At 67.9% G+C, this 57671-nt stretch carries 54 protein-coding genes and 1 tRNA gene (2 of these 55 running past the window's edge); 16 read left to right on the top strand and 39 right to left on the bottom strand.

Annotation, left to right across the window (positions count from 1 at the left end):
• The 22 genes from AC5592_RS09550 to argS form a co-directional block, all read right to left on the bottom strand.
• Positions 1-419: the 5' portion of a cob(I)yrinic acid a,c-diamide adenosyltransferase gene (locus AC5592_RS09550; RefSeq protein ID WP_063063962.1), read on the bottom strand. It extends 190 nt beyond the left edge of the window; only the first 419 of its 609 coding nucleotides appear in the window; its start codon is at positions 417-419; the stop codon falls past the left edge of the window.
• A 24-nt stretch (positions 420-443) separates the two neighbouring features.
• On the bottom strand, positions 444-866 hold the full coding sequence (locus tag AC5592_RS09545) for a DUF2550 domain-containing protein (protein ID WP_030518273.1): 423 nt from the start codon (positions 864-866) through the stop codon (positions 444-446).
• 476 nt (positions 867-1342) lie between these two features.
• The gene (locus AC5592_RS09540; protein ID WP_036498593.1) at positions 1343-1717 is read right to left on the bottom strand and encodes a F0F1 ATP synthase subunit epsilon; all 375 of its coding nucleotides are present in this window, start codon (positions 1715-1717) and stop codon (positions 1343-1345) included.
• A gap of 6 nt (positions 1718-1723) precedes the next feature.
• Positions 1724-3172, bottom strand: a complete 1449-nt coding sequence (atpD, locus tag AC5592_RS09535; RefSeq protein WP_030518275.1) for a F0F1 ATP synthase subunit beta — start codon at positions 3170-3172, stop codon at positions 1724-1726.
• Between the two features lie 26 nt (positions 3173-3198).
• A complete protein-coding gene (locus AC5592_RS09530; protein WP_036498574.1) occupies positions 3199-4170 on the bottom strand; it encodes a F0F1 ATP synthase subunit gamma in 972 nt (323 codons plus the stop codon).
• A gap of 54 nt (positions 4171-4224) precedes the next feature.
• Entirely contained in the window at positions 4225-5865 is a 1641-nt protein-coding gene (gene atpA / locus AC5592_RS09525) for a F0F1 ATP synthase subunit alpha (RefSeq protein WP_036498571.1), read from the bottom strand.
• A 62-nt stretch (positions 5866-5927) separates the two neighbouring features.
• A complete protein-coding gene (locus tag AC5592_RS09520) occupies positions 5928-6737 on the bottom strand; it encodes a F0F1 ATP synthase subunit delta (protein ID WP_036498583.1) in 810 nt (269 codons plus the stop codon).
• A gap of 89 nt (positions 6738-6826) precedes the next feature.
• Positions 6827-7381: a F0F1 ATP synthase subunit B gene (locus AC5592_RS09515; RefSeq protein WP_063063961.1), complete on the bottom strand. Its 555-nt coding sequence runs from the start codon at positions 7379-7381 to the stop codon at positions 6827-6829.
• Between the two features lie 5 nt (positions 7382-7386).
• Positions 7387-7635 carry an ATP synthase F0 subunit C gene (locus AC5592_RS09510; protein ID WP_025347580.1) on the bottom strand — a complete coding sequence of 83 codons (249 nt, stop codon included), beginning with the start codon at positions 7633-7635 and terminating at the stop codon, positions 7387-7389.
• A gap of 70 nt (positions 7636-7705) precedes the next feature.
• Positions 7706-8527 (bottom strand): F0F1 ATP synthase subunit A, encoded by an 822-nt coding sequence (gene atpB / locus AC5592_RS09505; protein ID WP_223273948.1) that lies wholly within the window; start codon positions 8525-8527, stop codon positions 7706-7708.
• Between the two features lie 272 nt (positions 8528-8799).
• The gene (locus tag AC5592_RS09500) at positions 8800-9252 is read right to left on the bottom strand and encodes a Cg1360 family ATP-synthase-associated protein (protein ID WP_030518281.1); all 453 of its coding nucleotides are present in this window, start codon (positions 9250-9252) and stop codon (positions 8800-8802) included.
• Between the two features lie 22 nt (positions 9253-9274).
• A complete protein-coding gene (locus AC5592_RS09495; RefSeq protein WP_030518282.1) occupies positions 9275-10426 on the bottom strand; it encodes an MraY family glycosyltransferase in 1152 nt (383 codons plus the stop codon).
• Between the two features lie 11 nt (positions 10427-10437).
• Positions 10438-11103 (bottom strand): L-threonylcarbamoyladenylate synthase, encoded by a 666-nt coding sequence (locus AC5592_RS09490; RefSeq protein ID WP_036498542.1) that lies wholly within the window; start codon positions 11101-11103, stop codon positions 10438-10440.
• A 72-nt stretch (positions 11104-11175) separates the two neighbouring features.
• Positions 11176-12081: a peptide chain release factor N(5)-glutamine methyltransferase gene (prmC, locus tag AC5592_RS09485; RefSeq protein ID WP_232329275.1), complete on the bottom strand. Its 906-nt coding sequence runs from the start codon at positions 12079-12081 to the stop codon at positions 11176-11178.
• Positions 12078-13160, bottom strand: a complete 1083-nt coding sequence (gene prfA, locus AC5592_RS09480) for a peptide chain release factor 1 (RefSeq protein WP_036498560.1) — start codon at positions 13158-13160, stop codon at positions 12078-12080. Before prfA ends, prmC begins: the two co-directional genes overlap by 4 nt.
• A gap of 91 nt (positions 13161-13251) precedes the next feature.
• Positions 13252-13497 carry a 50S ribosomal protein L31 gene (rpmE, locus tag AC5592_RS09475; RefSeq protein ID WP_036498540.1) on the bottom strand — a complete coding sequence of 82 codons (246 nt, stop codon included), beginning with the start codon at positions 13495-13497 and terminating at the stop codon, positions 13252-13254.
• 853 nt (positions 13498-14350) lie between these two features.
• Positions 14351-16348 carry a transcription termination factor Rho gene (gene rho / locus AC5592_RS09470; protein WP_157121703.1) on the bottom strand — a complete coding sequence of 666 codons (1998 nt, stop codon included), beginning with the start codon at positions 16346-16348 and terminating at the stop codon, positions 14351-14353.
• 433 nt (positions 16349-16781) lie between these two features.
• Positions 16782-17741, bottom strand: a complete 960-nt coding sequence (gene thrB, locus AC5592_RS09465; RefSeq protein ID WP_036498558.1) for a homoserine kinase — start codon at positions 17739-17741, stop codon at positions 16782-16784.
• Positions 17742-17766: 25 nt separating this feature from the next.
• The gene (gene thrC / locus AC5592_RS09460; RefSeq protein WP_063063960.1) at positions 17767-18864 is read right to left on the bottom strand and encodes a threonine synthase; all 1098 of its coding nucleotides are present in this window, start codon (positions 18862-18864) and stop codon (positions 17767-17769) included.
• A complete protein-coding gene (locus tag AC5592_RS09455; protein ID WP_051024360.1) occupies positions 18861-20261 on the bottom strand; it encodes a homoserine dehydrogenase in 1401 nt (466 codons plus the stop codon). Before AC5592_RS09455 ends, thrC begins: the two co-directional genes overlap by 4 nt.
• On the bottom strand, positions 20258-21688 hold the full coding sequence (lysA, locus tag AC5592_RS09450; protein WP_036498534.1) for a diaminopimelate decarboxylase: 1431 nt from the start codon (positions 21686-21688) through the stop codon (positions 20258-20260). Before lysA ends, AC5592_RS09455 begins: the two co-directional genes overlap by 4 nt.
• Positions 21689-21728: 40 nt before the next feature.
• Positions 21729-23387: an arginine--tRNA ligase gene (gene argS, locus AC5592_RS09445; RefSeq protein ID WP_036498532.1), complete on the bottom strand. Its 1659-nt coding sequence runs from the start codon at positions 23385-23387 to the stop codon at positions 21729-21731.
• A gap of 140 nt (positions 23388-23527) precedes the next feature.
• Between argS and AC5592_RS09440 the strand changes: the two genes are divergently transcribed.
• From AC5592_RS09440 to AC5592_RS09430, 3 genes are all read left to right on the top strand, one after another.
• Positions 23528-23836, top strand: coding sequence for a hypothetical protein (locus tag AC5592_RS09440; RefSeq protein WP_036498530.1), 309 nt, complete (start codon positions 23528-23530; stop codon positions 23834-23836).
• 122 nt (positions 23837-23958) lie between these two features.
• Positions 23959-24031 (top strand) — tRNA-Arg (locus AC5592_RS09435).
• Positions 24032-24153: 122 nt separating this feature from the next.
• Positions 24154-24558 (top strand): SgcJ/EcaC family oxidoreductase, encoded by a 405-nt coding sequence (locus AC5592_RS09430; RefSeq protein ID WP_063063959.1) that lies wholly within the window; start codon positions 24154-24156, stop codon positions 24556-24558.
• Positions 24559-24574: 16 nt separating this feature from the next.
• Here AC5592_RS09430 and AC5592_RS09425 read toward each other — a convergent pair whose 3' ends face one another.
• A complete protein-coding gene (locus AC5592_RS09425) occupies positions 24575-25513 on the bottom strand; it encodes an undecaprenyl-diphosphate phosphatase (protein ID WP_063063958.1) in 939 nt (312 codons plus the stop codon).
• 115 nt (positions 25514-25628) lie between these two features.
• Positions 25629-27056, bottom strand: coding sequence for an MFS transporter (locus AC5592_RS09420; protein WP_036498524.1), 1428 nt, complete (start codon positions 27054-27056; stop codon positions 25629-25631).
• Between the two features lie 126 nt (positions 27057-27182).
• Here AC5592_RS09420 and AC5592_RS09415 point away from each other — a divergent pair, with 126 nt between their 5' ends.
• Together AC5592_RS09415 and AC5592_RS09410 are read left to right on the top strand one after the other, a co-directional pair.
• The gene (locus tag AC5592_RS09415; protein ID WP_232329274.1) at positions 27183-27776 is read left to right on the top strand and encodes a TetR/AcrR family transcriptional regulator; all 594 of its coding nucleotides are present in this window, start codon (positions 27183-27185) and stop codon (positions 27774-27776) included.
• Between the two features lie 81 nt (positions 27777-27857).
• On the top strand, positions 27858-28346 hold the full coding sequence (locus AC5592_RS09410; protein ID WP_036498520.1) for an FBP domain-containing protein: 489 nt from the start codon (positions 27858-27860) through the stop codon (positions 28344-28346).
• A 165-nt stretch (positions 28347-28511) separates the two neighbouring features.
• On the opposite strand, the gene AC5592_RS09405 is transcribed toward AC5592_RS09410, so the two are convergent.
• Positions 28512-29087: a TetR/AcrR family transcriptional regulator gene (locus tag AC5592_RS09405; protein ID WP_174372263.1), complete on the bottom strand. Its 576-nt coding sequence runs from the start codon at positions 29085-29087 to the stop codon at positions 28512-28514.
• Positions 29088-29192: 105 nt separating this feature from the next.
• Between AC5592_RS09405 and AC5592_RS09400 the strand changes: the two genes are divergently transcribed.
• Complete coding sequence (locus AC5592_RS09400; RefSeq protein ID WP_063063957.1) at positions 29193-30362, top strand: FAD-dependent oxidoreductase; 1170 nt, start codon at positions 29193-29195, stop codon at positions 30360-30362.
• Between the two features lie 7 nt (positions 30363-30369).
• Here the strand turns inward: AC5592_RS09400 and AC5592_RS09395 are convergent, their stop codons facing one another.
• Positions 30370-30780 carry a hypothetical protein gene (locus AC5592_RS09395; protein WP_036498516.1) on the bottom strand — a complete coding sequence of 137 codons (411 nt, stop codon included), beginning with the start codon at positions 30778-30780 and terminating at the stop codon, positions 30370-30372.
• Positions 30781-30975: 195 nt separating this feature from the next.
• Between AC5592_RS09395 and AC5592_RS09390 the strand changes: the two genes are divergently transcribed.
• A complete protein-coding gene (locus tag AC5592_RS09390) occupies positions 30976-31650 on the top strand; it encodes an EthD domain-containing protein (RefSeq protein WP_036498514.1) in 675 nt (224 codons plus the stop codon).
• A gap of 4 nt (positions 31651-31654) precedes the next feature.
• On the opposite strand, the gene AC5592_RS09385 is transcribed toward AC5592_RS09390, so the two are convergent.
• Positions 31655-32686 (bottom strand): extracellular solute-binding protein, encoded by a 1032-nt coding sequence (locus AC5592_RS09385; RefSeq protein ID WP_157121701.1) that lies wholly within the window; start codon positions 32684-32686, stop codon positions 31655-31657.
• 143 nt (positions 32687-32829) lie between these two features.
• Between AC5592_RS09385 and AC5592_RS09380 the strand changes: the two genes are divergently transcribed.
• The 3 genes from AC5592_RS09380 (at position 32830) to AC5592_RS09370 (ending at position 35995) form a co-directional block, all read left to right on the top strand.
• Positions 32830-34239 (top strand): metallophosphoesterase, encoded by a 1410-nt coding sequence (locus AC5592_RS09380; RefSeq protein WP_063063956.1) that lies wholly within the window; start codon positions 32830-32832, stop codon positions 34237-34239.
• A 63-nt stretch (positions 34240-34302) separates the two neighbouring features.
• Positions 34303-34839: a MarR family winged helix-turn-helix transcriptional regulator gene (locus tag AC5592_RS09375; RefSeq protein ID WP_036498508.1), complete on the top strand. Its 537-nt coding sequence runs from the start codon at positions 34303-34305 to the stop codon at positions 34837-34839.
• A gap of 73 nt (positions 34840-34912) precedes the next feature.
• Positions 34913-35995, top strand: coding sequence for an Hsp70 family protein (locus tag AC5592_RS09370; RefSeq protein ID WP_232329273.1), 1083 nt, complete (start codon positions 34913-34915; stop codon positions 35993-35995).
• Between the two features lie 9 nt (positions 35996-36004).
• On the opposite strand, the gene AC5592_RS09365 is transcribed toward AC5592_RS09370, so the two are convergent.
• The 7 genes from AC5592_RS09365 to AC5592_RS09335 all read right to left on the bottom strand — a co-directional run bounded on the left by AC5592_RS09365 (position 36005) and on the right by AC5592_RS09335 (position 42665).
• Entirely contained in the window at positions 36005-36511 is a 507-nt protein-coding gene (locus AC5592_RS09365) for a DUF3558 family protein (protein ID WP_063063955.1), read from the bottom strand.
• A 5-nt stretch (positions 36512-36516) separates the two neighbouring features.
• Positions 36517-37017: a DUF3558 family protein gene (locus AC5592_RS09360; protein ID WP_198163794.1), complete on the bottom strand. Its 501-nt coding sequence runs from the start codon at positions 37015-37017 to the stop codon at positions 36517-36519.
• Positions 37018-37187: 170 nt separating this feature from the next.
• Positions 37188-37964 (bottom strand): enoyl-CoA hydratase, encoded by a 777-nt coding sequence (locus AC5592_RS09355; RefSeq protein ID WP_036498506.1) that lies wholly within the window; start codon positions 37962-37964, stop codon positions 37188-37190.
• 16 nt (positions 37965-37980) lie between these two features.
• A complete protein-coding gene (gene mmsB / locus AC5592_RS09350; RefSeq protein ID WP_036498504.1) occupies positions 37981-38895 on the bottom strand; it encodes a 3-hydroxyisobutyrate dehydrogenase in 915 nt (304 codons plus the stop codon).
• Positions 38895-39977: an enoyl-CoA hydratase/isomerase family protein gene (locus AC5592_RS09345; protein WP_063063953.1), complete on the bottom strand. Its 1083-nt coding sequence runs from the start codon at positions 39975-39977 to the stop codon at positions 38895-38897. The genes mmsB and AC5592_RS09345 overlap by 1 nt, the downstream gene beginning before the upstream one ends.
• 23 nt (positions 39978-40000) lie before the next feature.
• Positions 40001-41140: an acyl-CoA dehydrogenase family protein gene (locus tag AC5592_RS09340; protein WP_036498499.1), complete on the bottom strand. Its 1140-nt coding sequence runs from the start codon at positions 41138-41140 to the stop codon at positions 40001-40003.
• 4 nt (positions 41141-41144) lie between these two features.
• A complete protein-coding gene (locus tag AC5592_RS09335; RefSeq protein ID WP_063063978.1) occupies positions 41145-42665 on the bottom strand; it encodes a CoA-acylating methylmalonate-semialdehyde dehydrogenase in 1521 nt (506 codons plus the stop codon).
• Between the two features lie 218 nt (positions 42666-42883).
• Here AC5592_RS09335 and icmF point away from each other — a divergent pair, with 218 nt between their 5' ends.
• A complete protein-coding gene (icmF, locus tag AC5592_RS09330; protein ID WP_063063977.1) occupies positions 42884-46147 on the top strand; it encodes a fused isobutyryl-CoA mutase/GTPase IcmF in 3264 nt (1087 codons plus the stop codon).
• Between the two features lie 84 nt (positions 46148-46231).
• The gene (locus tag AC5592_RS09325) at positions 46232-47317 is read left to right on the top strand and encodes an amidohydrolase family protein (RefSeq protein ID WP_063063952.1); all 1086 of its coding nucleotides are present in this window, start codon (positions 46232-46234) and stop codon (positions 47315-47317) included.
• Positions 47318-47380: 63 nt separating this feature from the next.
• Here AC5592_RS09325 and AC5592_RS09320 read toward each other — a convergent pair whose 3' ends face one another.
• Positions 47381-47785, bottom strand: a complete 405-nt coding sequence (locus tag AC5592_RS09320; RefSeq protein ID WP_036498495.1) for a Dabb family protein — start codon at positions 47783-47785, stop codon at positions 47381-47383.
• Positions 47786-47888: 103 nt separating this feature from the next.
• Between AC5592_RS09320 and AC5592_RS09315 the strand changes: the two genes are divergently transcribed.
• Positions 47889-48518 (top strand): TetR/AcrR family transcriptional regulator, encoded by a 630-nt coding sequence (locus tag AC5592_RS09315; protein WP_036498493.1) that lies wholly within the window; start codon positions 47889-47891, stop codon positions 48516-48518.
• A gap of 95 nt (positions 48519-48613) precedes the next feature.
• A complete protein-coding gene (locus AC5592_RS09310; protein WP_063063951.1) occupies positions 48614-50128 on the top strand; it encodes a flavin-containing monooxygenase in 1515 nt (504 codons plus the stop codon).
• On the opposite strand, the gene AC5592_RS09305 is transcribed toward AC5592_RS09310, so the two are convergent.
• From AC5592_RS09305 to AC5592_RS09295, 3 genes are read right to left on the bottom strand one after another with little or no spacing between them, the layout of a single operon-like run.
• Positions 50101-50874 carry a helical backbone metal receptor gene (locus AC5592_RS09305; RefSeq protein WP_063063950.1) on the bottom strand — a complete coding sequence of 258 codons (774 nt, stop codon included), beginning with the start codon at positions 50872-50874 and terminating at the stop codon, positions 50101-50103. The two genes, AC5592_RS09310 and AC5592_RS09305, sit on opposite strands and share 28 nt — an antisense overlap.
• 16 nt (positions 50875-50890) lie before the next feature.
• Positions 50891-51679 (bottom strand): SWIM zinc finger family protein, encoded by a 789-nt coding sequence (locus AC5592_RS09300; RefSeq protein ID WP_036498490.1) that lies wholly within the window; start codon positions 51677-51679, stop codon positions 50891-50893.
• On the bottom strand, positions 51676-54534 hold the full coding sequence (locus AC5592_RS09295) for a DEAD/DEAH box helicase (protein ID WP_198163795.1): 2859 nt from the start codon (positions 54532-54534) through the stop codon (positions 51676-51678). Before AC5592_RS09295 ends, AC5592_RS09300 begins: the two co-directional genes overlap by 4 nt.
• A 285-nt stretch (positions 54535-54819) precedes the next feature.
• Here AC5592_RS09295 and AC5592_RS09290 point away from each other — a divergent pair, with 285 nt between their 5' ends.
• A complete protein-coding gene (locus AC5592_RS09290; RefSeq protein ID WP_232329277.1) occupies positions 54820-55473 on the top strand; it encodes an HNH endonuclease family protein in 654 nt (217 codons plus the stop codon).
• Between the two features lie 5 nt (positions 55474-55478).
• Here the strand turns inward: AC5592_RS09290 and AC5592_RS09285 are convergent, their stop codons facing one another.
• Positions 55479-56147 (bottom strand): TetR/AcrR family transcriptional regulator, encoded by a 669-nt coding sequence (locus AC5592_RS09285; RefSeq protein ID WP_036498544.1) that lies wholly within the window; start codon positions 56145-56147, stop codon positions 55479-55481.
• Between the two features lie 219 nt (positions 56148-56366).
• Between AC5592_RS09285 and AC5592_RS09280 the strand changes: the two genes are divergently transcribed.
• Positions 56367-57671 carry the 5' portion of an amino acid permease gene (locus tag AC5592_RS09280; RefSeq protein WP_063063947.1) on the top strand. Its footprint extends 219 nt past the window's final position, so only the first 1305 of its 1524 coding nucleotides appear in the window; its start codon is at positions 56367-56369; its stop codon lies beyond the right edge, outside the window.

Genomic DNA, 57671 nt, shown 5'->3' with positions numbered 1-57671 from the left:
TCCGCCCGGCGCGCCACGGTGCGGGCCATATGCAGCAGCGCGGCCAACGGCGTGCCGCCGGGCAGGATGAACGAATTCAGCGGAGCGAGCTCGGCATTGAACTCGTCGCACCAGCGTTCCAGGCGATCGATATAGGACTGGGTGATCCGCAGCGGCGGATATTTCGGGTCCGGCACAACCGGGGTGGACAGATCGGCGCCGGCATCGAACAGATCGTTCTGCACTTGGCGCAGCACCTCGGCGATGCGCGCTTGCGGCTGTCCGAGGGCGAGTGCCACGCCGAGAGCGGCGTTGGTCTCGTCGCAGTCGGCGTAGGCGGCCAGTCGCGGATCGGTCTTCGGCACCCGGGAAAAGTCGCTCAGGCCGGTGGTGCCGTCGTCTCCGGTCCGGGTATAGATCTTGGTCAGATGCACACTCATGGCTGGTGACCACCTATTTCTGGGTCAACGCCCCGGGCGTCGCCGGATGCGTTCGGAGGGCCGTGATTCGACCCAGGACAGGAATGCCGTCAGCGCAGGGCGATCCAGGGCGAGTTCATAGCTGCCGTCACCGTCGGAGACCGCGATCACGACGATGTCGTCGGTCATGATGTCGTACTCGTCGCCCACCGGAGAACGCCGATCGACCACTTCGATGCCCAGCCGCCGGATGGTCGAATCCGGTCCCACCTTCAGGCTGGTGAGTTTGTAGAAGACGAGCCGGGATTCGCCGTAGCGAATCAGGCCGTGCCGCCACCCTTGACCACCCTGCGCCGGAAGTACGCGCAGAATCGCCGCGGTTCCACCTCGGCGCAACATGATCAGGCGATACAGCGACACCAGCGCTACGCCGACCAGCAGCAGCACCAGAATGATCAGAAGCACCATCCCGGTCCGCAATCCAGGTCCGTCCCTTCGCTTCGCCCCTGCGCCGTCGCCAGCGCCGTGCCATCCCCGAACAAGGCCGCTCCCGCAGCGAGTCTACAAACCAGGGCGCCGCGGCACACAGCCGGTACATCCGTTCCACAAACGAGGATATCGGCCGATTCGCCGATCCGGAGGAAGGTGATCAGAGGCACACTCGCACAAGGACATTCGAAGCCCATCCGGGTTGGCTGTGCATGGGGTTCACAATGGGCCCGTATTCGCAGGTTGCACTCGGCCCATGGTGACGCGCCCTGGACGGTCACCATCGCCAGGGCGTGGCCGGTCCCGGTCTCCTGGCCATAGTCGTCCGGCATTTCCAGGCCCTCTCGAACCGGCCGCAAACAGACCGCGCGGTGAACAGAAACGCCGTGTGGCGGCCCGGATATCCGGACCGCCACACGGTTGCGCTATTCGGTTCTCGCCCTGAGGCGTTCGCCTCAGGCGTTTATCGCTTCCACCGCGCGAATTCGCGCGGTCGCCGCATTCTGTTCCTGCTCCGAGGCATTCGGATCGGCCAGTACCGCGCGGGCGGCGTCGAGATCGATATCGCCCGCGAATTCCGCCGATTCGGCGAGAATCCGGACCGCCTCACCCGTGCACGAGAAGAAACCGCCGTGCACGGCCGCGACGATGCGCTCGCCCTCGGTGCTGTCGATGGTCACGATTCCGCCCTCGACCAGCTGGCCGAGCACGGGCTCGTGGCCGTGCAGAATACCGATCTGACCTTCCGTGGTCTGGGCGCTGACGAAACTCGCCGTCCCCGACCACAGCCGCCGCTCGATGGCGACCAGATCAACTGACATATCCGCCATGGTGGACTACTTCCCGGCGATCTTCTTCGCGGCCGCCTCGACGTCGTCCAGGCCACCGCAGGAGTTGAACGCCTGCTCCGGCAGGTGGTCGAATTCGCCCTTGCAGACCCGCTCGAAGTCGTCGATGGTCTGCTCCAGCGGCACGACCGAACCCGGCTGACCGGTGAACTTCTCGGCCACGATGAAGTTCTGGCCGAGGAACTTCTCCAGACGACGCGCCCGGCCGACGAGGACCTTGTCCTCTTCGGAGAGCTCGTCCATACCCAGAATCGCGATGATGTCCTGGAGTTCCTTGTACTTCTGCAGGATTCGCTTGACCTCGTTGGCCACCGCGAAGTGCCGCTCGCCGACGATCGAGGCCTCGAGGATTCGCGAGGTCGAGGTCAGCGGGTCGACGGCGGGGTAGATACCCTTCTGCGAAATCGGGCGGGAGAGCTCGGTGGTCGCGTCCAGGTGGGCGAAGGTGGTCGCCGGCGCCGGGTCGGTGTAGTCGTCGGCGGGGACGTAGATCGCCTGCATCGAGGTGATCGAACGACCACGGGTCGAGGTGATGCGCTCCTGCAGCTGACCCATCTCGTCCGCCAGGGTCGGCTGGTAACCGACGGCCGAAGGCATACGACCCAGCAGGGTCGAGACCTCGGAACCGGCCTGGGTGAAACGGAAGATGTTGTCGATGAACAGCAGCACGTCCTGACCCTGCACATCGCGGAAGTACTCCGCCATGGTCAGCGCGGACAGCGCGACGCGCATACGGGTGCCCGGCGGCTCGTCCATCTGGCCGAAGACGAGGGCGGTGTCCTGGAGGACGCCCATCTCCTCCATTTCCAGGTGGAGGTCGGTGCCCTCACGGGTGCGCTCACCGACGCCGGCGAACACCGACGTACCGGAGAACTCACGCGCGATACGGGTGATCATCTCCTGGATCAGAACGGTCTTGCCGACACCGGCACCACCGAACAGACCGATCTTGCCGCCCTTCACGTACGGGGTCAGCAGGTCGATGACCTTGATGCCCGTTTCCAGGATCTCGGTCTTACCCTCGAGCTGGTCGAAGGCGGGCGGCTGGCGGTGGATGCCCCACTGCTCGCCGTCGCGGCCCAGGCCCGGGGTGTCGAGGCAGTCGCCGAGGGCGTTGAACACGTGGCCCTTGGTGACGTCGCCGACCGGAACCGAGATCGGCTTGCCGGTGTCGGACACCGGGACGCCGCGAACCAGGCCGTCGGTCGGCTGCATCGAAATGGTGCGAACGATGTTGTCGCCCAGATGCTGCGCGACCTCGAGGGTCAGCGTCTTGGCCACCGACGGCAGGGTGACGTCGGCGTGCAGGGCGTTGAACAGCTCTGGGATGGCGCCGCGCGGGAACTCGACGTCCACCACGGGGCCGTTGACCCGGACGACGCGGCCTGTGCCAGCGCCCGCCCGGCTTGCGTTTTCTTGCGTGACAGCTGCGGTCATTTGTTCTCTTCCATGGGGGCTAGGGCTTAGTCGCGATCCGAGGACGCAGCCAGCGCGTTCGCGCCGCCGACGATTTCACTGATTTCCTGCGTGATGTTCGCCTGCCGGATCGAGTTCGCCTGGCGGGTCAGGGTATTGACCAGCTCGGTGGCGTTGTCGGTGGCAGCCTTCATTGCGGTGCGGCGCGCGGCCGACTCCGAGGCCGCGGCCTCGAGCAACGACGAGTAGATGCGGGTGTTGATGTACTTCGGCAGCAGGGCGCCGAGCAGCTTGTCCGCATCCGGTTCGAACTCGTAGAGCGAGGTGATCTTCGCGTCCGGCGAGTCGGTGAGCATGTCCTCGCCGAGTTCGAAGTTCTCGTCGACGAAGCTCACCTGGATCGGAGCGAGCCGGCGAACCTCGGGCACCTGCGACAGCATCGAGACGAAGCGGGTGTAGACGATGTGAATCTCGTCCACGCCCTCGATGGTCCCGGTGCCGCCCGGCCCCTCCACCTCGGTGTCGGAGCCCGCCATGAACACATCCACCAGGTGGTGGCATGCGGCCGACGCGTCGGTGTAGTGCGGCTGCTGCGAGAACCCGGTCCACGAACCGGCCAGCGGGCGGTTGCGGAAGGTGTAGTACGTCAGGCCCTTGCTGCCCATCACGTACAGCACCGGCTCCTTGCCCTCGGAGCGCAGCGTCGTGATCAGTTCCTCGGTGCGCTTGAGCACGTTGGAGTTGTAGCCACCACACATACCGCTGTCACTGGTGATCACCAGGATGGCGGCGCGGCGCGGAGTGGCCCGCTCGGTGAGCAGGGGGTGGTTGAGATTCGAGGAGGCACCGGCCAATTCGCCGAGCACCTTCGTGATCTCTTCCGCGTACGGCTTCGCGGCGGCCACCCGGGCCTGGGCCTTGCTGATTCGCGAGGTCGCGATCAGTTCCTGGGCCTTGGTGATCTTCTTGATCGAGCTCACGCCACGAATACGGGAGCGCAATTCACGCAAGTTCGCCATCAGCGGTTCACACTCCCTTCGCGTATCGAATTCGTAGGCATCGTCGGACCCGGCTTACTTCTCGACGTGCTTACGGGTGACCGACAGCGACTCGACCTCTTCGTGGTCCAGTTCACCGGCGCCGGCCTCGTTGACCACGCGGCTGCCGTCGGAGGCCAGGAAGCCCTGCTTGAAGCGCTCGGTCTCGGCCTTGATCGCGTCGGCGGGCTCGCCTTCGAGCCGCTTCGCGCCACCTTCGAGGGCGTCGAAGGAACCCTGCACCTTGTTGTGCAGGTGTTCGAGCAGCTCGGCGTTGAAGCGCCGCACGTCGCCGACCGGCACCGAATCGTAGTAACCGGCGTCGACCAGGTAGATCGAGACGATCTGGTCCTCGACCGCGACCGGCGAGTACTGATCCTGCTTGAGCAGCTCCACCCAGCGCGCACCGCGCTCGAGCTGGGCCAGGGAGGCGGCGTCCAGATCGGAGGCGAAGGCGGAGAACGCCTCGAGCTCGCGGTAGGAGGCCAGCTCCAGACGCAGCGAACCGGCGACCGTCTTCATGGCCTTGGTCTGCGCGGCGCCACCGACACGGGAGACGGAGGTACCGACGTTGATGGCCGGACGCACACCCTTGTTGAACAGGTCGGACTCGAGGAAGACCTGGCCGTCGGTGATGGAGATGACGTTGGTCGGAATGAACGCCGAGATGTCGTTGGCCTTGGTTTCGATGATCGGCAGACCCGTCATCGAACCGGCGCCCATCGCGTCGGACAGCTTCGCGCAACGCTCCAGCAGACGGGAGTGCAGGTAGAAGACGTCACCGGGGTACGCCTCACGGCCCGGCGGGCGACGCAGCAGCAGCGAGATGGCGCGGTAGGCCTCGGCCTGCTTGGACAGGTCGTCGAACACGATCAGGACGTGCTTGCCCTGGTACATCCAGTGCTGGCCGAGCGCGGAACCGGTGTAGGGCGCGAGCCACTTGAAACCGGCGGAGTCGGACGCGGGGGCGGCGACGATGGTGGTGTACTCCATCGCACCGTGCGCCTCGAGCGCGGACTTCACGCCGGCGATGGTGGAGCCCTTCTGGCCGATCGCGACGTAGATGCAGCGCATCTGCTTGGTCGGATCGCCGGACTCCCAGTTGGCCTTCTGGTTCAGGATGGCGTCGATGCAGACCGCGGTCTTACCGGTCTTGCGGTCGCCGATGACCAGCTGACGCTGGCCCCGACCGATGGCGGTCAGCGCGTCGATGGCGGTGATGCCGGTGGCCATCGGCTCCTCGACCGGCTGGCGCTCCAGCACGGTCGCGGCCTGCAGCTCCAGCACGCGGCGCTCGTCGGCCTCGATCTCGCCCAGGCCGTCGATCGGCTGGCCGAGGGGGTTGATGACGCGGCCCAGGAACTTGTCGCCGACCGGCACCGAGAGCACGTCACCGGTGCGGCGGACCTGCTGGCCCTCTTCGATGCCGTCGAACTCACCGAGGATGACCGCACCGATCTCGTCGGGGTCGAGGTTCAACGCGACACCCAGCACACCGCCGGGGAACTCGAGGATCTCGTTGGTCATCGCCGACGGCAGGCCACTGACGTGCGCGATGCCGTCACTGGTGTCGGTGACCGTGCCGATTTCCTCGATCGAGGTTTCGGGGGTGTAGCTCTGGGTGTAGCTTTCGATCGCGCTACGGATCTCATCGGGGGAGATCGTCAGCTCCGCCATGGTTCTTCCTGCTCTCGCTGTGGTCTGGAATGTCGGGGTGGGTTGCCGGGCTCGAGGCTCGGCTAGGCCAGGGCCTGGCGCAGGCGCTGCAGTCGGCCGACGGCGCTGCCGTCGATCACGTCGTCACCGATACGCACGACGACACCGGCCAGCAATGCCGGATCGACCTGCACGTGAATGGTGACTGGCTTGTCGTAGATTCGCTGCAGCGATGCGGCGAGATGCTCCCGCTGCTGCTGCGTCAGGGCCGTCGCCGAACGAACGTGCGCGACGATCTGCTTGCGCAACGACGCCGCCAGATCGGACAACTGGTCGAAGGCGACGCCGACATCACCGCGCGACCGGCCGACCGCCTGCTCGGCCAGCTGCATGGTGACGTCTTCGACCTTCCCGGTGAGCAGCCGAGCCAGCAGCTCGCGCTTGGCGGCCGCCGGCTTACCGCGATCGGTGAGCGCCTGCTCCAGATCCGGGTTGTCTTCGACGGTGCGGCCCAGCCGGAACAACTCGTCCTCGACGGCGTCGATACGTCCGCGGTCGGCCGCGGCGCGCAACAGCGCCTCCTGCCCGAGCAGCACCAGGGTGTCGACCAGATCTCGGGTACGAGACCAGTCCTGGGCGACGGCAGTGGTCAGCACGGCCTGTGTGGCCGCGCTGATCTTGCCGCCGAAAACGCGTTCGGCCAGTTCGGCACGCACCGAACTCGACACCGACTTATCCGCGAGCGCCACACGCAGCGAACGCTGGTCGTCGAGCACGGCGACTACGGCGAACAGTTCGGAGCCCGTCGTGGCGGCGACGGAGTCACTCCCGGTGAGTGCGGCCGAAAGAGCTTCCCTCGCACGGGAACTCGCCTCGCGGCTCGCTGCGTACATGATTCCCACTTTCACTGTGTTGAATTCCGGGGCCCGGAGTGGTCGGGCGCCGGTGACTTGCGTCACCGACAAGACCTCTCAGGCGCAGGTTACCTTCCGACCCCGATGCCGGCCTTCTCATCCAGCTCGGTGAGGAACCGATCGATGGACGCCGCCTGCTTGGCTTCGTCCGCCACGGACTGCCCGATGATCTTCTCGGCCAGGTCGACCGCGGTGCGGCCGAGCTCGGACCGGAGCTCGGTCACGATCTGCTGACGCTGGGCGTCGAGCTGGGCATGACCGGCGGAGACGATGCGATCGGCTTCGGCCTGAGCCTCCGAGCGCAGCTGCGCGAGGATCTGCTGGCCCTGGGTACGCGCTTCCTCACGGATGCGCGCCGCCTCGAGCCGGGCCTCGGCCAGCTGCTGCTGGTACTGCTGCAGGGTTTCCTGCGCCTCGGCCTGCGCGGTCTCGGCCTTGGCCATGCCGCCTTCGATCTTCTCCGAGCGCTCGTCGAGCACCTTCGTCAATCGCGGGACCACGTACTTGTAGAACAGGACCCCGATGACGACAACGCACACCACCGACCAGACGATGTCGTATGGCTCCGGAATCAGAGGGTTCTTGTCCTCTGCATTCTCGGCGAGCAAGTACATGCTGTTCATCGGAATCAGAAGATGAAGCCGGCGACGAGACCGATCAGCGCGAGGGCCTCGGTGAACGCGATACCCAGGAACATGTTGGTCCGGATGGTGCCCTGCAGCTCGGGCTGACGGGCGATGCCCTCGATCGCCTTACCGACGACGATGCCGACGCCGACACCCGGGCCGATCGCGGCCAGACCGTAACCGATAGCGCCGTAGCCCTTGACCCGATCCGAGGTCTGGGCGAGTTCGGCGGCCACGTAGGAGAGGCTCATGAGATTTCTTTCCCTTTCTGTTGCCCACCCGCCCGGCGGCAGGTGGGGCAGTTCTTGTGCGGTCGTGCGGTCAGTGCGAGTCGGCGTGCTCGGCGAGGCTGATGTACACAGCCGTCAACAGCGCGAACACGTAGGCCTGCAGGAAGATCACCAGAAGTTCGAAAAGGGTGAATCCGAATCCCGCGAGCAAGGAGAACGGCGAGAAGATCTTCATCCACGAAGCGGCGTCGAAGAGGAAGAACTGGGTGGCGCTGAAGAACAGCACCAGCATGATGTGACCGGACAGCATGTTGGCCATGAGTCGGACGGTCAGCGTGAACGGACGCAGGATGAAGGTCGAGACGAACTCGATCGGAATCAGCAGCACGTGCAGCGCGACCGGAACATTCGGCACCACGACGGACGAGCGCATGTACCGCCAGAATCCGTACTTGCGGATACCGACGTAGTTGAACGTGATGTAGGCGATGGCCGCCAGCACGATCGGCATTCCGACACGCGCGTTCGAGGAAATGTTCAACAGCGGTATGACGCTGGAGAAGTTCAGGAACAGCACCGTGAAGAAGATCGTGGCGATCAGCGGGAAAAACCTGCGGCCGGTCTTCTTGCCCAGCACTTCATCGCAGATCTGCTCACGAACGAACAGCAGGCCGATCTCCGCGACGTTCTGCAGACCGCGGGGAACGAGGCGGGGACTGCGGAATGCGAGCAACATCACCGCAACCAATACCGCCACCATGATGAGGCGAACCATCATCAATCGGTCGATCTCGAAAGGTGTCCCCCCGAACAGCAGCGCATCAGGGAAGAAGTCTTGTAGCGAAGGCGCGTGGAACTCGCCCGCCAGAGTGGTGACGCTCAGCATTCTCTCCCGTGTTCGGCCACGAGACATGTTCCATCTCGCGGTTCGATCGGACATTGACGATCAGGTGGTCGACTCAGGTCGGCTCGAAGTTCGTCAGCAGCTGCGCGGGGAGACCCGCAGTGGCGTCTGTACGTCGGCGACATCGTCGACGGTGCAGGGCCGGAACTTCTCACCGAAGGACCGGCACGGCAGTAAGCATAACCTCTCGCACCGGCGACGATGCGGTCGGCCCCGTTGGTTCGGATGCTTACGGTAAAGAGTTTACCAAGCTATCTACGACAACGTGTAGGGGGTCTTGTTCACACGTTCGAACGATCTTGGTCGGCGGAGCCCGCCGGTGGGTCGATCACCGGAACACGTTGGCGCAGAAGTCCGTACGTCTCGGCTCCGAGAACAATCAGCAACGCCCCCACGACGGTCAGGAAAAGGGTGCCGGGGCTGTAGAAATCGAACTGGTGCAAGATCGCGACCACGATCATCACGACCAGAATTTTGCCGATCCAGCTCGCCAGCATCACCATGCCCTGAATGCCGGAATCCAATTTCGCGCTGAACAGCACGAGAGCGGCCGTGGTGAGAATGAAGAAACCACCGATCGCGGATCCGATGAGCGCGCCCCAGAAACCGGCCCAGCCCGCGACGATCGAGCCGGCGACGACCGAAACCACCACCAGCACGCACAATCCGGCGATGCCGTAACGCAGCGCTGCTCGTAGTGGCGCGTCGGGGTGCAATTCGGGTGCCGTGCTCACGTCGAGCCACTTTACCCGTTCCTTACTTGCGGCGACCGCGGAGCCCGACCACTTCACGCAACGATGGGACGGCCGTCACAACCAACGCGAAAACCAAACCGGCCGCGAACAGCAGAACCACCACCCGGCGATCCATCAAAGAGGTTCCCACGGCCGCGAATGCGAGCACGCCGACCCACAGATAGATCAACAACACCACGCGCCGATGTGAATGGCCGATCTGCAACAGACGGTGATGCAAATGCATTTTGTCGGGAGTGGAGAAACTCACACCCGCGCGCACGCGGCGCACGATTGCCAGCACCAGATCCAATACCGGAATGAACATCACCGCTCCCACCAGCAACAGCGGTGACAGCAGACCCACGATGTCGCGCGGCCCGTATCCGGTGAGCGGAATTCGGCCGGATGCGCCGGTGGAGACCGCGGCGAGCATCAGACCGATCAACATCGATCCGGAATCACCCATGAATATTCGCGCCGGGTGGAAATTATGTGGCAGAAATCCCAGACATCCACCCGCCAGCGCGGCGGCCAGCAGGGCCGGCGGATAGCCGTCGGTCGCACCGCCCTGCTGATAGAGCAAACCCACGGTGAACACGAAGACGGCGGCGGCCGCGATCAGCCCCAGCCCGGCCGCGAGCCCGTCGAGACCATCCACGAAGTTCATCGCGTTGATCATGGTGACAGTGATGGCCACCGTCACCACCCAGCCCTGCAACTGGTCGAGCACGACCGTGGTGTTGCTGAACGGGTTGTAGATGGCCACCCAGCTCAGGCCCATCACGGCCATCGCCCCGGCGGCCGAGATCTGGCCCACGAACTTCGTCAGCGCGTCCAGGCCCCAGCGGTCGTCGACGATGCCGACCAGGACGATCAGGGTGCCCGCGACCAGCACGGCCGGAATATCGCGCGGATAGTCGAAGCCGCGGCGCAGCGCCGGCAGCTGATGGGCGAACAGCACCGCGGCCAGCACACCCAGATAGATGCCGACGCCGCCCATGCGCGGAATCGGCTCGAGATGCACATCACGATCGCGGGGCACCGCGATGGCGCCGAAACCGATGGCCAGCACCCGAATTCCGCCGGTGGACAACATCGTCACCACCGCGGACACGAGCAGCACCAGAAGCAGCTCGCGCAGCGGGACGACCGCACCCTGACTGAAAACCATCTACCGGGCCGTCAGCGGGTGGTCTCGGGCGACAGTTCGTCCGGCGCCATACCCAGCACCTCGGCGACCTGGGCGACGGTCACCGCGCCGGCCCGCAGCACCCGCGGACGGTCGCCGGTCAGATCCACGATCGTGGAGGGCACACCGTGTTCGGCCGGGCCGCCGTCCAGATACACGCCCACCTGGTTGCCCAGCTGGTGGCGCGCCTCGGTGACCGTCGTGGCGGGCGGCTGCCCGGAGACGTTCGCGCTCGACACGGCCATCGGGCCGACCTCGCGCAGCAGTTCCAGCGCGATCGGGTGCAGCGGCATGCGCAGCATCACCGTGCCGCGGGCGTCGCCGAGATCCCAGGCCAGCGAGGGCGCCTGCTGCACGACCAGGCTCAGCCCGCCCGGCCAGAAGGCACGGATCAGGTCGCGTGCCTGCGGCTGCACGGAGAAGACGAGTCCGTCGATGGTGTTCCATGAACCGACCAGCACCGGCACGGGCATGTCGCGCCCGCGCCGCTTGGCCGCCAGCAGGCCGGCCACGGCCGTGGAATCGAACGCGTCCGCGGCGATTCCGTAGACCGTATCGGTGGGGATGACGGCCAGCCGTCCGGATTTCAAGGTGGTCCGCGCGGCGGTCAATCCGGCGGCACGAGAATCGGGATCGGAGCAGTCGTAGACGGTACTCACGGCGGTGAGTCTATTGAATGTGTCTCTCGGCACGTTGCCCGGCTTCGCGCAAATTCTCGGCAATCGCGAGGGTCAGCGCACGCGGCGGGCGGCGACGAAGCGCGGCCGGCCGGCCAGATCCGGGTGTTCGACGATGTCGCAGAACCGGCCGTCTGCGGCGAACAGCGCCGCGACCTGCGGGCCGTGCGAATCGTCGTGTTCGACGGCGGCCACGCCCTCGGAGCGCAGCAGCCGCGCGATGGTGGCGACCATGGGGGCGATCACCCCGAGTCCGTCGGGGCCGCCGAACAGGGCGAGATGCGGATCGTGTTCGGCCACTTCGGGATCCAGCCGTGCGTCCGACGGGATGTAGGGCGGGTTCGCGACGACGACGTCGACGCGGCCGTTGAGCTCGGCCAGTACCTGCGCGTCGGTGACATCGCCGGCATGCAGAACTATCGGCGTATCTCCTTGCGCGGCTTGGCGTTCGGCGTTGCGCTGCGCCCATTGCCTTGCGGTGGGGTCGATTTCGACGGCGTGGACCTCGGCGTCGGGACGGGCATTGGCGATCGCCAGGGCCAGGGCTCCCGATCCGGTGCACAGGTCGACCACGATCGGCGGGTGCTCGTGGCCGGCCGCCTCGAGCTGGGCCAGCGCCCACGCGAAGATCAGCTCGGTCTCCGGCCGCGGGACGAACACGCCCGGGCCCACCTCGAGGTCCACCTCACCCATCGACGCGGCGCCGGTCAGATGCTGGAGCGGTACCCGCTCGGCCCGGCGCGCCACCAGTTTGAGGAACCGTTCGAGTTGTTCCGGGGTGACCATCGGAACAAGGGCCAGCCGCGATCGCTCGACTTCGAGGACGAAGGCGGCCAGAAATTCCGCGTCGATCCGGGGGCTGTGCACCCCCGCCGCCGCGAGCGTGCGCGCGGCGTCGATGATCGCGGGACGTAGCGGCATTCGGTGCTGACCCGCCGCGCCGGGGGCCTCCAGCATCATTCCGCCGCGAGCCGGGCGGCGCGGTCGGCTTCGCCGAGAGCGTCCAGCAGCGCGTCCAGTTCTCCGTCCAGCACCGAGTCCAGATTGTGGGCCTTGAAGCCGATGCGGTGGTCGGTGATGCGGTTCTCGGGGAAGTTGTAGGTGCGGATGCGCTCCGAGCGGTCGACCGTGCGGATCTGCGACGCACGTCCGGCGGCGGCGTCGGCCTCGGCCTGTTCCTCGGCCAGGCTCTGCAACCGCGCCGAGAGCACCTGCATCGCGCGGATCTTGTTCTGCAGCTGCGAACGCTCGTTCTGGCAGGTCACGACGATGCCGGTCGGCAAATGGGTGATCCGGACCGCGGAGTCGGTGGTGTTGACGCCCTGGCCGCCCTTACCGGAGGAACGGTAGACGTCGATGCGCAGATCGGATTCGTCGATCTGGACCTGTTCGACCTCGTCGGGTTCGGGATAGATCAGCACGCCGGCCGCGGAGGTGTGGATGCGGCCCTGCGATTCGGTGACCGGCACGCGCTGCACGCGATGAACCCCACCCTCGAACTTCAGCCGGGACCAGACGCCGTCGCGGCTGGGCTCGCGGCTCTTGATCGAGAGCGTCGCCTCCTTGTATCCGCCCAGGTCGGACACGTTGGCGTCGAGGACCTCGACCTTCCAGCCGTGCCGTTCGGCGTAGCGGATGTACATGCGGGCCAGATCGGAGGCGAACAGGGCCGACTCCTCGCCGCCCTCCCCCGACTTCACCTCGAGTACGACATCGTCGCTGTCGTGCGGGTCGCGCGGGGCCAGTAGATCGGTCAGCGCCTTCGACAGCTCCTCGACCTGCTGTTCGAGCCCGGGGACCTCGGCCGCGAAGGACGCGTCGTCGGCGGCCAGCTCCCGGGCGGCGGCCAGATCGTCGCGCGCCGCGCTGAGTTTGGTGTAGGTCGACATGATCGGCGCCAATTCGGCGAACCGCTTACCGACGCGACGGGCCTCCCCCGGGTTGTTGTGCAACGCCGGATCCGACAGCTGTGTCTCCAGGCCGGCGTGTTCGGCGAGGATGTCGTCGATGGCGGAGGGGGCCGTGATCTTGTCGGCCATGGCGGTCATGCCTTCCGTGGGGAGCGTGCGAACACCTGTAAACGCACCAACGCCCGGCCTGCGCTGGGCAGGACGGGCGTTGGCGGGGTAGCTACTGGGCTTCCGAACTCTCGGACTGCTCGGCCTTCTTGGCGCGCTTGCCGTAGCGGGCCTCGAAGCGGGCGACGCGGCCGCCGGTGTCGAGGATCTTCTGCTTGCCCGTGTAGAACGGGTGGCACTGCGAGCAGACCTCGACGGTGATGTGGCCCGACTCCTTGGTGCTGTGAGTCTGGAAGGTGTTGCCGCAACCGCAGACAACGGTGGTCGGCACGTATGCCGGGTGAATTCCTGCCTTCATGGGTGTCCTCTCGATCTGGCCCCGGGTCGCCCGCGCGCACGGCGGTATCTGCCGTGCTGCCGTGATGGACGTGAACCGGAACCGACTAGGCGGGATGGTCTGCCGATCGCAGACGCACCGACGGTCCAGTATGCCAGAACCGCCGATACGCACTCACAACGCACCCCGTACCGCATTTGTTCCGGCATCGGCCACCCCGGACAGCGGCAGACCCCAAGGAAGTAGCGGCACGCGTCTTCGCGGTTCTCGAGCCACGCTGAAACGAGTAGTCGGCTACTCGGGAATATGAACACCTTTGTTCGTAGATTCGTTGCAGGAAGTAGACCCATGGCAATCGAACCGACGATCCGAGGGACAGCAGTGAATTTCCCCACCGCACGGGGGACGAGCAGGAGATCTCGAGCCCCGGACGCCGGACATACCCACCTCGGAGACCGCACCATCCGCCTGTTGCCGGGAAAGGGACATACCAAGGAAATCGGCGCCGCGACGACATTGGCCGCCCTGGCGGTCCTCGTCCTCGCCGGGTGGCTCACGGCCTCCGGTACCCCGCCCCGGGCCGCCGTCGTGACCCCCACCGGACCGGATCGGCCCTACGAATTCGCCGCGACCTCGGTCTCCACCGGATCCATCACCGGTGCCACCGCACTGATTCTGCTCGGGCTGATCGCCGGTGCCGCGGTCATCGGCCTGCTGTTCTACTCCCCTACTCCGCCCCGCCCCGGCAGACGGCGCGGGCATCGGCGTACACCTCTCCCGCAGACAGCAATGCGGCCCCGCCGAAGCGGGGCCGCATTATCGCGAGCCGAGCGGCACCTGCGGGTGCGCGCCGGGCGGACGTACTGCTCGTCGCCTATTCGTCCAAGGCGCCCGGTGCGGTCTTCGAGACCGTCATCAGGAATTCGACGTTGCTCTTCGACTTCTTCAAACGGTCGATGAGCAGGTCGATCGCCTGCTGCGAATCGAGGCCCGAGAGCACCCGGCGCAGCTTGTGGATGACCGCCATCTCGTCGGGCGACATCAGCAGCTCGTCGTGGCGGGTGCTGGACGGGTTGATGTCGACGGCCGGGAACACGCGCCGCTCGGCGATCTTGCGATCGAGCTTGAGCTCGGCGTTACCGGTGCCCTTGAACTCCTCGAAGATCACCGTGTCACCGGTGGAACCGGTCTCCACCATGGCGGTGGCGATGATGGTCAGCGAGCCGCCGTTCTCGATGTTGCGGGCCGCGCCGAGGAACCGCTTGGGCGGGTACAGCGCGGTGGAATCCACACCACCGGACAGGATGCGACCCGAGGCCGGCGAGGAGTTGTTGTACGCACGACCCAGCCGGGTGATCGAGTCGAGCAGCACGACGACGTCCTGCCCCATCTCGACCAGGCGCTTGGCCCGCTCGATGGCGAGTTCGGCGACCGAGGTGTGATCGCTCGGTGGACGGTCGAACGTCGAGGCGATCACCTCGCCGCGCACCGAACGCTGCATATCGGTGACCTCTTCGGGACGCTCGTCCACCAGCACCACCATCAGGTAGCACTCCGGGTTGTTGGTGGCGATCGCGTTCGCGATGTCCTGCAGGATCGTGGTCTTACCCGCCTTCGGCGGCGACACGATCAGCGCGCGCTGGCCCTTACCGATCGGCATGATCAGGTCGATCACGCGGGTCGTGAGCTTGTTCGGCGTGGTCTCGAGCCGCAGCCGCTGGTTCGGGTACAGCGGGGTGAGCTTGTTGAATTCCGGCCGGCGGCGGGCGGATTCGACATCCGAGCCGTTGACCGTGTCCAGCCGCACCAGCGGATCGAACTTCTGGCGCTGATTGCCCTGTTCGCCCTCGCGCGGAGCACGCACCGCACCGGTGATCGCGTCACCACGGCGCAGGCCGTTCTTGCGCACCAGGTTCATCGACACGTAGACGTCGTTCTGGCCGGCCAGGTAGCCCGAGGTGCGCACGAACGCGTAGTTGTCGAGCACATCGAGGATGCCGGCGACCGGCTGCAGGACATCGTCCTCGCGGATCTCGACCTCGCGGCCGCCCTCGCCGCCCTCACGGTCACGTCCGCCACGACGGCGCTCCCGGAATCGGCGGCCGCGGCGCCCGCGCCCACCTTCCTCGTCGTCCTCACCACGCTGGTCGCGGCCACGATCGCCACCGCGGGCGGCGCCGTTCTGGCCGGACTGGTTCTGGCCGCCGGACTGGTTGCGGTCGCGGCGACGATCGCCCGACTCCTGATCCGACTTGGCGTCGCCGCCTTCGGCCTTCGGTTCGGTCTTGGTCTCGGCGCGAGCCTCGCCACCGCGGTTCTCGCCGCGGTTGTCGCCGCCCTCACCACGCTGGTCGCGGCCACGACGCTGGCGGCCGCGGCCGCGCTGGCCACCGTCACGGCCGGACTCGTCCCCCGAATCGGCCGGGCGCGCAGCCGATTCCGCGGTTTCCGCCTTGGCGGACGCGTTCTCGGTGCCGACGCCGTCGAGAGTCTGCTGCTGACCACGCGCGGCACCGTTGCGGGTGCCCTTCGACGCATCGTTCCGGGCGCGTCCCTTACCGGCGGACTCGGTGGTGTTCTCGGAGGTCTGAGGGGACTCGGCCTTCGCCGCGGCACCGGATTCGGTCGCGACATTCGACGCGGACTTCGCGGCGGGCTCGGCGCCCGCGTCCGCTTCGGCGGATTTCGCATCGCCCCGGCCACCACGCGCGGACTTGCCGGAGGAGGCCTGGTTTTCCTTGATGGCGGCGATGAGATCGCCCTTACGCATTCCGGATGTGCCTCGGATACCGAGCTCTCCGGCAAGCGCACGCAACTGCGGCAACAACATTCCAGTCAGCCCCGATCGTGCGACGTCGGTGTGTTCGCTCATCTTCGAAATCTGTCCGGAGTCACTTTCGCGGCCGTCCGAGGGATTTGCAGTGTCCACCCCGGGTGTCGCGAGCAGGTCCGTATCTGTCACGGAGATCCTTTCCTTCCCTCGATTGCCGTGTGCATATTCGAGGGTTCGTCCCGAAGCCCGATCACTGTGCCGAGCTCGGATGCCGTATCGCCTGCCCCGCCGGACCGATGGAATCACCCACCTGGTCACGGCCACCGGTTCATTGAGTGGGAGTGATCATTCCAGTCGCTGTCCCCGACGTCGAGGTCGAAGTCCCGAGTGATTCGAGCCCCCGAGCCACCGAGCTTGAGCAAGGAGCCTGCTGGAGCGATTGCCCTGATGAAGCACCGGCGTCTGACGCGCACGATGTACGGACGTGCTCAGGATAGCTCTGTCCGACCACGTCAGCAAGGCAGCCACGCCATCAGTCCACGCTCACACCCGCGGAAATGTCGGGTTCGACCACGCGCAGACCGTCCTCCTCGGCGAGTTTGCGCAGGTCGTCCGGAAATTCTCCGGCGCTCAGCGCCAGGATGGTCGGACCGGCGCCCGACACCATCGCGGCGAGTCCGGCGGTGCGCAGCCGGGTGATCCAGGCGGTGGTCAGCGGCAGCGCGGCGGCGCGATAGCCCTGGTGCAGGCGGTCCTGGGTCGCGGGCAGGAGCAGGTCGGGACGCTCGGTCAGGGCGACCACCGACAGCGCGGCGCGGCTGACGTTGAACGCGGCGTCGCCGTGCGGGACCATCTCCGGCAGCAGGCCGCGGGTGTGCGCGGTCGAGGAGCGCTCCTGCGGGATCAGCACCGTCGCGCGCAGCCGCGGGTGCGGTTCCAGCCGCACCGCACGGTAGACGCGCTGGTGGTGCTCGACGGAACTGCTCGCGTCGAGTTCGCCGGCGCGGTCGGATTCGGTCCACGACACCACGATGCCGCCGAGCACGCTCGCGGCCGCGTTGTCCGGATGGCCCTCGAATTCCGAAGCCAGCTGCACCAATTCGGCATCCGAACCCGTCAGCGCCGGGTCGAACTTCGCGGCCAGCCCACGCGCGGCGGCGAGTCCGCCGACCGCCGCCGAGGCCGACGATCCCAACCCTCGCGAATGCGGAATGACGTTGCGGCACACCACATCCAGCCCGTCGGCCCACACGCCCGCGGCTTCCAGGCCGCGTTCGATCGCGCGCACCACCAGATGTGAAGGGCCCCAAGGGACGTCGTCGGCGCCCTCACCCTCCACTCGGATGGTAAGCCCGGAATCGGTGGTACGTACCACGATTTCGTCGTACAACCCCAAAGCGATACCGAGCGAATCGAATCCGGGTCCCAGATTGGCGCTGGAGGCGGGCACCTTCGCGGTAACGGTGATACCGGGCGGGAGGGTCCGCGTCATCAACTGACCTTCGCGCGCACTCAACTCAGGCCAACTCGAGCTCGCGGGCCACCGCTACCGGATCCACCGCGATCGCCTCCACCGCGGGCATACCCAGCAGAGCGGTGTCCGGGTCCTTCAGGCCGTTGCCGGTGACGGTGCACACGACGGTGAGACCGGAATCGAGCCAGCCCTCCTTGCGTGCGGCCAGCAGACCGGCCACGCTGGCGGCCGAGGCGGGCTCGACGAAGACGCCCTCGGTGCCCGCGACCAGGCGATACGCCGCCAGGATCTCGTCGTCGGTAGCGGCCCGGAAGGCGCCACCGGACTGCTCCTGGGCGGCCACCGCGCTGTTCCAGGACGCGGGCGCGCCGATCCGGATCGCGGTGGCGATGGTTTCGGGGTCCTTCACCGGCGCACCGTTGACCAGCGGCGCGGCCCCGGCGGCCTGCACACCGAGCATGCGCGGGCGGCTCGCGGTGAGGCCGTCGGCGTGGTATTCGCTGTAGCCCTTCCAGTACGCGGTGATGTTGCCCGCGTTGCCGACCGGCAGGGCGTGCACGTCGGGAGCCTTGCCCAGCGCGTCGCAGATCTCGAAGGCCGCGGTCTTCTGCCCCTCGATGCGGGCCGGGTTGACCGAGTTCACCAGGCCGACCTCGGGGAAGTCCGAGGTGACCTTGCGGGCCAGCTCGAGGCAGTCGTCGAAATTGCCCTCGACCTGAATGATCTTGGCGCCGAGCATGACCGCCTGCGCGAGCTTGCCCATCGCGATCTTGCCCTGCGGGATCAGCACGGCGCAGTGCATGCCGGCCCGGGTGGCGTAGGCCGCCGCCGAGGCGGAGGTGTTACCCGTGGAGGCGCACAGCACCGCCTTCTGGCCGCGGGCCTTGGCGTCGGTCATCGCCATGGTCATACCGCGGTCCTTGAACGACCCGGTCGGGTTGAGGCCCTCGACCTTGAGATACACCTCGCAGCCCGTGAGCTCGGACAGGTGATGCGCGGGCACCAGCGGCGTGCCACCCTCGTAGAGGGTGACCGGCTCCCAGTCCGCGCCGACCGCCAGGCGCTCCCGATAGGCGGCGATCAGCCCCGGCCACGGAGTGTGCACGGCCCCGGCCGACGGCGGCGCTCCTGTCTGACTCATTCCTCGGTGCCTTCCAATCTCAAGACGCTGGTCACGGATGTGACGGATTCCAGCTCGGCAAGTGCTGCCACGGTATCGGCCAGCGCCGACTCCGGGGCGTGGTGGGTGACCACGACCAGTCGGGCGCCCTCGTCGAATCCCTCCTGGCGGACCGTCGAGATGCTGACACCGTGTTCGGCGAATTTGCCGGACACCGCCTGCAGAACCCCGGTGCGGTCGGCAACCTGCAGGTTCACGTGATAGCGGGTCGGGATGTCGCCGATCGGCGCGATCGGCAGCTCAGCATAAACCGATTCACCCGGTGCGCGGCCACCGTAGAACTTGTTGCGGGCCGCCATCACCAGATCGCCCATCACCGCCGAGGCGGTCGGCGCGCCGCCCGCGCCCTGGCCGTAGAACATCAGCCGGCCGGCGTTCTCGGCCTCGACGACCACCGCGTTGAAGGCGCCGTTGACCGAGGACAGCGGATGCCGCCGCGGGATCAGCGCCGGGTACACGCGCACCGACACCCGGTCCTTACCGGCGGACGAGCTGCTCGCGTCACCCAGCGCGGCGACCGCCGATCCGTCCATCGACAGCCGCTCGCCGCCGGGCATCCGCTCGCAGATGGCCAGCAGCTTCACGGTGCAGCCGACCGCCGCCGCGGTCTCCAGATCCTCGGCGGTGATCTTCGAGATGCCCTCGCGGTAGACGTCGGCGGCGGTGACGCGGGTGTGGAAGGCCAGCGAGGCCAGGATCGCGGCCTTGGCGGCGGCGTCGTAGCCCTCGACATCGGCGGTGGGATCCGCTTCGGCGTAGCCCAGCCGGGTCGCCTCGGCGAGCGTGTCGGTGTAGTCGGCGCCGGTCTCGTCCATCGCCGAGAGAATGAAATTCGTTGTGCCGTTGACGATTCCGACCACCCGGTTCACCCGGTCGCCGGACATCGACTGGATCAGCGGGCGCACCACCGGAATGGCGCCGGCCACCGCGGCCTCGAAGTACAGGTCGGCGCGGCTGCCCTCGGCCGCCGCGGCCAGCTCACCGGTGTAGTCGGCCAGCAGCGCCTTGTTCGCGGTCACGACCGACTTGCCGCCGTTGAGCGCGGCCAGGATCAGCTTGCGAGCCGGGTCGATACCGCCCATCACCTCGACCACCAGGTCGACGTCGTCGCGAGCGACCAGCGCTTCGGCGTCGGTGGTCAGCAACTCGGCCGGAATGCCGCGGTCGACGTCGAGGCGCCGCACCGCGACGCCGCGCAGCACCACCGGGGCGCCCACCCGCGAGCGCAGGTCGTCGGCGTGCTCGCGCAGGATGCGCACCACCTCGGTGCCGACATTGCCCATGCCGAGCACCGCGACCCCGATGGGACGTTCGATTCCGAACGCACCGCCTCGGGGCCGGTTCGTCGCCTCGGTCATGAGTGCACCTCCGTCGCTTCCAGGCTCATCAGATCCGCCACCGTCTCACGGCGCAGCAGCAGCCGCGCCTGCCCGTCGCGGACCGCGACCACGGCCGGGCGGGTGAGCATGTTGTAGCGGCTGGCCATCGAATAGCAGTACGCGCCCGTGGCCGCGACCGCAACCAGGTCCCCCGGTCCGACGTCGGCCGGCATCCAGGTGTCGCGGATGACGATATCGCCGCTCTCACAATGCTTTCCGACCACACGGGCCACCACCGGGGCGGACTCGCTGGAGCGGGAGACCAGCCGGCAGTCGTAGTCGGCCTGATAGAGCGCGGGACGGATGTTGTCGCTCATCCCGCCGTCGACGCTGACGTAGCGGCGCTGCGCGCCCGCGTCGAGTGAGACGTCCTTGGTGGTGCCGACCTCGTAGAGGGTGACGGTGCCCGGGCCGGCGATCGCGCGGCCCGGCTCGACCGCGATGGTCGGGGTGGGCAGGCCGATCTGCGCCGCCTCCACCTCGACGAGGTCGCGCACCTTCGCGGCGAACTCGTCCAGCGGCGGCGGATCGTCGCTCGGCAGATACGAAATGCCGAGGCCGCCACCGAGATCCAGAATCGCGATCTGCTCGGTGCGCTCGACGCCGAACTTCTCGATCGCATCGCGCAGCAGTCGCAACATGCGCCGCGCGGAGATCTCGAAGCCGTCGATGTCGAAGATCTGCGATCCGATATGGCTGTGCAGGCCGACCAGGCGCAGATTGTCCGCCTCGAAGACCCGGGCCAACGCCTCCATCGCATCGCCGCCGGCGATCGAGAAGCCGAACTTCTGATCCTCGTGCGCGGTCGAAATGTATTCGTGGGTATGTGCTTCCACGCCGACGGTGACGCGGACCAGCACGTCCTGCACCACGCCCGCGCGGGCGGCGACCGCCTCCAGGCGCTCGATCTCGATCAGTGAGTCGACGACGACGTGCCCGACACCCGCCGCCACGGCCTGCTCCAGTTCGGCGACCGATTTGTTGTTGCCGTGCAACGCGATTCGTTCGGCCGGGAAGCCGCCGTGCAGCGCCACCGCCAGCTCGCCGCCGGAGCACACGTCCAGGTGCAGGCCCTCGTCGCGCACCCAGCGCGCGATCTCGCCGCACAGAAATGCCTTGGAGGCGTAGTGAACTCGCGCGCCGGGACCGAAGGCGCGCACCATATCGCGGCAGCGGGAGCGGAAGTCGTCCTCGTCGACCACGAACAGCGGCGTGCCGAATTCGGCGGCGAGCTGCGTGACGGGCACACCGGCCAAGCGCACCACACCCGCGGCGTCGCGAGAGGCGTTGCGCGGCCACACCTTGTCGGGCAGGTCGATCATCTCGCGGGGGTCCGCGGGCCGCTCCGGCAGGTTGGGGGCGTGGGGGATCTCGGCGTGCCGAGGTCCCGCCGGATGCGCACTCACAATAATTCCTTCCTCACACGATGACCTGACCGACGGCGGTTCACATGCGCTCCGGGGCGGATACGCCCAGCAGCGCCAGACCGTTGGACAGCACCTGACGGGTGGCGTCGACCAGTTGCAGGCGGGCGGCGTTGACCGGCAGGACCGGGTCGTCGTTCTGCGGCAGGATCCGCAGCGTCTTGTTGGTCTGGAAGCGGTGGTAGGCGCCCGCCAGTTCCTCCAGATAACGGGCCACGCGGTGCGGTTCGCGCAGGCTCGCCGCACTCGCCACCACGGCCGGGAACTCGCCGAGGGTGCGGATCAGCTCGCCCTCCTCGTCGGCGACCAGCAGGCCGAGATCCGGTGTGACACCGGCGAATCCGAAGTCGGTGGCATTGCGGGCGACCGCGCAGGTGCGGGCGTGCGCGTACTGCACGTAGTAGACCGGATTCTCACTGCTCTGCTTGGTCCACAGATCCAGGTCGATATCGATGCTCGAGTTCACCGAACTACGCACCAGCACGTAGCGGGCGGCGTCGACGCCGATCGCCTCGACCAGATCGTCGAGGGTGACCACCGTGCCGGCGCGCTTGCTCATCCGCACCGCCACGCCGTCGCGCACCAGGTTCACCATCTGGCCGATCAGCACCTCGACGGTGTTCGGATCGTCGCCGAACGCGGCCGCCGCCGCCTTCAGCCGGCCGATGTAGCCGTGATGGTCGGCGCCGAGCATGTAGATGCAGAGGTCGAACCCGCGCGAGCGCTTGTTCTGGAAGTAGGCGATATCGCCACCGATATAGGCGGACTTGCCGTCGCTCTTGATGACGACGCGGTCCTTGTCGTCACCGTATTCGGTGCTGGCGATCCACCAGGCGCCGTCCTTCTCGTACAGATTGCCCGAGGCCTTGAGCTGGTCGAGCGCCTTCTCCACGGCGCCGGAGGCGAACAGCGAGCTCTCGTTGAAGTACACGTCGAAATCGGTGCCGAAATCGTGCAGGGTCTGCTTGATGTGGGCGAACATCAGCTCCACACCCTCGCGGCGGAACAGTTCGTGCCGCTCGTTCTCCGGCAGACTCGCCGCGTCCGGATGCGCCGCGGTGATCTGGCCCGCGATCTCGGAGATGTAGGCGCCGGCGTAGCCGTTCTCCGGGGTGGGCGCGCCGGTGGCGGCGGCGACCAGCGATTCGGCGAAGCGGTCGATCTGCGCGCCGTGGTCGTTGAAGTAGTACTCGCGGGTCACGTCCGCGCCCTGAGCGGCCAGAATGCGACCCAGCGCATCGCCGACCGAGGCCCAGCGGGTACCGCCCAGGTGGACCGGGCCGGTCGGATTGGCGGAGACGAACTCCAGGTTGATCTTGGTGCCGGTGAGCGCCTGCGCGGTGCCGTAGGCGGCACCCGCGGCGCGGATCTGCTCCACGATGGCGCCCTGGGCGGCCGCGGCGAGGCGGATGTTGAGGAAGCCCGGGCCGGCCACGTCGGCGGATTCGATGCCGTCGGTGGCGGCCAGCGCGTCGGCCAGCAGACCGGCCAGTTCGCGCGGGTTCATTCCGGCCTTCTTACCCACCTGCATGGCCACATTCGTGGCATAGTCTCCGTGTTCCGGATTACGGGGACGCTCCACCTTGACCTCGTCGGGCAGGACCGCAGGGTCGGATCCGCGTTCGACGAGCACCTTCGCCGCGGTCGCACGAAGGAGTTCTGCAAGGTCAGCTGGAGTCACGAGTCTCTATCCTATGGTCCGAGCGGGTGTGCGCCGTCAGCGGGCACCTGCTCGCCGCACCCGGCATCCGGCACCGGCGGCCCCGGCCGTCGTTCCGACACCGCGAGAACCACCGACGCACCCGAAGAGAGCGCCAACCGATGCCGAACACCAGCGCGAAATCAGCCAAGGCGATTCGTGCCGCCGCCAAATCCGCCCCCGGCGGGGCGTACAACGGCAATTCCAACCCGCCGAAGCACCGGCGTGTTCCCTGGGCGCTGGTCGGCGCGGTCGTGGTGATCGCCGTCCTGGTCGTCGCGCTGGTCGTCTACTTCGTCCCCAAGTCGCGCCACCACGCCGACAAGGACAAGGCTGTCCCGCCCACCGGCCAGATGGACGAACTCCCCGCCGGTATCCCCGGCATTCCCGCCATCCCCGGCATGCCGGGTGCGCCGATGCCGACGCGGTAGTGCCGTGACGCCGGACTGAATCCCTGCTCGGACCTGTCTTTTGGCGCACGCCGTGTGATGCGATACGCTTTCCCCGCCCGATCGGACGACGTAACCACTGGTGTCGACCGGGTCCGATCCCCGCCCTCGTAGCTCAGGGGATAGAGCGTCTGCCTCCGGAGCAGAAGGCCGCAGGTTCGAATCCTGCCGAGGGCACAGCACACCAGGTCCCGACCATCCGGTCGGGACCTTTTTCGTTTGTCGATTCGGGGGATGCTCGCGCGTCGGAGAGATGTATGGCCCGAACGAGGGCCGCGCCGACGAACGAAGGACATGCCATGACCACGACTCGAACCGACGACTCGGCCGCCATCGCGCAGATCTTGGCCGATCAGTACAAGGCCTGGGCGGCTGGGGACGCGGACGCTTTCGTCGCGGACTACGCCGAGGACGCCACGGTGATCATGCCGGGGACCTATCGGCGCAGCCGGGCGGAGATCCGGCAGGGTATGGCGGACGGGTTCGCGACCGTTCTCGCGAACTCGACCGTCACCGACGACATCGGAGATATCCGGTTCCTCGGCGCCGACCACGCCGTTGTCGTCAGCAAGGCCGCGATCGCGTTCGCCGGCGAGACCGAAGTACCCGCCGACCGGTACGTGAACGCGACCTGGGTCATGCACCGGCGCGACGGCAAGTGGACGGTCGCCGCGTACCACAACAGTCCCGCCGTGGCGCGTTAGCGGCCCGCTACGCTGCTCACCCGAATCGGACGATCGACACCGCCCCCACGATCACGCAGTACGCCGCGAACGGCAGCAGGGTCCGGGTCCGGAAGTACCGTTCGAGGTAGCGGACGGCGAGCCAGGATGTCACGCCGGAGACGACGGCGCCGACGATGATCGGGCCCCAGATCACCTCTGCGCGTGGGGTTATCAGGTCCGGGAGGTCGACGATCCCGGCGCCGAAGATCGCGGGGGTGGCGAGGAGGAAGGCGAATTTGGCGGCGTGTTCGTGTTCGAGACCGCGCCAGAGACCGCCGACCATGGTGAGGCCGGCCCGGCTGAAGCCGGTGAGGAGGGCACCGGCTTGGGCCAGGCCGATGCCGACCGCGTCCCGGGAGTCGAGGGCCGCGAGGCGCCGGTCGGATTGCGGCAGGGAAAGTGTTGTCGCCGTGCGCCTCCGGCTGTTCGCCTGATTCAGGGCGAAGCGGCGGCCGTATTCGGCGAGGGTGGGCTCGTTGCGGCGACGCAGGCCTTCGCCGACAACCAGCACCACGCCGTTGACGGTCAGGAAGGCCGCGGCGCACAAGGGAGCGGCGAAGACGTCGTGCAGCGGATGTTCCAGCAGCGGACCGAGAATCGCGACCGGCACGGTCGCGATCACGATCAGCCAGGCCAGCCGTTGCGGCACGGTATCCAGCCGCCTGGTCCGCACCATCTCGACGAATCCGGCGGCGATCGCGCACCAGTCCCGCCAGTAGTAGATCACCAGCGCGACCGCCGTCGCCACGTGCAGAGCGACGACGAATGCCAGATAGGTTACGGCCGAATCGGTTCCGCCCTGTCCGGGCAACGCTCCCCATCGACCTCCCAGCCAGGCCGCCACGAGAACCGAATGTCCGAGACTGGAGATCGGGAACAGCTCGGTGAAGCCCTGCACCGCGCCGATGACCATCGCTTGAAAATAGGTGAGCATCGCGACGAGTTTCGCACGGCAGTCATAGAGGTTGCTGTGAGTAGAATATCGGTTAAGTCACTGCGCGGCAACATGTTTCGAATAGTCCCAAATGCCCGAAGTTGATCTTGGTCGCTCATCGTTGCGCCCGCACACTCCGAAAGGTCGACGCCACGAGCAAGGTCAGCACCGCGATCCCGGCCGCCGCGGCGAAGGCGGTCGTGATACCGGAGACGAGCACGTGCACGGCCGATCCGGACGCGGCCCGCACGGCGGTGCCGAATACCGTGACCAGTACCGCCAGCCCCAGCGCGGCGCCGGTCTGCTGCAGCGTCTGCAACGCGCCGCCCGCCGCACCGGCCTCCTCGGGCGCCACATTCGCCATGATGATCACGTTCAGCGGCGAGAAGGCCAGGCCGATACCGCATCCCATCAACAGCGTCGCCACCGCGAGCAGCGGGAAGTAACCGGTATCGGTATCGAGCAGGGTGAGCAGCGCCAGCCCGGCGATCATCGCGGACGTGCCCACCAGCGTCACCGGTTTGGGACCGAAGCGCGGCAGCAGGCGCGGAATCAGCCGGATCATCGCGAACATCGTCACCGCGGTCGGCAGGAAGGCGAAACCCGTTGCCAGCGCGCTCATTCCCCGCACTTCCTGCAGATACTGGGTGAGGAAGAAGAACATCGAGGTCCCCGCCATCGGCCCCAGGAACATGTTGGCGTACGCGGCGGCCCGATTGCGGTCGGCGAACAGGTGCAGTGGCAGCAGCGGTTGTGCGGCCTGGCGTTCGATCAGCAGGAATGCGATCAGTGCGAGCACGCCGGCCGCCAGCGACACATCGGTCGTCACATCGTCCCAGCCGTGCGCCGCGGCGCTGATGAAGCCGTAGACCAGCGCGGCCACCGCACCCGTCGCGGTCACCGCTCCGGGCAGGTCGAGATGAGCGCGACGGCGCGGCGCGTCGGGTAGGTACCGTGCCGCCAGCAGTGCCACGGCCAGTCCGAACGGCACGTTGATGAACAGCACCGAGCGCCAGCTCAGCCACTGGGTCAGCAGTCCACCCAGGATCAGCCCGATCGCGAATCCCGCACTGGACATTCCGGAGAACAGCGCCAGCACCCGGACCCGCATCTTCGGATCGGCGAAGGTGGTGGTCAGCAGGGCGAGAGTGTTCGGACCGGCCATCGCACCACCGAGGCCCTGCACGATGCGAGCGACGATCAGCCAGGCGGCCGACGGCGCCAGCCCGCCGCCGAGGGAAGCGAGGGTGAAGAGCACGGTTCCGAGGATGAAGATGCGCCGGCGTCCGAACAGGTCGCCGGCCCGGCCGCCGAGCAGCAGCAGCCCGCCGAAGACCAGGGTGTAGGCGTTCATCACCCAGGACAGGCCGGTGGCACTGAAGTGCAGATCGTGCTGGATGCGGGGCAGTGCCACGTTCATCACGGTGATGTCGAGCACGATCATCAACTGGCAGGTCAGCAGCGTGGCCAGCACGATGCCGGAGCGCAGCCGCCCGGGCGGTGCGCCGACCTGCGGTGACGAGGAAATCGTGGAGGTAGTCAAGGAGGCTCCATCGGATTGCGGAACTAAACGGAGAATGTCTCCGTTTCCAATGGAGATAGCATATGGAGAAGTTCTCCGGTTACGCAAGACTAAGCGGAGAGTTCATCCGTTTCCACTGGAGGAATCGTGAGCGCACCGTCGACACAGGGGTCCGGGCGCGCGGCGCCGCCGCGTCCGATGCGCGCGGATGCGCGGCGCAACTACGAGCGCATACTCGCGTGCGCGCGGGAGGCGTTCGCCGAATTCGGCCCGGAGGCGCCCCTGGACGAGGTGGCGCGCCGAGCCGCGGTGGGACCGGGCACCCTCTATCGCCACTTTCCCAACCGGGACGCGCTCATCGAGGCGGTCTATCGCTCGAGTATCGAGGCATTGGCCGAACTCGCCGCCGAGCTGACCGAAACCCTCTCCCCCCTCGACGCGCTGGAGCAGTGGTTCCGCGCCCAGGTGCGATTCGTGATGGACAAACGCAGTCTGGCGGTGACCCTCAAGGCCGCCATCGACCGCGGATCGCAGACCTTCTTGCTGTGTTCGAATCTGATCACCGACGCCGCGACGGCGGTCCTGCAACCCGCCCAGGACGCCGGCCTGATCCGCCCGGAAATCGAACCGCGCGATCTGTTGCGCCTGGGCCACGGTATCGGCGTCGCGTGCGAAACCTCACCCGATGCGGCAGAACGGCTGATCACGGTGACCCTCGCCGGGCTGCGCACCATCGGCTGAGCCGATATTCGATTGCCCGCCGAGACCGGTGGCCGTAGCCTCGCTCCGTTTTCCGTTCATCCATTCGGAAGGAGTGAACACGTGCAACCACTGACCGAACGCGAGATCCGCTCGTCGTTCGTCAACTGTTCCAAGGGCGATGCCAAACGCATGCCGGTCCCCCGGGATCTCGACACGCGACCATGGGAGGACCTGGACTTCTTCGGCTGGAACGACCGGTCGATGCCGGGTCGCGCGTATCTGGTGACCCCGCAGGACGATCGGCTGGTCGGCGTGGCACTGCGCTACGAGACGGGCGGATCCGGCCGGGCCCAGCTCTGCTCGATCTGCCTGACCACGCACACCGGTACCGGGGTATCGCTGCTCACCGCGCACAAGGTCGGCGAATCCGGGCGGCGCGGTAACTCGATCGGCATCTACATGTGCACCGATCTGGCCTGTTCGCTGTACGCGCGCAACAAGAAGCGCCCCGCGCTGGGCAACCGCTACCGCGAGGATCTGACCGACGAGGAGAAGGCCGAACGGGTGCGCACCAACCTGCGCGCATTCGTCGAGCGCCTCTACAGCTGACCGAACACCGACAGCGTCCACCCGATCGAACGGAGGTAGATGCCGTGCGCCGACACTCGAGGACCGCACCGCAGCCCTGATGCCCCGAGCCCGCGCCGCCGGACTCGGGGCATTGTCATATCTGCTCGTCATATCTCCTCCCGGCTCGTCTCGCCGGGACCCGTCTCATCTCGGCACCGACACCAGATACCGCTGCACCGTCGCGCCGATCTCCGCGACGATCTCCTCGGCCGTCAACGCCACCACCGGTGGCAGGCGCAATACATAGCGGCACACCGCCAGTCCCAGAATCTGCGTGACCACCAATCCGGCTCGCCGCGGCGCGTCCGCGGGGTCGCCGACGCGGGTCACCATCGGCATCAGCTGTTCGGCGAAGACGCGTTGAAACCGTTGCGCCACAGTCTCGTCCGACACCGAAGAACGCAACAGGGTCAGCAGCAGTTCGTTACCCGGTGGCGTCTCCCACAGTTCCAGGAAGCGCCGGGCGACCGTCGCACCCAGCTCGTCCTCGGCCACCGCGGCCAGATCCGGCAGGGCGAGATCGACGTCGAGCGCCGCGTCGAACAGGCCGTCCTTGTTGCCGTAGTACCGCATCACCATCGACGGATCGATGCCGGCGTCGGCGGCGATCGCCCGGATGGTCGCCTTGGCATATCCCTCGCGGGCGAAATGCCGGCGAGCCGCCTCCAGAATCGCCGCGCGAGTGGCGTCCGAGCGGCGCGGCGCAGTCTCTTCACTCATGCCCACAACCGTAGGCCAACAACTGTTGACTTTCCATCCCCCCAGTTTTATCCTGATGTCAACAGCCGTTGGCCAACATACGTTGGCAAACCTGAGGGAGTAGTCATGAGCAGCACCGTTCCCGCCACCGCCGCGGTCGTCATCGTCGGCGCCGGACCCGCCGGACTGACCGCCGCGATCGCACTCGCCGATGCCGGCGCCGATGTGGTTCTGCTGGATCGACTGGCCGCCGGGGCGAACACGTCCCGCGCCGCGGTCGTCCATGCCCGCACGTTGGAGGTCCTCGACGAGATGGGCATCGCCACGACCCTGCACGACCTGGGACTCGAGGTGCCGCGCTTCGTCATGTACGAAGGCGCCGACCGGTTGACCACCATCGGCTTCTCCGACCTGCCGACACCGTTCCCCTACACGCTGATGATCGGCCAGGAGACGACCGAGGCGGTCCTGCTCGACCGGCTGCAGCGGGCGGGCGGAACGGTCGTGCGCCCCGTGGAGGTCACCGCGGTGATACCGGGCGAGGAATTCGTCACCGTCGAATTCACCGATGCCACAGGGCAATCCGGATCGATCCGCGCCGAGTACGTGATCGGCGCGGACGGGATGCACAGCCGGGTCCGCGAGGCGGCGGGAATCGGCTTCACCGGCGCCACCTATCCGGAATCGTTCGTCCTGGCCGATGTGCGGATGGACTGGCCCGCCTCGCGCGACGAGGTATCGCTGCACGTCTCGCCCGAGGGCATCGTGGTGGTCGCACCCCTGCCGGACACCGACCACGATCGTTTCCGCGTCGTCGCCACCGTCGCCGAGGCGCCCGAACATCCCACCCGCGCGCAGGTGCAAGCGCTGCTGGATGCCCGCTGCCCCGGCGCCACGGTGCGAGAGGTGCTGTGGAGCTCACGTTTTCGCGTGCACCACCGGGTGGCCGACCGCTATCGCGCCGGGCGGATCCTGCTGGCCGGCGATGCCGCACATGTGCACAGCCCGGCCGGTGGGCAGGGAATGAACACCGGGATCCAGGATGCGGCCCTGCTGAGCACGCTGCTGGCCCGGGTCCTGGGCGGCGAACCCGACGCGCTGCTCGACGACTACGAGCGCACCCGCCGCCCGGTCGCGCTGGACGTGGTGGCCTTCACCGATCGCATGACCCGGATGGCGACGCTGCGCCCGCGACCGGCCCGCATGCTGCGCAACACCGCGATCCGCCTCGTCACCCGCATCCCGGCGGTGCGCACGGCGCTGGCCTACCGGCTCGCCGAACTCGCCAACCGGTGAAAAACGCTCAGGCGCAGGCCAATCCGAACTCCGCGGTCGCGGTCCGGCCGGCCACCACATCGACCTTCTCGGCGGGGCCGGTGGCCAGCCGGCATCCCATCGGCACCGACGTCACCTGAACCTGATAGCAGTCGGCGGCCACATCCTGGTGGGCCTTGCCGTCCCGGCCGGTGGTCAGAGTCGCCAGCACCGATCCGGCCTGACACGTGGTGATGCCCGCGGCGAGTCCGGCGGCGGCGTACTTCTCGGGACCGTGGGTGGCCACCACCTCGATCGTGCCGTTGGTGCCGTGGTCGGCTGCCGCGGGCGCGGACGCGGGCGCCGATGTCTTCGCCGGTGCGCGGTCGGCCTCGGCGGAGCAGGCGAGCGCGGGTAGTACGGCGGCACACAACGTCATCGCGAACAGTATGCGGCGCACCTGGTCTCCTCTCACCGGACGGATATCGCTCTCACTGTAGGCGACCGAGCCCGCCGGACCGGCGCACGAACGCGGCGATCCGGCCTGGCGATTCGGTCCCGGTGAGCGGGACCGGGTTTGGCGAATCGCGAGTCTCGCGCGGTAGACGGAACTACCGTCGTCGCAGCCGAACGCAGTTCCCCGAAAGGATCCGGCATGAAATTGATGTACGCCCTCTGGGGGCCGGATCTCGCGGACACCCTGCACGCGCCGGAGTTCCACCGGCGGCTGGCCGCCGCGGGGGCGACCGAACTCCAGGTCAACATCGGCGACGCCGACGTCGCGGCCGCACAACTGCGGGTGAGCACCTACGACGAACCCGTCGCGGCGATCGTCGGCGTCTGGAGCGAGGGACAGAACGGGCCGATCACCGATGTGCTCGGTGGCGTGGCCGAGCGGATCAACGGCTGGATCGTGGACGAACGCGAACCGCTCACCACCGCGCGGCCCCCGGACGGAACCCGCTACGAGGCGCTGGCCAATATCGCGCTGCTGCGAATTCCGCAGGAGCTGACCCGCGCCGAATGGCTGCGCAATTGGCAGGACCGGCATACCACCGTGGCCATCGAAACCCAGGCCACCTTCGGTTACGTGCAGAACACCGTGGTCGCGGCGGTCACTCCGGGGCCGCGGGTGGACGCGCTGGTCGAGGAACTCTTCCCGATGGACGCGATGACCGACCAGCACGCGTTCTGGGGCAGCGGCGGTGACGACGCGGAGTTGCAGCGCCGCGCCGGTCGCATGATGGCCAGCGTCGCGACCTTCGGCGCCGACCGCGATCTCGACGTCATTCCGACCAGCAGGTACCGCTACGACCTGACCGCCTCGTAGCGGATCAGAGCAGCCCCGCCTCGCGCATCAACGCCTCGACTCGATCGGGGTCGAGTTCGCTCGGATTCACGCGCGGCGGGTCCAGCGAATCCAGCGGCGGCAGCGCCGGATCGGCGGGGACACCCGCGGCCACCGGATACTCCATGGCCGCACCGCCGCTGAGCAGACGCTGCCCGGCCGCGGCCGTCACGAATCGCACGAACCGCTGGGCCTCGGCGGCGTGCCGGCTCGACTTCAGCACCCCCGCACCGGACAGCGAGAGGTATCCGCCCGGGTCCCCGCCGCGGAAATAGTGCGGCGTCGAGGGACCGATGATCCGCTCGGGTGCGGGCTGGTCGCGGTACCAGTCGGTGGCGAAGACCAGCGCGCCGCCGACCCCTCCCGCACCGACCGCCTTCAGTGCCGCGAAGCCGTTGGGCGCGTCGGTGGCGTTGTCCTTCACCCCGTGCAGCCACGCGCGCGTGGCGTTCTCGCCGTCGAGTGCCAGCAATGCCGCGACGATCGCCTGGAAGTCCGCGCCGTGCGAATCGGCGGTCCAGCGGCCGTGCCATCGCGGCTGTTGCAGGTCCAGCAAGCCGGCGGGCAGTTCGGCGGGCGGGATCTTCCCCGGGTGGAAGACGAATGCGGTCGACCGCGCGGCGATTCCGGTCCACTGCCCCGAACTCGGACGGAACTGTTCGGGCACCTGCGCGAGGGTGGCGGGGTCGAGGCCGGCGAACAGACCGGCGCGCTCCATCCGGGCCATCGCCGGTGAATTCTCGGTGAGAACCACATCGGCCGGCGATCGGTCGCCCTCGGCCAGCACCTGATCGGCGACTTCGGCGTCGGCGCCGTCGCGCAACGTCACCCGGATTCCGGTCTGCTCGGTGAAGGCGTCGGCCCACTGCCGGGTCAGACGCTGATCATGCGAGTTGTAGACCACGATCTCCGGCTCGTCCGAGGACGCCGAACACGCGGTGATCATGGCCGAGGCGGCCAGCGCCACCACGCCGAGCACGAGTTTCCACCGACGTTCGTGCTGCTGCGCCGCTGCCATGGACCGTCCTTCCGATCGGATACTGCGCCGAGGCGACCGGCTAGCCAACCTACCCGGTGAGCCGACGGCACGACACACGGTATGGTGTCGGCCTGGGTAGGGTCGGCCGTGGATCGGTACCGACCACCCACGAGGAAGCGACGATGACCTGTTGCGGGCCGAATCGCCGCCGCCTGCTCGCGGCCCTGGCCGCCGCGGCCGCCACACCGGTCGTGCTTCCGATTTCGGCTCGGGCACAGGCGAATTCACTGCGCGCGACGGATCTGGAGGTGGTCACGCTCACCGACACGTCGGCGATCATCACCTGGACGACACTCGCCGCCGATGCGTCGGGAGCATCGGTCCCGGTCGCGGCCGGCACCGAGATCCGCTTGGCCCCTGCGGATTCCGCCGGTCCCGCCCGGCCGGTGCCCGTGACCGGCGCCGATCGGACGCCGTATCACTACGCCCAGATCGACGGCCTGGAGCCGGGACGGCGATATCGATTCGAGGCGTGGTCGGACGGGGTGCGGGCGGTACCGGCCCCGGAGTTGGTCACTCATCTGCCCGGCGCACCCGAATGTAGCGGTGAATTCACCACTCTCGTCGCTCCCCCGGGCCGGTTGCTGCGCACCCTCGCGCTCTGCAACGACGTGCACATCGGTGAGGAGACCAGCGGCATCATCGCCGCAGGGCTGCCGCCGGGCGTGCGACAGGAACCGGGACTGCCGCCGTACCCCGAGGTGATGCTGGCGGCATTGCTCGACGATCTGCGCCGGCCGGATCGCGGCGCCGACCATCTGATCCTGGCCGGTGATCTGACCGCGGAAGCCACCTCCGAGCAGACCCGGGCGGTGCGAAATCGGCTGGACGCCTGGGGAATCGAGGGTCGGGACTGGTTCGCCGCACGCGGCAATCACGACCGTCCCCATCCCGGCGCCGACTACGCCGGCTGTCCGGCGGTGGCGGCCGACCACTACGACTGCTGGGGCGAATCCTTCCTTCCCCCGGCACAATCGACCGAACATCGGCTCGGCGGGTTGCGGCTGATCGGACTCGACACCACCGAACTGGACGGCTCCGGGGGCAGTATCGGTCCCGAGCAATTCGATCGCCTGCGCGAATCGCTGCGTCGCGATCCCGACCGGCCGACGGTCGTCTTCGGACACCATCCGGTCACCGCGGAATCGGGACTGACCAATATCGCCGGCCCGAATTTCGTGCTGAATCGATCGGACGCGCTCACCCTGCAGCAGCTGTATCAATCGACACCGGGGGTGTTCTTCCACCATGCGGGCCATACCCACCGCAATCGCCGCACCCGCCCCGACATCCCGCTCCGGGTGGAATTCCTGGAAGTGGGCGCGGTGAAGGAGTATCCGGGCGGCTACACCCTGCTGCGCCTCTACGAGGGCGGTTACATGGTCAATTTCTACAAAACCCGCACCCCGGACGCGCGGCGGTGGAGCACCCGCAGCCGGGCCGAATATCTCGGACTGATGCCCGAGTACACGCTCGGAAACACCGCCGATCGCAACCATGTTGTCCTCGGTGATCTTTCGGGACTGTCCTGAATCACCGATCCGGCGACTCCCGGACCGCAGCGTGGGAGCGGGCGGGCAAATACACTCGGCAGTATGGCCGCACCCCGCCCGCTTCCGCTGGACCCCATCGAAGAGGCCCACCGCCAGTGGACCTCGCACGGCTGGGGCGATGTCGCCGACGGCATGGCCGCGGTGACCTCTCTGGTGCGTGCCCAGCAGATCGTGATGGCCCGGGTGGACGAGGCGCTGCGCCCGTCGGGGCTGACCTTCTCCCGCTACGAATTGCTGACGCTGCTCGGCTTCAGCAAGACCGGGGCGCTGCCGATGGCGATGGCCAGCGCCCGGTTGCAGGTCCACCCGACGAGTGTCACCAATACCGTCGATCGGCTCGAAGCGGCCCAACTGGTCAAACGAGTACCACACCCCAGCGACCGCCGGGCAACCCTGATCGAGATCACGGCCGCCGGCCGCGATCTGGCGGCGGCGGCAACCCGGGAATTGAACGAGAAGGTCTTCGCCCGGCCGGGCCTGCCTCCGGAGCGTCTCCAGCTGCTGCTGCAACTGCTCGCGGAATTCCGGCGCGAGGCGGGCGACTTCGACAGCGGTGATACGCCGACCCGGTGGGCCTGAGGGTCGACTCGCCAGCATTCCGGCAGCGACATCCCGGGCCGCTGCCTTTCCATCGGCGGCCGGAAGGTTCACCATGGACGCCATGGTGCTGGTCCTGGGCGTGTCGGCGGGCGCTGGTGGCGCGCGCGCCATGCTCACCCATTCCGATCAGCCGCATCTGCCGCCGATCGACCGCTGTGTGGTCGCGCGCCGCGCGGGCGCGGGGGTCGAGGAGCCGGTCTTCCAGGCCATCGACGCGATGCGGGCATCCGCGGCCGACCGCGACGAATTCGTCACCGGCATCGCCGTCACCTCCCGCTGCGCTTTGCACGCCGAGGCCATCCGGGCCGCGGCCGGACGCAGCCGGCTGACCATCATCGACGAACCGCCGGCCCAGTTGCGGTATCTGCGGTTCAGCGGACAACTGCCCGACGAGGGTGCGGTGCTGATCTACGACCTCGGCAGTTCCGGGCTCACCCTCACCGAGGCCGACTGCCGCACTCAGGCCATTCTCGCCGCCAAGCGCAGCACCCTTCTGGGCGGCGACGGCCACGACGCCCTGCTGCGCTGGCATCTCGCGCACGGCGGGGTGGAGATCGACAATGCCGCCGGACGCGACTACAAGGAACAGCTCAGCGCCACTCGGGTGGTGACGGTCGGCGATCCTCGCTCCGGCACGCGAATCGTCGTGACGCGCAGCGATTTCCGTGATCTGGTCGCGGCCGGGATCCATCATTCGGTGTCGTATGTGCGGCAGTTGATCGACGACACCGGGGTCGCGCCGCGGGCGGTGGCACTACTGGGCGGTTGCACGCGTAGCCCGGGTGTCCGGGAGTCGCTGGAGCAACTGCTGGATCTGCCGGTGATCTACGATCCGGAGCCCGATTTCGTCTCCGCGCGCGGTGCGGTGCTGATGGCCACCGAACAACCGGCGGCGCGCCGGGTGCGCGGTATCCGATTCGCCCCGCCGCAGTGCGGGGCGGCGAAGCCGACGCCGCGACCGGCGGTATCGCGACGCAAGGTGGTCGCCGCGCTGGCGGTGACCGCGGCGCTCGGCGCGACGGTCACCGGCCTGCTGGTCACCGGACACGATTCGGCGCGGCCGGCGCACGACGGCACCCCGGCCCGTCCGGTGGAGGTCGCGGGCAGCAGCGCCGAACCCGTTCCCGGGAAGTGACGCCGCGAATCATCCGTCGAGTTTGACGGTGGCCTTCTCGGCGTTCATCGCCGCCGCGCACGGGTCGGGGGTGGCGAGGCGGGAGCGGTTCTGCACCCAGTAGGTGACCGTCCCGGAATCGGCGGCCGACACTCCACAACTGCCCGGGTCGCGGGGATCGTGCCAGATCAGGCCGCCGAAATCGGCGACGACCAGATGGTCGGTGCGATAACCGAGGGCAGCCGCCACCTGGCCGTCACGCAACAACGAGTCCTGCGCGAACCAGGCGTAGGTGATATCGACGATGCCGCCGCCGGGGTAGTTGCCCTCCCAGGCGCAGATGGTCGGTCCGCCCTCGCGGTGAACGGCGGTGGCGTGCACCAGATTCGCGATCTCGGCATCGGTTTCCGGACCGCAGCCCTGCAGAAGTTCGTCCTCGGCCCGCGCCGGCCGCTGCGCGGGCGTCGGCCCCGAGGAACATCCGGTCGCGGCGGCGATCAGGGCCACCGCGACGACGAGACGGCGCGCTCGGCGCATGATCCTCACCCCGCCTTCGCCAGGGTCGCCGCGGCCAGCTGCCGCACGGCCGAACAGGCTTGTGCCGCAGGCTGTTGCGGCTCGTCGGCGCGCCAGTCGACGAAATCCGCGGCACCGGAATCGACGGCGGCCTCACACGACTGCGGAGTGGCGAAGAGCCGGCCGGTGTGGTCGCCGACCCGCAGCGCCGACACCTGGGCCGCGGGGTCGGTGGCGGTGTGCGCGGCGATCGGGCTGGCACGGAACCATTCGAAGGTCACCGAGGTGCCCGCGGCCGCCTCCCAGCGGCAGCGCAGCGGATTGGCCGAAATCTGCTGTATGCCGGAAATGCCCGTTGCGGCAACGATATCGGCATCGGTGGCGGACCCGCATTCGGCGACCGCCAATGCCTGCGCGGCAGCCGGCGCTGGGAGCGAACTCGTCACGGCCGGGGTCGTTCCGGACGCGCCGCAACCCGCCACCACCGCAGCGGAGGCCACGGTGATCACGGCGGCTACCCATCTCACGCCGATGAGCGTACGGGAAATGCCTGGGCCCGCGACGGCTCGACGGGCGTGGACCCGTGCGGTCGCCGGCACCGCGACAGCGCACCGCCGCCCAGGCCAGCTCGAAACCCGGATGCCGGCAAGGGCGGGGCCGACGACTGCGAGCGATGCGCGGCGGTCAGGGGCAGCGCTCAGCGGTGTTCGAAGTTCGCCGCGCGCTTCTCCACGAAGGCGGTCATGCCCTCGGTCTGATCCTCGGTGGCGAACAGCGAGTGGAACACCCGGCGTTCGAAACGCAGGCCCTCGGTGAGCGTGGTTTCGTACGAGCGGTTCACGGCCTCCTTGGCGATCATCACCGACGGCAGCGACATGCCGGCGATGGTCTCGGCGACCTCGCGCGCGGTGGACAGCAGTTCCGCCGCCGGAACGACACGGGCCACCAGTCCGGCGCGTTCGGCCTCCTCGGCGCCCATGTTGCGGCCGGTGAGAATCAGATCCATGGCCTTGGCCTTGCCGACCGCACGGGTCAGGCGCTGTGAGCCGCCCATACCGGGGATCACGCCGAGCTTGATCTCCGGCTGGCCGAACTTCGCGGTGTCGGCGGCGATCAGGATGTCGCACATCATCGCAAGCTCGCAGCCCCCGCCCAGGGCGTATCCGGCCACCGCCGCGATGATCGGCTTGCGGAACGCGCCGACCCGGTCCCAGCCCTGGAAGAAATCGGCCAGGAACATGTCCATATAGGACTTGGACTGCATCTCCTTGATATCGGCGCCGGCGGCGAACGCCTTCTCCGAACCGGTCAGCACCACCGCGCCGATACCCGCATCGGCCTCCACCTCGTCGAGGGCGGCGGTGATGTCGGTGAGCACCTGCGTATTCAACGCGTTGAGTGCCTTCGGCCGATTCAGGGTGATCACCGCGACCCGTCCGGTGCGCTCCAGCAGAATGGTCTCGAAGTCGGTCACTGTTTCCCTTTCTCGGCTACTCGCCGGAATCCTGGCCCGGCTCCGCGCCGGAACGGCGACGAATATCGGTGACGATAGCGGAGAAGTCCAGGTCCCCCGCCGACCGGTTGAACTGCTCGTAGATCTCGGCCGCCAGCAGACCGAACCGTCCCTCGACATCGTTGTCGCGCAGCGCCTTCGCGGCCAGGCCGAGGTCCTTGTTCATCAGCGCGGTGGCGAATCCGGGCCGGTATTCGTTGTTGGCGGGGCTGGTCGGCACCGGGCCGGGCACGGGACAGTAGGTGGTCAGCGACCAGCATTGGCCCGAGGCGGTGGAGACCACGTCGTAGAACTTGTCGTGGGTCAGGCCCAGCTTCTCGCCCAGCACGATCGCCTCGGACAGCCCGATCATCGAGATGCCCAGCATCATGTTGTTGCAGATCTTCGCGGCCTGCCCCACGCCCGCGCCGCCGCAGTGCACGACCTTGCCGCCCATCACGTCCAGCACCGGCTGCGCCGCGGCGAAGTCCTCGGTCTCGCCGCCGACCATGAAGGTCAACGTGCCGGCGGTGGCACCGCCGACGCCGCCGGACACCGGTGCGTCCAGGGCCCGATGTCCCGCTGCCACAGCGACTTCCGCCGCGCGCTTGGCGTCGGCGACGTCGATGGTGGAGCAGTCGATGAACAGGGTGCCGGGTTTGGCGGACGGCAGCACCGCGTCGTAGACGTCGAGCACGATGCGGCCGTTGGGCAGCATGGTGATGACGATCTCGGCTTCCGTCACGGCCGCCGCGGCGGTGTCGAAGACCTCCACCCCGTCGGCGCGGGCCTGTTCCTGCGCGGCCGGTACGGGGTCGTAGGCCAGCACCTGATATCCGGCACGCACCAGATTCGCCGCCATCGGGCCGCCCATATGCCCGAGGCCCAGGAAGGCCACCTTCGTCACGCTCATCACTCCTGTGCTCCGCTCAGTCCGAGTTCCCGGTCGCCCAGATCGGCGAAATAGCTGTCCACCAGCGCATCCGACACCTCGGCGAGGGTGGCGGGCGCCCACTGCGGATTGCGGTCCTTGTCGACCACCTGGGCGCGGATGCCCTCCACTAGGTCGTGGGTGGTCAGCGCGGCGACCGAGACCCGATACTCCTCGTCGAGCGCCTGTTCCAGGTTCGCCGCCCGCCGGGCGTTGCGCAGGGACCGCAACGTAACCTTCAGCGCCACCGGCGATTTCGCCAGCAGATCGCCTGCGGCCTTGGCGGCCTCGGGGGCATCGTGGCGCTGCAGCCGCGCGACGATCTCCTCCACCGTGTCGGCGCTGTAGCAGGCATCGATCCACGACCGCTGCGCGGCGAGATCCGACGCCGGCGCGGGCTGCGCGACGGCGGCGATCGCGGCGTCGGCATCGGTGCGCCGCAGCTGTGCCAGCAGATCCGGAATGCGTTCGGCGGGAACGAAGTGGTCGGCGAATCCCGCCGCGATCGCATCACCGGCGCCCATGCGAGCCGTGGTCAGGGCGACATGGGTACCCAGCTCACCCGGTGTGCGCGCCAGCAGATAGGTGCCGCCCACATCGGGAATGAAGCCGATACCGGTCTCGGGCATGCCGACCATCGACCGCTCGGTCACGATGCGGCGATTGCCGTGCGCGGACAGCCCCACACCGCCGCCCATCACGATGCCGTCCATCACGGCCACATACGGTTTCGGATAGTTGCCGATCAGCGCGTTGAGGATGTACTCGTCGCGCCAGAACCGGCCGCTCGGCGAATCGGCGCTGTCGCGACGCGAAACACCGTGCGCCACAGCATTCTTCGCGTCGGTGTGAATCGCGACGATATCGCCGCCCGCACACAGTCCGCGTTCCCCGGCGCCGGTCAGCACCACCGTGCGAACCTCGTCGTCGTCGGCCCACTCGCGCAGGGCGGACAGAATCGCCTGCGCCATCGGGTGATTGAGCGCGTTGATGGCCTTGGGCCGGTTGAGCGTGATCAGGCCGACGCCGTCGCGCTTGTCGAACAATACTTCTGCTTCGGTCATGTGATTCCTTACGCTGTATCCGCTCATGCCGCGCCGACCACCGAGCGGGCCACCACGACCCGCATGATCTCGTTGGTTCCCTCGAGAATCTGGTGCACGCGCAGGTCGCGCACGATCTTCTCGATTCCGTACTCGGCCAGATAGCCGTAGCCGCCGTGTAGTTGCAGTGCCTTGTTGGCCACCTCGAATCCGGCATCGGTGCCGAAGCGCTTGGCCATCGCGCACAGCTCCACCTTGTCGGCGGCATCCGCGTCGAGCGCGGCCGCGGCCCGCCACAGCAGGGTCCGCGCCGCCTCCAGTGAGGTGCGCATATCGGCCAGGTCGAACTGCAGTGCCGCATTGTCGAGCAGCCGGGCCCCGAATGCCGTGCGCTGGGCCATATACGCCACGGTCCGGTCCAGCGCGGTCTGGCCGCCGCCGAGGGAGCAGGCCGCGATGTTGAGCCGGCCACCGTTGAGGCCGTTCATCGCGATCCGGAAGCCGTTGCCCTCGCCGCCGAGCAGATTCGCCGCCGGCACCCGGGCGTCGTCGAGGATGACCTGCCGGGTCGGCTGCGCGTTCCAGCCCATCTTCTTCTCGTTGGCGCCGAAGGAGAGTCCGGGCGTATCCGCGGGCACGATGAAGGCCGAGATGCCGCGCGAACCGGCATCGTCGGTCCGCGCCATCAGCACGTACACATCGGTGCTGCCCGCGCCCGAGATGAACTGCTTGACGCCGGTGAGCAGATAGTCGTCGCCGTCGCGAACGGCCCTGGTGCTCAGGGCCGCCGCGTCCGAGCCGACTCCCGGTTCGGTGAGCGCGTAACTGCCCAGCAGATCCATCGAGGTCAGCCCGGGTAGCCACCGATTGCGCTGGGCCTCGGTGCCGTAGCTGTCGATCATCCACGCGGCCATGTTGTGGATGGAGATGTAGGCCGCGATCGCCGGGCATCCGGTGGCGAGCTGTTCGAAGATCCGCACCGCGTCCACGCGGCGCAATCCGGAACCGCCGACATCCTCACCGACGTAGATGCCGCCCATGCCGAGCGAGCCGGCCTTGCGCAGCACATCGATCGGAAAGTGCTTGTGCTCGTCCCATTCCAAGGCGTTCGGGGCGAGCAACTCGTCGGCGAAGCCGCGCGCGGTGTCCACGATCGCCTGTTCGTCCTCGTCGAGTACGAACATCGAGTCAGTCCATCGTCGGGATGACGAAGTGATCGGCACCCGCGTCCGCGGCCGGCGCGGTCCGCAGGCCCTGGGGCCAGCGCTGGGTGACCGTCTTGGTCTTGGTGTAGAAGCGGATCGAATCGGGACCGTGCTGGTTCAGGTCGCCGAAGCCGGACGCCTTCCAGCCGCCGAAGGTGTGATACGCGATCGGCACCGGAATCGGGACGTTGACGCCGACCATGCCGACCTGCACGCGCGCGGCGAAATCGCGGGCGGTGTCACCGTCACGGGTGAAGATCGCGACGCCGTTGCCGAATTCGTGTTCGCTCGGCAACCGCAGCGCCTCCTCGTAATCGGCGGCGCGCACGATCGCGACCACCGGACCGAAGATCTCCTCCCGGTAGATCCGCATCTGCGGGGTGACGCGGTCGAAAAGTGTTGCGCCGACGAAGAATCCGTCCTCGGCGCCCGCCACCTCGAGCCCCCGGCCGTCGACCACGAGTTCCGCACCCTCGTCGACACCGATCTGGACGTAGTTGTTCACCCGGTCCACACCGTCGCGGCCGACCAGCGGCCCGAAGTCCGCGCCCGGATCGTCGGAGCGGCCCACGTTCAGCTTGCCGATGCGCTCGACCAGCTTGGCGCGCAACCGATCCGCGGTCTCCGCACCGACCGGCACCGCCACCGAGATGGCCATGCAGCGTTCCCCCGCCGAGCCGTAGCCGGCGCCGATCAGCTGATCGGCGACATCGTCGAGATCGGCGTCCGGCATGACGATCGCGTGGTTCTTGGCGCCGCCGAAGCACTGGGCGCGCTTGCCGTTCGCGGTGGCGGTTTCGTAGATGTACTGCGCGATCGGGGTGGAGCCGACGAAGCCCACGGCCTTGATCCGCTCGTCGTTCAGCAGTGTGTCGACCGCCAGCTTGTCACCGTTGACGACGTTGAACACACCGGCCGGCAACCCGGCCTCGAGGAACAGTTCGGCCAGCCGCAGCGGCACCGAGGGGTCACGCTCGGACGGCTTGAGCACGAAGGCGTTACCACAGGCCAGCGCCGGTCCGGCCTTCCACAGCGGAATCATGGCCGGGAAGTTGAAGGGGGTGATGCCGGCGACCACTCCGAGCGGCTGCCGCATCGAGTACACGTCGATCCCGGTGCCCGCGCTCTCGGTGTACTCCCCCTTGAGCAGGTGCGGGATGCCGATCGCGAATTCGATCACCTCGAGTCCGCGCTGAATATCGCCCTTGGCGTCCGGGATGGTCTTGCCGTGCTCGCTGGACAGCAACGCGGCCAGCGAATCCATCTCGTCCTGGACCAGGGCGACGAACTTCATCAGCACCCGGGCCCGCTTCTGCGGATTGAACGCGGCCCACGTGCGCTGCGCCTGCGCCGCATTCGCGATCGCGCCCTCGACCTCGGACACACTCGCCAGCGGCACCCGCGCCTGCACCTGCCCGGTGCTGGGGTCGTAGACGTCGCCGAAGTTACCGGAGGTCCCGGGCACGTGCTGCCCGCCGATGAAATGAGTCAGTTCGCGAACCATGCCAGTCCTGTTCTCGATGCGGTCGATGCCTCCCACGCCGGAGCCGAGGCAGTATGCGGCCATCCTATAGTTGGACATCCAAGTATCGGAAGTCATGTGATTTACGCCACCAATGGCGCCGTGGTCCGCGTCACAGTACAGTTGATTTGACGTCCTACTATCGGGACGCCAAGCGTAGGTGCCCGGCGGTCCCGCGCCGGCCTCTGGTGGAGGATTACATGGCCGACCTGCACGTTCCGGTCCATCCCGTACGTTTCGTCACCTCCGCGGCCCTGTTCGACGGCCATGATGCGGCGATCAACATCATGCGACGCATCCTCCAGTCGCAGGGGGCCGAGGTGATCCATCTCGGGCACAACCGCGCGGTCCACGAGGTGGTCGACGCGGTGTTGACCGAGGACGTGCAGGGTGTGGCCGTCAGTTCGTATCAGGGCGGGCACGTCGAATACTTCGAATATCTGGCGAGCGCGCTGCGGGAGGCGGGGGCCGGCCATGTCGAGATCTTCGGCGGTGGCGGCGGCGTGATCGTCGCGGAGGAGATCGAACGGCTGGCGGCGGCGGGAGTGCGCATCTTCTCCCCCGAGGACGGCCAGCGCCTGGGCCTGCCCGGCATGATCAACGAACTCGTCCGCGCCTGCGACGTGGATCTGTCGACCGAACCGGCCGCGATCGAGGCGGTTCTCGCCGGTGAACGATATGCGTTGGCGCGCACCATGACCTGCCTGCAGGCCGATGCGCTGCCCGCCGCGCATCTGGACGAACTGCGGGCCGCGGCCGCCGGCCGGACCGTGCCGGTGCTCGGCATCACCGGCACCGGCGGATCCGGAAAGTCCTCGCTCACAGACGAACTCGTGCGGCGGTTGCGCACCGATCAGCAGGACAAACTGCGGGTGGCGATTCTCGCCGTGGACCCGACCCGGCGCCGCGGCGGCGGCGCACTGCTGGGTGACCGCATCCGGATGAACTCGCTCGACAGCGAACACATCTACTTCCGGTCGCTGGCCACCCGCGGCGCGCACGAATTGCCGACCAATATCGACGCGATGATCCTGGCCTGCAAGGCGGCCGGATTCGATCTGGTGATTCTCGAAACGCCGGGTATCGGCCAGGGTGACGCCGCGATCATCGACCACGTCGACATCTCGATGTATGTGATGACGCCGGAGTTCGGCGCCGCCTCGCAGCTAGAGAAGATCGACATGCTCGATTTCGCCGATGTGGTGGCCATCAACAAGTTCGAGCGCCGCGGCGCCGAGGACGCCCTCCGGGACGTCTCGCGCCAGCTCGTGCGCAACCGGGAGGCGTTCGGGTCGGCGCCGGAGGACATGCCGGTATTCGGCACCAGCGCGGCGACATTCAACGACGACGGGGTGACCGCGCTCTATCAGCATCTGGCCGGGCTGCTCGGTGCGCGCGGTCTGCCGCTGGAGACCGGGGTACTGCCGCGGGTCGACACCCGGGCCTCCACCCGCTTCGCGCAGATCATCCCGCCGGGACGAGTACGGTATCTGGCCGAGATCGCCGAGACCGTCCGCGATTACCATGCCGAGACGCGACGGCAGGTGGTCGCGGCGCAGCGGGTGCAGCGCTTCGAACAGGTGCTGGCGGAACTGGGGGCGACCGATGGCGCCGTCGACACCGAAATCGCTGCGGCGGACGATCTTTCGGCCGCGCAGCGAACGTTGTCCGGATTGCTCGCACGGGCGAACGAGGATCTCACGCCGGAATCGGCTGCGCTGCTGCGGGATTGGCCCGCCACCGTGGAGTCGTATCGCGGCGAGGAACAGGTGGTCCGCGTCCGCGACCGCGAGATTCGCACTCCGCTGCGACGAACCACGTTGTCGGACAACTCGATCCCGCGCGTGGCGTTGCCGCGCCTCACCGACCACGGCGAGCTGCTGCGCTTCCTGCGAGCGGAGAATCTGCCGGGCCGATTCCCGTTCACCGGCGGCGTGTTCGCGTTCAAGCGCGACAACGAGGATCCGGCCCGCATGTTCGCCGGTGAGGGCGATCCGTTCCGCACGAACCGGCGATTCAAGGTGCTCTCCGAACATGCCGAGGCCAAACGCCTCTCGACCGCGTTCGACTCGGTGACGCTCTACGGCCACGATCCGGCCCCGCGTCCCGATATCTACGGAAAGGTCGGCACCTCGGGCGTTTCCATCGCCACCGTCGACGATATGAAGGCCCTCTACAACGGGTTCGACCTCAGCGCGCCGAGCACCTCGGTCTCGATGACCATCAACGGTCCGGCGCCGACGATTCTGGCCTTCTTCCTCAATACCGCGATAGATCAAGCGCTGCAGCGCTTTCGGGAGGACAACGGCCGCGAACCGAGCGGCGACGAAGCGGCCGGCCTGCGTGCCCGCACCCTCGCCACGGTCCGGGGCACCGTGCAGGCCGATATCCTCAAGGAGGATCAGGGGCAGAACACCTGCATCTTCTCCACCGAATTCAGCCTGCGCATGATGGCCGATATCCAGGAATGGTTCGTCCGCAACGGCGTGCGCAATTTCTACTCGGTGTCTATTTCCGGCTATCACATCGCCGAGGCCGGCGCGAATCCGATCAGTCAGCTGGCGTTCACGCTGGCCAACGGATTCACCTATGTCGAGGCCTATCTGGCGCGCGGCATGGCCATCGATGAATTCGCGCCGAATCTGTCGTTCTTCTTCTCCAACGGCATGGATCCGGAGTATTCGGTGATCGGGCGGGTGGCCCGGCGGATCTGGGCGGTCACCATGCGCGACAAATACGGCGCCGACGATCGCTCGCAGAAGTTGAAGTACCACATCCAGACCTCCGGGCGGTCGCTGCACGCCCAGGAAATGAACTTCAACGACATCCGCACCACCCTGCAGGCCCTGATCGCCATCTACGACAACTGCAACAGCCTGCACACCAATGCCTACGACGAGGCGGTGACCACCCCCACCGAGGAATCGGTGCGACGCGCCCTGGCCATCCAGTTGATCATCAACAAGGAATGGGGCCTGGCGATGAACGAGAATCCGCTGCAGGGCAGTTTCGTGATCGACGAGCTGACCGATCTGGTGGAGGAGGCGGTGCTCGCCGAATTCGAGCGGATCAGCGAACGCGGCGGGGTGCTGGGCGCGATGGAGACCGGCTATCAGCGTGGGCGCATCCAGGACGAATCGATGCGCTACGAACACCGCAAACACGACGGGACGCTGCCCATCATCGGAGTGAACACGTTCCGCAATCCGAACGGCGAAACCCATCAGGTGCTGGAGCTGGCCCGCGGCACCGAGGCCGAGAAACAATCGCAGCTGCGGCGCACCGAGGAATTCGTCACCGCGCACCGCGAGCCGGCGCAGGCGGCGCTGGCCCGGCTCGAGGCCGCCGCACGCGGCGACGACAATGTCTTCGACGTGCTGATGGACGCCGCGCGGGTATGCACTCTGCAGCAGATCACCGACTGTTTCTTCACCGTCGGCGGGCAATACCGCCGCAATGTGTGACAAGGGTTCGGATGTGGCCCGCCGGTGTGTGCGGGCGTGTGACAATGCCGGAGAGCGGACAGTCGAACGCGACGGAAGGGCGCCATGGACCTCGCCGGTATCAGCGTTGTGGACGCACATATCCATCAATGGGATCCGCTGAACACCCCGCGGGATTTCAGCATGCTGGCGAAGCTGTTCCGGTTCGTGCCGGTGCCGGTCGACAAGGCCGCACGGCTGGCTCCCAAACGGGACCGCGATTTCGTCGGAATTCCCGATGCGTATCTGCGGCCGTATCTGCCCGCGGATTACCGAGAGGATCTGGGCGCGGTGCCGGTGGAGGCGCTGGTGCACATCGAGGTGGAATGGGCGGGGCGGGCACCGGACGCCAAGGCCGACGAGACGCGCTGGGTGGCCAGCCTGCCCTTCGGTGTGGACACTCCGGCCCTGGGCGCGATCATCGGCAGCGGTGATCCGGCGGCGCCCGGATTCGCCGAGCTCATCGACAAGCATCAGTCCGCGTCACCGCTGTTCCGCGGTATCCGCACCATGGTCGCCCATCATCCGGATCCCGGGGTGCGATCGTTCTGCCGGGCCGAGGGCGCACTGACCGAGTCGGCCTTCCTCGACGGCTTCGCGGTCCTGGCCGAACGTGGGCTGTCGTTCGAGGCGTGGGTCTATTCGCATCAGCTCCCGCAGGTCACCGCCCTGGCCCGGCGCTATCCCGAGGTGACGATCGTGCTCAACCATCTCGGCACGCCGGCCGGAATCTTCGGCCCGGTCGGCAAGAACACCGGCACCCAACCGGGCCGGCGCCGCGAACTGTTCGTGCAGTGGCGCGACGATATCGCCACGCTCGCGACACATCCCAATGTGATGGCCAAGGTCAGCGGGCTGGCCATGCCGATCCTCGGCCACCCGGTGCCGGTCCGGGGAATTCCGACCACGGTCGCCGAACTGCTGGACCGCACCGCGCCGCTGCTGCACCACGCCTTCGACGTCTTCGGCGCCCAGCGTCTCATCTGGGGTTCGAATTACCCGGTGGACAAACCGATTACGAGTATCGCCAACGGCGCGCAGGCGGTGATCGACGTCCTGGCCGACCGTGACGGCAGCGCCGAGGAACTCGAGCAGGTCTTCCGCACGAACGCCCAGCGCACCTACGGCATCGACGCGGAACTGCTGGCCTGAACACGGTGGAACCCCACTTGCACTGTATCCCAGTCGATTTCGTGCGCGGCGGCGGTGGCGGTCTCAGCCGAAGCGCAGTTCGGGAATCGTCGCCATCAGTTCCTTCCACTCCGGGTACATGGCGAGTTTGCGGTCGTTGACGGCCAGGATCTTCGCCTCCAACTCCGGGTCCGGATCGTCGGACACGTCGGGGCCGATATGCAGCTTCGCCAGGTGCGGAATGATTTCCGGGTCACCGGCGAGATGGACCGGATCGTGCATGTACCGCTCCAGGGCCGCCAGATCCGCGATGCCGACGGTGTAGGCGTGGGTGTACCCGGCCTCCGGGTCGGTCAGTAGCGCCTGCCCGACCGCCGCGAACGAGACCGATTCGACCGACGCGGTCCGGCGCATGGTGGTCAGCACGCGCTCTCGGTCCGCCTCGGACGTTTCGGGCCGGAAGGCGAAGCGCAGCGTGTGGATGATCATCCGTACCTCCTGATTTGAACTGGCTAGTTCAATCTAATGAACTTATTGGGTAGTCCACAAGAGCTGACCGGGGAGTCCATCGGATTGGACGTACAATGCGAAGGTGACGAAGGCACCGGCCGCGCGGGGACGCATCGACAAGCGCCAGGCGATCCTGGACGTCGCATTCGACGTCTTCGCCCGGCGCGGTTACGGCCGCGCCTGCGTCCAGGAGATCGCGGACGAGGCGGGGGTCGCCAAACCCACCGTCTACAACCACCTCAGCGATAAGGAAACACTGTTCCGCAGCACGGTCGAGGCGGCCGCCGACCAGGTCGGCGCGCAATGCCTCGCCGCGGTGGAGACACTGCGGGCCGTCGACGGCGACCCGGGTCCGGCGCTCACCGCCACCGCGCGCGCACTCGTGCACATCTGCGCCGGACCGCGGTCGCATGCCTTGCGCGCGTTGGCCTATGCCGAGCTGGGCACCTTTCCCGACCTGGTGCTGACCGTGCAGGAACGCACCTCGCTGCGCCTGGCGCAGACCCTGGCCGACCGGTTCGCGCGGCTGGCGCTCTCGGGCGGGCTGCGCCGATGCGATCCCGAACTCGCCGCCGAACATTTCCTCGCGCTCCTGACCGGACCGCTCGAGGCGCGTTCCCGGCTGGGCACCCGCGCAGTAGAACCGGCCGAACTGGACGAGATCGCCGACGCCGCCGCCGATGCCTTTCTGCGGGCCTACGGTCCGGCCTGAGACGGCCGGGCGTTGACATCCCGGCCACCGCGCGGTTAATTGGTGGCAGGTGCGGCCAGTCAGGTGCCCTGGCCGAGGACGGCACGGGAGCAGTCATGGCCATCGACCACGAAGTGATCATCGTCGGCGCCGGATTTTCCGGTATCGGGGTGGCGATCGCCTTGCGGAAGGCCGGTTTCCGGGACTTCCTGATCGTCGACGACGCCGACGGCGTGGGCGGCACCTGGCATTGGAACACCTATCCCGGCATCGCCGTGGACATCCCCTCGTTCAGTTATCAATATTCGTTCGAGCAGAGTTCGCGGTGGTCGCGCATCTACGCACCCGGGCGCGAACTGAAGGACTACGCCGAACACTGCGTGGACAAATACGGGCTGCGACCGCGCATCCGGTTCAGCACCACGATCACCACCGCGGAATTCGACGAGGACGCCTCGGTGTGGACGCTGCGCACCGGCGATGGGGAAACCCTGACCGCGCGCTACGTCATCGGCGCGACCGGTGTGCTGACCCGGCCGAAGCTACCGGATATCCCTGGCGTGGAATCGTTTTCGGGTCTCACCATGCACACCTCGCGCTGGGACCACGACCGTGACCTGCGCGGCAAGCGCGTGGCGATCATCGGAACCGGGGCGTCGGCCGTGCAGGTCATTCCCGCGATCGCTCCGGATGTCGCCGAGCTGACGGTCTTCCAGCGCACGCCGATCTGGTGCCTGCCGCGGCCGGACACCGCGCTGCCCACACCCGCCCGCTGGGCGCTGCGGTATCTGCCCGGCGGACAGGCGATTTCGCGTCTTGCGAGCCAGGCGTTCGTCGAACTGACCTTCCCGCTGTCGGCGCACTACTATTCGAATCTGCCCCTGGCCAAACTCGGCGAGCGCTCCGGACTGGCCCATCTGCGGCGCCAGGTGCACGATCCGGTGGTCCGGGACAAACTCACTCCGCGGTATGCGCTCGGATGTAAGCGGCCGGGTTTCTCCAACGACTACCTGCCGACCTTCAACCGCGACAACGTGTCGCTGGAAACCGATCCGATCGCCGAGATCACCCCCACCGGCGTGCGCACGGCGGCCGGCAACGAATATCCGGCCGACGTGCTGATCCTCGCGACCGGCTTCAAGGTCATGGAATCGGGCAATATGCCGACCTTCGACATGACCGGGGTCGGCGGCCGTGACCTCGAGAAGTGGTGGGACGAGAACCGCCTGCAGGCCTACGAGGGCGTCAGTGTGCCGGGCTTTCCCAACTTCTTCTCGATCATCGGACCCTACGGATACAACGGCTCGTCGTATTTCACGCTGATCGAGATGCAGACCTCCCACATCCTGCGGTTGCTACGGCATGCGCGCGGCAAGCGCGCCCACCGCATCGAGGTCACCGCGGCGGCCAACGAGCGGTACTTCCGGGAGATGCTGGAACGCCGCGGCGGACAGGTCTTCTGGCAGGACAGCTGCGCGGTCTCGAACAGCTACTACTTCGACAGGCACGGCGATGTGCCCCTGAAACCGATGAGTACCGTCGAAGCAGCTTGGCGCGCAACCCATTTCGATCTGGGCGACTACACCTTCGAACAGGTCCCGGCTCAGCTGCCGACCACGCGGGCCAGCTGAGCGGTCAGCCGCTCGCGCGCCTCGACCAGCGACGGGCCGTACCAGGTGAGGTCGCGGCCGCTCACCAGGGCGACCGGGATGCCCGCGAACGCCTCCGGACCGTCGGTGGGGGTGAAGACATACGGCTCGTCCGGTAGCACCGCCAGCCGAACGCCCTGCACCAGTTCGGATTCCGTCACCGTGGGATAGCGCTCCGCTCCCCTCGCGTGGACCAGGTTCAGACCGAGGCGACCGGCGAGGTCCGCGGTGAAGGTGTCGCGGCCGACCACCATCCACGGCTTGCGCCAGATCGGGATCACCGCATCGATAGGCCGGGTCGGCGCGGGCTCGGACCAGACCGCGCGGGCCCGGGTAAGCCAGGACGGCACCGCACCGTCCAGGGCGATGCCGAACAGCCGCGTCATCGAGGTGAAGGCCTCGTCGACGGTGCGAATCCGGGTGACCCACACCGGAATTCCCGCCTCGCGCATTCGCTCGACATCGAGGCGGCGGTTCTCCTCTTGATTGCACACCACCAGATCCGGCGCCAGTTCGGCGATCCGGCGCAGATTCGGGTTCTTCGTCCCCCGCACCCGTTCCACCGCCAGCTCCGGCGGGTGGGTGCACCAGTCGGTCGCGGCGAGCAGCAACTCCGGGCGGGTCACCGCGATGGCCTCGGTCAGCGACGGGACCAGCGACACCACCCGGCGCACCGGACGCCGCAGTGCCACCGCGGCATCCAGATCGTCGACGGGATCTTCGGGCACTACGCCAGCATATGGGCTAGCCGGAGCTCTCGAGGGCCCGGTAGAGGGCGCGTAGTTCCCGCATACCGGCCTCGGCGACCGATTCGTCCTCACTGGTCATCCGCAACGCCTGCCGCAGGGGAATCGGATCGAGGTCCTCGATCGCCGCGCGGAACTGCGGCGCCGGCAGGTCGGGCAGGACCACGTTCTCGCCGTAGATGTCGTCGGAGACGGTCGGGCCGCTGTCCTCCTGCACTCCGCGAATCAGGGTGTCGAGGTCGAGGCCGCGCAGGGTCAGCATGATCGCCGGGGACTCGTCGAGGCGTTCGGCCACGATGTAGCACAGCGCGGCGACGTGTTTACAGGGCCAGCCGTCGTCCGGGCAGGTGCAGGAGAAATCGAGTTCGGCGGCGGTATCGGGCAACAACAGCGGGCCCAGCTCCTGTGGCAGGGCGCCGGAGGCGAGCTGGGCGAGCATGCCGGGTGTGCCGCGGACCTGCCCGACCAGCTCCGCCAACCGGTCGTCACGCAACACCCGCAGAGTCAGCACGGAGGTGAACGGCCGCGGTTGACTGCCCTGCACCTCGGCGGCCACCGCGCCGGGCTCGATGTGATAGTTGACGACCTGTCCGGAGCGGGCGTAGGTGCGCCCCCGGGAGAGCCGGCCGGCGTCGGCGACCTGCTCCACGGCTTCGAGGAAGGCCCGGCCCCACCAGGATCGCGCGAAAGACCCACGGCGGCTGCGAGGTTCGACGCCGCCGCGTACCGGGCGGCGCTTGCCGTAGACGCTGAAATCGGGAACCGGATACTCGGGCGCCGGACTCATTCACCCACCGCCTCGGCGCCGAGCATGAACAGGTCGCGCAATTCGTCGGTACTCAGTTCGGTGATCCAGTTCTCCCCGGTGCCGACGGTGAGATTCGCCAATTCCTGTTTGCCGGTGAGCATATCGTCGATGCGCTCCTCGATGGTGTCGACACAGACCAGTTTGCGCACCTGCACATCGCGGCGCTGGCCGATGCGGAAGGCGCGGTCGGTGGCCTGGTTCTCCACCGCCGGATTCCACCAGCGATCCAGGTGCACCACATGATTGGCGGCGGTGAGATTGAGTCCCGTACCGCCCGCCTTCAGCGACAACACCATGATCGGCGGTCCGTCGGCCTGGGCGAAGCGCTCCACCATCCCGTCGCGGCGCTGCTTGGCGACGCCGCCGTGCAGGAATGGGATCGCGGTGCCGAACCGCTCGCTCAGATACGGGGTGATCAGATCACCGAATTCGCGGAACTGGGTGAACAGCAGTGCCCGCTCCCCTTCGGCCAGTACCGATTCGAGCACATCCTCGACCAGGGCCAGCTTGCCGGAGCGGTGGCTTCCCCGCCGCAGCAGCGCCGACCCGTCGCCGAGGAAGTGCGCGGGATGGTTGCACACCTGTTTGAGCCGGGTGAGCGCGGCCAGGACCGCACCCCGGCGAGCCATGTTCACCGCGCCGGAACCGGTGGCGCGCGAGGCCTTCAGCTGCGCGAGCATGTCGTCGACGACCGCCTGGTACAGCGCGGCCTGTTCGACGGTGAGGTTGGCGCGCACCGTCATCTCGAACTTCTCCGGCAGATCCGAGATGACCGAGGGATCGGTTTTCACCCGGCGCAGCACGAACGGCGCGGTGACGGCGCGCAGGCGGCTGACCGCGTTCTCGTCGTGTTCGCGTTCGATCGGTACCGCGAAGCGCGCGTGAAATTCCGACGGCTTGCCCAGCACGTTCGGCGCCGCGAAATCGAGGATCGACCGCAGTTCCTCGAGCCTGTTCTCCACCGGAGTTCCGGTCAGCGCCAGCCGATGCCGGGCCGGGATCGCGCGGGCGGCGCGGGCCTGGCGGGTGGCGGCGTTCTTGATGTGCTGCGCCTCGTCGAGAACGACGCGTTCCCAGGGCTGGCGCTTCAACTCCTCCACATCGCGCGCCAGCAGCGCGTAGGTGGTCAGCACCAGATCGGAATCGGCCACGGCCGCATCGAATTCCGCGCCGGAGCGGCGCGACGAACCGTGATGGACCAGCACCCGCAGTCCCGGGGCGAAGCGCTCGGTTTCGCGCTGCCAGTTGCCCACCACCGACATCGGGCACACCAGCAGGGTCGGCCCCGGAACGGAATCCGTTGCGGCACTTTCGTTCTCGTGCAACAGCAACGCGAGCACCTGCACCGTCTTGCCGAGGCCCATATCGTCGGCGAGGATGGCGCCGCAGCCGAGACGGTTCATCGTCGCGAGCCACGACAGGCCGCGCAGCTGGTAGGGACGCAGCTGCGCCTTCAGGCCGGCGGGCGGATCGACCTGGTCGCCGGAGTGGACACCGTCGAACAGTTCCCGGACCCAGCCGGTCGCGGTGACCTCCTCGATCGGAACCTGGCGCACCTGGGTGGCCGCGATCTCGCCGAGCAGCTGCGTCAGTGTCGCCGGACGTTCGTCGACCTTGCCCTCCAGATAGGCGGCGGCCGCGGCCAGGCTGCGCTGATCGGCCTGCACCCAGTGGCCGCGCAACCGCACCAGATCCGATTTGGCCTGGATCAGCCGGCCCATCTCCGCCGGTGTGAGGACCGTATCCCCCAAGGCCAGTTCCCAGCGATAGGAGACCAATCCGCTGAGTCCGACAGCGGTGTCGGTGGCGGCCGGGGACTGTACCCGCAACCGCATACTCGGCGAGACGATGCGCCACGCCCGGGGCAGCATCAGATGCACACCCGCCGAACGCAATTCGTGCGCACCGTGGGCGACCAACTCCTGCACGACCGGCGTCGGGAGCAGGAAATCCATCCCGTACGGGTCGCGCGGGACCTGCTGCAGCCGCGGGTAGGCCTGGACCGCGGCGGCCACCTTCTCCCCGGCGAGCCGGATCAGCGCCGGGTCGCCCTGGATCGGAACCGGTTGCGGCGCTTCGCCTTCCGACCGGAGGCAGACTTCCAGCCGCCACAGGGCGTCGACCGCCTGCGGATCGTCGTCGGGATCGTCGTCCGGTTCGAGCAGGCGCAGGACCAGTTCCGGCTCGCCGACGGTGAGACTCGCGCGCCACTCCTCGAGCACCGAGGCCACCCGATGCGATCCCGATTCCAGCGGGACCTCCGCGACCAGCGCGGCCGTCAGCGGATGCGACGGTTCCCGGACGCTCAGCTCGAGCCGGACGAGCGGGTCGGCGAGTTCGGTGACGAAGTCCTCGAGGATCGAGGCCGCGGACCGGGCATCCGGCACCCGCAGCGCGGGGGGCATCGCGGCCGCCAGTTCGGCCAGCCAGGCCCGCTGCCGTTGCCCGCCCACCAGCCGCCACCGCACCCACCACTCGCCGTCGGCGCGATGCAGTTCGGGCACGATCCGCCCGGCTCGCACCCACCGCCGCAGTCCGCGGGCCACATGGGCGAGAAAACGCAGATCCGCCGCCACCGCCGTCTCCGGCAGGGCCTGGGTGAGTACCCGGGCGGCCACCTCCGGCGCCAAGGCATGCCCGCGCACCTCGACCACTTCCGGTCCGGTCCCCCCGGGCACCAGCACCCGCACCCGATGCCGGAACCGCGCCGACCGCGCGATCGCCCCCAGCGGATCGGGCAGCTCGCCGAATGCCTCCCCGTCCGGTCGTGCCACCGACTCGGGCAGGCGCCACAGCACCAACCCCGACCCCGGCGACCACAAACCGTGCAGCATGCCCTCCATCCAATCAGCCGCCACCGACACACCAGGTCGTGGCCGGTGGTGGGGTGCGACCGCGCGCGGGTCCACACAGCGGCAGGGCGATGCGCGTGCCCCCGGTGTCGTCGTGGCCGACGCGACGGAGGCGGTCACGCGGCCGCGGTGTCATCCGATCCAGGCGTATCGCACGAACGCACCCCGTGCAGGTCCTTCGGCACCGAAGTTGTCGGGCGCGGCAGGTAGATGTGGGGTATGCGGTGGGGACGTCGGGCGGGGTGGGCAGCGGTGGTTGTCGTGGTCATGGCTATGACGGCGTGCGGGATCGTCGGCGGGCCCGACCCCGCGCCGGGAAGTCCGAGCCGGGCTCGGATCGAGCAGTTGCTGGGCGCGGTGGCCGTGGTGGCGCGGCGGCCGCATCCGGGCGGGTACGACCGGGACTGCGGGGCGTGGCACGGATGTGTGTTCGGGCCGGCGTGGTCGGACGATCAGGACGGGCCGGGTGGGCACGACGGATGCGATTCGCGCAACGGCGTGCTGGCCCGGCAGTTGCGCGAGGTGAGATTTCGGCCGGGTACCCGCGACTGCGTGGTGCTCGCGGGCACACTGCGAGATCCGTACACCGGCCGCTCGATCACCTTCGACAAGGCGCGGGCCCGGGAGGTGCAGATCGACCACGTCTATCCGCTGGCCGCCGCCTGGGATATGGGTGCGGCGGCCTGGTCGCCCGAACAGCGGGCGCGCTTCGCCAACGACATCGAATTCAACCTGCTGGCCGTCGACGGCCCGGCCAATATGGACAAAGGCGATCGCACACCCGCGGACTGGCTGCCACCCGCCGGGGCCTATCACTGCTTCTACGCCGGAAAGTACCTCACCACGGCGGCGCAGTACCGGCTGCCGATCACCGCAGCCGACCACACCGCGCTGGCTCGGATCGCCGGGCGATGTCCCTGAGGCGGCTATGCGCCAGCGTCGAGTCGCCGCAGTAGCTGCTCGGCGGCGGCGCGCAGCACGGCCGGGTCGTCGGTGACGCCCAGCAGGCGCAGCGCGGCGTCGGGGATGGTGGTTTCCGCGTAATCGGGTGCGCCGCCCTCGTCGGAGCGAATGTTGATGACCGTCTCCACCATTCGGAAAGGCAGCACGTGGGCGCCGGGGACGCCGGTGGGTGCGGTCTCGATCGCCGCCGCCGCGAGCTCCTCGTAGTGGCGGCGCAACCGGGCGCGGCGGCTCCGGAAGTCGGCGAATCGGTCGCTGCGCAGTTCGGGCAGCAGATACAGGGCACCGAGATTCCACTTGGCGGCGCACAGCTGGCGCACGTCGGCGCGGGCCAGGGCGTACAACCGGACCGCCGCCGGCTCGGGTTCGGCACGCAACCGCTCGGCCAATTCCAATGCGCCGGTGATGGTTTCGGCGAGCAGCGCGTCCAGGATGTCGTCCTTGGCTGCGAAGTGGTGGTAGAGCGAGGCCTGCCGGATACCCACCGCGTCGGCGATACCGCGGGTGGATGTGCTGCCGTAGCCGTTGGCCGTGAACAATTCCGCTGCGGCGTCGAGGATCTCGGCGCGCGGCGTCCGCCCGCGACGGCTGCGTTGGTCGACGCGAGGACGGCCCGGCCCCAGGTGTGTCACCGCCTCATCCTGCCACCGTCCCCGCACCTGCGGACCGGCACAGGGCCGCGCACCGCGTCCCACCTGCGGTTGTGAAATATCTGTCACTCGACAGAAATACCGGCAACGCAGACGTTACGCGGGTTACCGCAAGCGATACACAGCCGTCACCGAAAGCGCGATCCGGCCCGCAAAACTGTCACCTGATAGATATTGGCCGCCACGCCGAAGGACCGCCCCATGGCCATTGCACTCGATCCACCCTCCCAATCCCCGACCGGTGACAGCGCCGATCTCGAACGCTTCGGATATCAGCCGGTACTGCATCGCAAACTCGGCCGCTACGCCTCGTTCGCCGCGGGATTCTCCTTCGTCTCGATCCTCACCACCATCTTCCAATTCTTCGGATTCGGTTACGGATTCGGCGGCGGCGCGTTCTTCTGGACCTGGCCGATCGTGTTCGCCGGCCAGTTCCTCGTCGCGCTGAATTTCGCGGAACTCGCCGCGCGCTATCCCATTTCGGGCTGCATCTACCAGTGGTCGCGCCGGCTCGCGGGTGAGGTGGTGGGCTGGTTCGCGGGCTGGATGATGATCATCGCGCAGATCGTCACCGCCGCCGCGGCCGCCATCGCGCTGCAGGTCGTGCTGCCCTCGATCTGGAGCGGTTTCCAACTGGTCGGCACCGATACCGCGCTCACCTCCACCGACGGCGCGGCGAACGCGGTCCTGCTGGGCAGCGTGCTGCTGGTGATCACCACGGTGATCAATGTGATCGGCATCGATCTGATGGCTCGGATCAATTCGATCGGCGTCACCGTCGAGATCGTGGGCGTGCTCGCCGTCATAGCTCTGTTCTTCACCCATACCGAACGCGGCGCCGATGTGGTGCTGCAGACCGACCAGGCGGCGCCCGGCCCGTACTGGGCGGCGTTCCTGGTCTCCGGTTTGATGGCCGCCTATGTGATGGTCGGATTCGATTCCGCCGGAGAGCTTTCCGAGGAGACGAAGAATCCGCGCCGGGTCGCGCCGCGCACCATCCTGCTGGCGCTCGCCGCCTCCGCCCTCGGCGGCGGCCTGCTTCTGCTGGGGGCCTTGATGGCCGCACCCAGCATCAGCGACGGCCACCTGGCCAGCGACGGACTGGCCTACGTGATCACCGCCAAACTCGACAGTCCGGCCGGCACCGTGCTGCTGTGCTGTGTCGCGGTGGCGATCACGGTGTGCACCTTGGCCATTCAGACCGCGGGTTCGCGACTGATCTTCTCGATGGCCCGCGACGGCCGTTTGCCGTTCGCGTCGCGACTGGCCGCCGTGCATCCGCGCTTCGGCACCCCGGTCCTGCCCGCGGTGATCATCGGCGTGCTCGCCGTGGCGCTGCTGGTGGTGAACCTCGGCAACGCCGCGCTGTTCGCGACGCTGGCCAGCGTATGCATCGTGACGCTGTACGTGGCGTATCTGCTGGTCACCGTCCCGCTGCTGATCCGGCGGCTGCGCGGGCTGCCCGCCGCCGAACCCGGCCTGTTCTCGCTGGGCCGCTACGGCATC

Source organism: Nocardia violaceofusca NBRC 14427 (assembly GCF_963869435.1).
GTDB lineage: Bacteria > Actinomycetota > Actinomycetes > Mycobacteriales > Mycobacteriaceae > Nocardia > Nocardia aobensis.
Note: the sequence above shows the minus strand (reverse complement) of the source record. Positions and strands in the feature narration are given on the sequence as shown.

Excerpts from the sequence above, each read along its gene's own strand:
- AC5592_RS09320 (WP_036498495.1), bottom strand. The coding sequence starts at position 47,785 with ATGATCATCCACACGCTGCGCTTCGCCTTCCGGCCCGAAACGTCCGAG.
- AC5592_RS09295 (WP_198163795.1), bottom strand. The coding sequence starts at position 54,534 with ATGCTGCACGGTTTGTGGTCGCCGGGGTCGGGGTTGGTGCTGTGGCGC.
- AC5592_RS09440 (WP_036498530.1), top strand. The coding sequence starts at position 23,528 with ATGCCGAACACCAGCGCGAAATCAGCCAAGGCGATTCGTGCCGCCGCC.
- AC5592_RS09310 (WP_063063951.1), top strand. The coding sequence starts at position 48,614 with ATGGCCATCGACCACGAAGTGATCATCGTCGGCGCCGGATTTTCCGGT.
- AC5592_RS09335 (WP_063063978.1), bottom strand. The coding sequence starts at position 42,665 with ATGGTTCGCGAACTGACTCATTTCATCGGCGGGCAGCACGTGCCCGGG.
- mmsB (WP_036498504.1), bottom strand. The coding sequence starts at position 38,895 with ATGAGCGTGACGAAGGTGGCCTTCCTGGGCCTCGGGCATATGGGCGGC.
- AC5592_RS09380 (WP_063063956.1), top strand. The coding sequence starts at position 32,830 with ATGACCTGTTGCGGGCCGAATCGCCGCCGCCTGCTCGCGGCCCTGGCC.
- AC5592_RS09290 (WP_232329277.1), top strand. The coding sequence starts at position 54,820 with ATGGCTATGACGGCGTGCGGGATCGTCGGCGGGCCCGACCCCGCGCCG.
- AC5592_RS09340 (WP_036498499.1), bottom strand. The coding sequence starts at position 41,140 with ATGTTCGTACTCGACGAGGACGAACAGGCGATCGTGGACACCGCGCGC.
- AC5592_RS09520 (WP_036498583.1), bottom strand. The coding sequence starts at position 6,737 with ATGTACGCAGCGAGCCGCGAGGCGAGTTCCCGTGCGAGGGAAGCTCTT.
- AC5592_RS09375 (WP_036498508.1), top strand. The coding sequence starts at position 34,303 with ATGGCCGCACCCCGCCCGCTTCCGCTGGACCCCATCGAAGAGGCCCAC.
- AC5592_RS09300 (WP_036498490.1), bottom strand. The coding sequence starts at position 51,679 with ATGAGTCCGGCGCCCGAGTATCCGGTTCCCGATTTCAGCGTCTACGGC.
- thrB (WP_036498558.1), bottom strand. The coding sequence starts at position 17,741 with ATGACGCGGACCCTCCCGCCCGGTATCACCGTTACCGCGAAGGTGCCC.
- AC5592_RS09370 (WP_232329273.1), top strand. The coding sequence starts at position 34,913 with ATGGACGCCATGGTGCTGGTCCTGGGCGTGTCGGCGGGCGCTGGTGGC.
- rho (WP_157121703.1), bottom strand. The coding sequence starts at position 16,348 with ATGAGCGAACACACCGACGTCGCACGATCGGGGCTGACTGGAATGTTG.
- AC5592_RS09400 (WP_063063957.1), top strand. The coding sequence starts at position 29,193 with ATGAGCAGCACCGTTCCCGCCACCGCCGCGGTCGTCATCGTCGGCGCC.
- AC5592_RS09345 (WP_063063953.1), bottom strand. The coding sequence starts at position 39,977 with ATGACCGAAGCAGAAGTATTGTTCGACAAGCGCGACGGCGTCGGCCTG.
- AC5592_RS09510 (WP_025347580.1), bottom strand. The coding sequence starts at position 7,635 with ATGAGCCTCTCCTACGTGGCCGCCGAACTCGCCCAGACCTCGGATCGG.
- AC5592_RS09455 (WP_051024360.1), bottom strand. The coding sequence starts at position 20,261 with ATGACCGAGGCGACGAACCGGCCCCGAGGCGGTGCGTTCGGAATCGAA.
- AC5592_RS09385 (WP_157121701.1), bottom strand. The coding sequence starts at position 32,686 with ATGGCAGCGGCGCAGCAGCACGAACGTCGGTGGAAACTCGTGCTCGGC.
- AC5592_RS09325 (WP_063063952.1), top strand. The coding sequence starts at position 46,232 with ATGGACCTCGCCGGTATCAGCGTTGTGGACGCACATATCCATCAATGG.
- AC5592_RS09545 (WP_030518273.1), bottom strand. The coding sequence starts at position 866 with ATGGTGCTTCTGATCATTCTGGTGCTGCTGCTGGTCGGCGTAGCGCTG.
- AC5592_RS09390 (WP_036498514.1), top strand. The coding sequence starts at position 30,976 with ATGAAATTGATGTACGCCCTCTGGGGGCCGGATCTCGCGGACACCCTG.
- atpB (WP_223273948.1), bottom strand. The coding sequence starts at position 8,527 with ATGTCTCGTGGCCGAACACGGGAGAGAATGCTGAGCGTCACCACTCTG.
- icmF (WP_063063977.1), top strand. The coding sequence starts at position 42,884 with ATGGCCGACCTGCACGTTCCGGTCCATCCCGTACGTTTCGTCACCTCC.
- atpA (WP_036498571.1), bottom strand. The coding sequence starts at position 5,865 with ATGGCGGAGCTGACGATCTCCCCCGATGAGATCCGTAGCGCGATCGAA.
- prfA (WP_036498560.1), bottom strand. The coding sequence starts at position 13,160 with ATGGCCGACAAGATCACGGCCCCCTCCGCCATCGACGACATCCTCGCC.
- AC5592_RS09495 (WP_030518282.1), bottom strand. The coding sequence starts at position 10,426 with ATGGTTTTCAGTCAGGGTGCGGTCGTCCCGCTGCGCGAGCTGCTTCTG.
- atpD (WP_030518275.1), bottom strand. The coding sequence starts at position 3,172 with ATGACCGCAGCTGTCACGCAAGAAAACGCAAGCCGGGCGGGCGCTGGC.
- AC5592_RS09405 (WP_174372263.1), bottom strand. The coding sequence starts at position 29,087 with ATGAGTGAAGAGACTGCGCCGCGCCGCTCGGACGCCACTCGCGCGGCG.
- AC5592_RS09430 (WP_063063959.1), top strand. The coding sequence starts at position 24,154 with ATGACCACGACTCGAACCGACGACTCGGCCGCCATCGCGCAGATCTTG.
- rpmE (WP_036498540.1), bottom strand. The coding sequence starts at position 13,497 with ATGAAGGCAGGAATTCACCCGGCATACGTGCCGACCACCGTTGTCTGC.
- AC5592_RS09425 (WP_063063958.1), bottom strand. The coding sequence starts at position 25,513 with ATGCTCACCTATTTTCAAGCGATGGTCATCGGCGCGGTGCAGGGCTTC.
- AC5592_RS09540 (WP_036498593.1), bottom strand. The coding sequence starts at position 1,717 with ATGGCGGATATGTCAGTTGATCTGGTCGCCATCGAGCGGCGGCTGTGG.
- AC5592_RS09530 (WP_036498574.1), bottom strand. The coding sequence starts at position 4,170 with ATGGCGAACTTGCGTGAATTGCGCTCCCGTATTCGTGGCGTGAGCTCG.
- prmC (WP_232329275.1), bottom strand. The coding sequence starts at position 12,081 with ATGATGCTGGAGGCCCCCGGCGCGGCGGGTCAGCACCGAATGCCGCTA.
- AC5592_RS09365 (WP_063063955.1), bottom strand. The coding sequence starts at position 36,511 with ATGCGCCGAGCGCGCCGTCTCGTCGTCGCGGTGGCCCTGATCGCCGCC.
- thrC (WP_063063960.1), bottom strand. The coding sequence starts at position 18,864 with ATGAGTCAGACAGGAGCGCCGCCGTCGGCCGGGGCCGTGCACACTCCG.
- AC5592_RS09515 (WP_063063961.1), bottom strand. The coding sequence starts at position 7,381 with ATGAACAGCATGTACTTGCTCGCCGAGAATGCAGAGGACAAGAACCCT.